Genomic DNA, 57,671 nt, shown 5'->3' on the forward strand with positions numbered 1-57,671 from the left:
AGCGGTTGCCGTTCACTTCCAGCACCACCATGTCGCCCGCTTTCGCATCGCCGCCCACGGTGCCGGTGATGATGGTGTTCTCCGCCTTCGCTTCTTCAGCGTTGATCCAGCCGTCGCCCGCAATCACGTCAATATCCAGCGTGACCGTCGGCAGCGTGATATCCACCTGCACCGGCTCCATCGCGATGGCCGTCGCTTCGTTCCCGGCCTCATCCTGAATGGTGATGGTGCCGTTCACTTCCGGATCCGCCAGCAGGTCCGCAGTTTTCACCTCGGTGCTCCAGGTCAGGTCCTCTCGAACCACTGCTTCATACGGCTTGCCGTTCACTTCCAGATGCACCACGTCACCCGCTTTCGCGTCGCCGCCCACGGTACCGGTGATGGTGGTGTTCTCCGCCTTCGCTTCCTCGGCGTTGATCCAGCCGTCCCCACCAATCGGGTCAATATCCACCTCAACGTTTAACGCCGCCTGCCCAACGCTACTCTGCGCACTCGCCGTGGCTTCATTACCGTTGTCATCGCGCGTGGTGACGCTGGCCTGTACATCGCCAGAGGCAAGCAGGTCGCTGGTATTCACATTCACTGACCAACTGCCATCTGCCTGTACAGTGGTCTGATAATGATTGCCGTTGACCGTCACCGTGACCACATCGCCCGGACGAACGTCGTGCCCCGTCTTACCGCTAACGACTGTGGTCTCCTGCATTGCTTCACGCATATTAATGATATTGTCGCCGGCGATGGCATCAATGGTAATACTGGCTTCAGGAAGGACTGGGGGAACGGGAGGCTCTGGCGTAATAATGGGGTCATCATCGGTATCGTTGACGTCCTGGTCTGTTTCCAGCAACGTCTCCTCTTCCAGCGGCCCCGGGAACGTGGCGTCAATGCCGTCCGTGGGGTATCCCGCCGTGGGGTCAAGAATTTGCCCGGTCAGGTCCAGCACGACGTGCGTATGCCCCTCTCCACCGTCTCCCGCCTCGCCCGTCGCTGAGGAGGTAACCGGGTTACCCGCAGCGGTAGCTTCAAGCACCTGCGAGGGGTCAGCACCTTCCGCAATCGCCTGTTGGGCAGCCGCTAAATCCTGCGGCGGTGAGCTCTCTGCTGATGTCGTTACCGTGGTGTCATCACCCCAATGGCTTGCCCTGCCAAGATCCAGATTTTTACCATTCGGTAAGGTCACGGTGACTGCGCCCTGCTCGGTCACAATCTGTTCGCCGCGCATCACCTGCTCACCTTCTGTCGCCTGACGGCGGGTACCATCTGAGGCAACAATCCAGGCTTGCCCTATAATTGCTTTGATTGTTCCAATAACCGTTGACATGGCATCTCTCCTTGGGGTGTTAATTCCGTATCATTTTGGAAATTTATTTATTTCCTCTTATATATTCAGGAAACAAATGATAAGGTTATCTTTATAGTTCGCTTTATTGATTAACAGACTATATTCAGACCAGTAATTCAAATATATATATTCAGACCTGTATGAGTAATAATATCTTTTTATTATTTTTGTAAAACAGCGTATTTAAACACTCGAAGTCTTTCGTGTTTGGTTTATCTTAGCAGTCGACTGGGATATTCAATGCGAAGGGATAACATCATGAAAAAGCGCGATACGGTTATGCTTGCTTTGTCGTTGCCATTATTTGTCACTGGCTCCGCGCACGCATTAACACTCGAACAAGCCATTAAGAACACTCTTAACACACATCCAGAAGTTAGCGCCTCAATCAATAGCCGATATTCAGCTGACTATGATTTGAAAGCCGCAAGAGGCGGATATCTACCGTCATTAAATTTAAATGCCGGAACCGGTTGGGAGCAAACCGATAACGCCACCACCCGCGCGGCGAACGATCACCGCCGTAACCTGCACCGTAGCGAATCGTCGCTGATGCTGACGCAAAACGTCTTCAACGGTTTTGCCACCACCAGCGAAGTGGCCCGCCAGAAAGCCACCGTTAACTCCCGCGCCTACGGGGTAAGCAACAGCAGCGAAACCACCGCGCTGAGTGCGATTCAGGTCTATATGGATGTCCTGATGCGCCAGCAGTTCGTCAAACTGGCGGAAGAAAACCTTGCCAGCCATGAACGCATCTTTGATCAGATTAACCTGCGAACCCAGCAAGGCGTAGGCCGTCAGGCTGATTACGAGCAGGCCGAAGCCCGTCTGGCCCAGGCGCGAAATAACCTGCTGACCGAGCAAACCAATCTGGAAGATGCACGCACCAACTTCTTCAGTATCACCGGAAGCGAAGCCGAGTCGCTGAACCAGCCTACGACGGTCGCCACACCGGGCACCCTCGAGGATGCGCGTAAAGTGATGCTGAACAACAGCCCGCTGCTGAAACTGGCCGAGTCAGATGTTGAAGCAACCCGCCAGCAGTATGAAGCGTCGAAATCCACCTTCTACCCGAACGTGAATATCGAGGCAGGCCGTACCATGGATAACAATATCGATGGCACCCGCGGCCACAGCCAGGAATGGCAGGCGATGTTGCGTATGCGCTACAACCTGTTTAATGGCGGGACAGATAAGGCAAATCTTACATCAAATGCTTATAAATTACGTGAAGCACAAGATGTACGAAATAATGCGCAGCGTCAATTAACGGAAGAATTACGTCTTTCGTGGAACGCATTAAAAAATGCGCAGCAGCAAGTTCCGATTGCACAGCAATATGCTGACCAGAGTTATAAAGTGCGTGACGCCTATCGCCAGCAATTCAGTATCGGCGAGCGTACGTTATTAGACTTGCTCGACAGTGAAAATGAAGTATTCACTGCGCAGCGCCGAAATATTGAAATGCAATACGTTGAATTATTTTCCGGCTATAGAATTAAAGCGCGTACGGGCGAATTACTGAAGTCAATGTCCATTCAACCGCCATCAGCCAGTGAGGCGACCTGGGTTGAGGATCAGCAGTCATTACCGGACCTGAAATAAATCGTTAATACAGAGGGAGCCCGGCTCCCTCTGTATTAACAGCCGGTATTGTTATAAGGACATAAAATATGGCACTACATTCAATCCCCTCTTCCGGCGGCGATACTGTTGATAATCAGGAAGATATCGGCATCGACCCACGTACACTTCACGACGATCCGTTGCTGGATAGCCTGATGGCCATCTGCATGCTGCATGGCAGACCGGCCAGTCGCGTCTCGTTAACCGCCGGATTACCACTGGTAAAAAACCGACTCACGCTGGCAATTTTCTCACGCGCCGCCGCCCGCGCTAATCTGCGGGTACGCATGCTCAAGCGTGAGCTGAAAAAAATCACCGCCGTCTCTCTGCCCGCCATTGTGTTACTCAAAGGCAACCGCACTGCCGTACTGCTTGGCTGGAGCGAACACGGCGAAGCGCGTATTCTGCCAAGCGAAACGCTCGGTGGTGAGCTGTCGATTGATGCGCAAACGCTGGCGGATGAATACACCGGCGTGGCGTTGTTTATTCAGCCGATGCACCAGCGCGAACGCAGCGAAACGGCGCTCATACCCCGAACCCGAACATGGTTTCGCGATACGCTAAAACTCTCGCGTACGCTGTACACTGACTCTATCGTTGCCAGCTTCCTGATTAACGTCATCGCCTTGTGTACACCGCTGTTTGTGATGAACGTCTACGATCGTGTGGTGCCCAATCAGGCGACCTCAACACTGTGGGTGCTGGCGATTGGTATCACCGTCGCCTTTCTGTTTGATTTACTGCTGAAAACCTTACGCAGCCGCTGTCTTGATCTGGCCGGGAAGAAAACCGACATGATCGTCTCGGCGTCGCTGTTCAGCCGAATCACCGGGATGGCGATGAAAGCGCGCCCTGCGCGTCTGGGCAGCTTCGCGCAAAACATCCACGAAATTCAGTCTCTGCGAGATTTCCTCTCTTCACTTACGCTCGCTACGCTTATCGATATGCCGTTCACCCTGCTGATGCTGCTGGTGATTGGTATCATCGGCGGCCCTCTGGTGTTTATCCCGCTGGTTGCGTTTCCGCTGGCGCTGGTCGTCAGTTGGCTGATTCAGCGACCGCTCAATGAAACCATCGACGACACCATGAAACTCTCCTCAGAGCGCCAAGCGGTGTTGATTGAAACCCTGAGCGGCCTCGATGCCATCAAAGTGAACAATGCACAAAGCGAGCGTCAGTATCTGTGGGAAAACACGCTGGGCACGCTGAGCAAAAAAGAGCTGCGGGTAAAAACGCTCTCGACGCTGGCGGTCAACTTTACCGCCTGGCTACAGCAGTTCTCTGGTGTTGCGATGATTGTCGCCGGGGTCTATCTCATTATTGATGGCAACCTCAGTATGGGCGGCCTGATTGCCTGCTACATGCTGAACGGACGCGCGCTGGTGCCGATGGGTCAACTCAGCGGCCTCGTCACGCGTTATCAGCAGGCGCGCATGACGATGGAAACCACCGAAAACATGATGGATTTACCGCAGGAGCGTCAGGAAGATGCGCCTTCGGTCGCGCGCGAAAAATTACAGGGCGCGATTGCCTTCCAGAACGTCACCTTCACTTATCCGGACCAGAAATACGCTTCGCTCCGCGCCATCTCCTTCTCCATCACACCGGGCGAAAGAGTGGGTATTATTGGCCGAAGCGGGTCGGGAAAAAGCTCGCTGGCGAAGCTGATTATCGGTTTCTACCAGCCCGATACGGGCGAAATACTGATAGATGGCATGGACGCGAATCAAATCGACGTAAACGATCTGCGCCACAATATCGGTTATGGCCCACAGGATATCCACTTGTTCAGCGGCACGCTGCGTGAAAATCTGATCTACGGCGCAAGCTATGTCGATGATGATGTCATGCTCCGCGCCTCGCGTCTGGCAGGTGTACATGAGTTTGCCCGTAAACACCCGGATGGCTACAACATGCAGGTTGGCGAGCGTGGGCTGAATCTCTCTGGCGGGCAACGTCAGGCGGTGGTACTGGCGCGAGCGCTGCTGCTCGACCCACCAATTTTGTTGCTCGATGAACCTACCAGCTCAATGGATAACACCACCGAAGACGCAGTGCGCCGCGCATTGATAGAAAACACGCGTGGCAAAACGATGTTGCTGGTGACGCACCGCGCGTCGATGCTGGCGCTGGTTGACCGACTGATTATTCTCGATCGTGGCCGCATTATTGCCGATGGGCCTCGCGATAACGTCCTGGCGGCGCTGAAGAAGGGGCAAATCCATGCGAGTCACTAAGGCTATCAAAGCACTCCTGCGCCGTATGGGCCTCCTCTCTACGGAGAAGCCCTTCACGGTCAATGACATCAACGGCGTGATCACCGAAGGCGCGCCGCGTTCAACACGTATCACCCTCTGGGCCTGCTTTGCGTTTTTCATCGCCTTTGTTGTCTGGGCCTCGTTCGCTCAGGTCGATGAAGTGACGCGCGGCGAAGGAAAAGCAATTCCCTCATCGCGCCTGCAAAAGATCCAGAACCTGGAAGGTGGGATCGTCTCGGAAGTATTTGTTCATGAAGGGCAAATTGTGGAAGCCGGGCAGCCGTTACTGCGCCTGGATGACACGCGTTTTCGCTCCAACGTGGGCGAAAGCGAGGCCGATCGCAATGCGCTGATTGCGCGCATCTCGCGCCTGCAGGCGCAAATTGACGACAAACCGCTGGAAATCAGCCCGGAAATTGAGCGCGATGCCCCAGGCATCGCCAGCGGCGAGCGCGAGTTGTTCAACACCCAGCGCGAACGTTTCCGTAGTGAGATTTCCGGCCTCGAAGAACAACTGTCGCAAAAACGTCAGGAGCTGCTGGATTTCGAAGCTAAAAAGGTGCAGTTCCGTAACAGTCTTGGCCTGCTTCAGCAGGAGGTGCGGATGTCGGAGCCGTTGGTTGCCGCGGGCGCTATCTCGAAAGTCGAAGTCCTGCGTTTGCGCCGTTCGGAAGTGGAAACGCGCGGCCAGCTCGATTCGGTGATCTTGTCGATCCCGCGCGCGCAATCGGCGATCAAAGAGATTGAAAGTAAGATCGCCGAAGCCAAAGGTCGCTATCGCAGTGATGCACTGGCGGAGCTCAACGAGGCCCGCACCAACCTGAGCAAAACGGAAGCTTCCGGTAAAGCGATTGAGGATCGGGTCAACCGTACGCTGGTCACCTCACCGGTACGCGGCGTGGTGCAGCAGTTGCTGGTGACAACCATCGGCGGCGTTATCCAGCCGGGTAGCGAACTGGTGGAGATTGTTCCACTGGACGATACGCTGCTGGTTGAAGCCAAAGTACGCCCGCAGGATATCGCTTTTTTACATCCGGGCCAGCAAGCGATGATCAAGTTTACCGCCTATGATTACACCATCTATGGCGGGCTGAAGGGCTCACTGGAACACATCAGCGCTGACACCATCACCGACAAAGAGGGTCGCAGCTTCTACCAGATCCGTCTGCGCACGGAGCGTAACCATCTCGGTAATGAAGAGAAACCGCTGTTGATCATTCCAGGCATGGTGGTTTCGGTCGATATCATGACCGGCAGAAAAACCGTGCTCAGCTACCTGCTGAAACCGATTTTACGCGCCAAAGCCGAAGCCCTGCGCGAAAGGTAATATCACGCCAGGGCGCAATCAGCGGCCTGGCGTATAACTCGATCGGTTTTCTGAAAAAGGGAGCCCCGCACTAATCCATGCGAATGCGGAATATCCAGGCCGAACGCTATAATGTTATCTTATAAAACACAGGGATTTTCTTCGCGCAGCAGGATACCGATATGTCATTGAGCCATTTGCTCGCGCAAACCCGGCCTCTGGTTGAGCAATTTAATATTGCCGCCGATGCTTCTCACGTTCCGGGTTATGTGCTTTTTTTTAGCGTGAGTAATGGTCAGGAACGTGCTCACATCGAACAAGCCCGTGGTGAAACGCTGGACAATGCCTGGATTGCGGGCGCAAAAGCGTTGCAACGCTGGGCACAGAAGCAAACCACGCAACCTTGCTGGCTGCGCGTGGATGTCGTCAATCACGTTGAAGTGCTACGCTGGGATGCGCTGCAAGATAAACTGCGCAAAACCAAGCGTAACTATTTCCGCTTTGGCTTAAGCTTCACTGAGACCTTTGAGCACGCCCTGCTTGAACAAGAAATTGCCGCCAACGCCCTGCTCTACGTGGGCACCGAAGGCGTCGCCACCCCTAACGATAAAAACCTGGTCAGCTATACGCGTCAGCGTTTTGGCAGCGAACTGCACTGGCCGGACGCACCGGAAAAAACCCTCTGGCGTTTTACCACCCTTGGTGCGTTCAGCGACGGTAATCGGGCATATCCTCTTGAATCTGGCGGGCCGCATTCAGGCTATCGCCAGCTCCCGCACTGGCAGGATGAACTGGAGCCGATGATCCACTCGGCCAGTGATTATCTGGCGCGGCAGGTTAAAAAATCGGGCCGCTTTCATTACGGCTGGTTCCCCTGCTTCGATCGCGCGATCCCCACCTATAACGCCCTGCGCCACGCCAGCTCGACCTACGCGCTGTTAGAAGGCTGGGAAGTCACGCAGAACGACGCGCAGTTTGCCGCCATCGAACGCGCGCTACACGATCTCGCCAGCGAACTTATCCGCACCTATACGATGCCCGACGGCAGCGACGCCGATTTTCTGGTGGACACTGGCGATGAGATTAAACTCGGCGGCAACGCCGTGTGCATTCTGGCGATGGCAAAATACAGCGAACTGACGGGAAATGAGCGCTATCTGGCGCAAATGGAACGCCTGGCAAACGGTATTGCCTTTATGCAAAACGCCGAAAGCGGCGCATTTGTTCACGTGCTGCATGCCGCCGATCTTTCGCTGAAAGAAGAACAGCGCATTATTTACTACGACGGAGAAGCGGTATTCGCACTGATGCGTCTGTACGGGCTGACCAAAAACCCGCGCTGGCTGTCAATTGTTGAACGGGCGATGGACAATTTTATCGCCCGGAAACACTGGCAGGCGCACGATCACTGGTTAAGCTACTGCGTGAACGAGCTGACGCGCTATCGCCCGCAGGCCCGCTACTATCAGTTCGGGCTGGACAACGTGCGCGATCATCTCGATTTCGTGCTGAAAAGAGTGACCACCTACCCGACGCTGCTGGAACTGATGATGGCGGCGCAGCGCATGATTGAGCGTCTTCAGGCCGATGATACCCACCGGCATCTGCTGGCTGATTTTGACGTCGATAAATTTTACCGTGCGCTGGAGTACCGCGCCCGTTATCTGGCTAACGGTTTTTTCTGGCCGGAACTGGCGATGTATTTTAAAAATCCGCAAAAAATTGTCGGCAGCTTTTTCATTCGCCATCACAGCTATCGCGTGCGCATTGATGACGTCGAACACTATCTTTCCGGCTATGTGGCGTATCGTAAATATCGCCTCCAGCAGGCGAGTCGTCCGCAGCAGCTGGTTTTCCTGTGTGGTAATTTCCGCCATGAAGGCAACGGGATTGAAATCGCCTCCATCCGCCGCTGCGCGCTGTTTATTCGCCAGCTTGGCGTTTCGCCGTGGGTGATCACTTCCAGCTGGAACCCGCAGCTGGCGCGCACGGTGGAGGCGCTTTATGAAAGCGGAAAACTGCCCGCGCCGGTTAACGCGCTGACCGTTTATGACTGGCTGCCAGCCATGCTGGAGCGCGGTGATATTCGCCCGATGCAGGAACTGCGCCCCGGCACGCGTGCGCAAACGCGTAAAGACAGCCGCAACATTCTCGCGGCGCGTCGGTATGTCGGCGCGGAGGGCAATCTCAGTCACGAAGATTTTGTCCATCTGCCCACGCAGAAAATCGTGCTGCGTCGGCACTATCGCTCTCTGAAAGGCACGGCGTATCTTTCCGGCATTGAGCTGCGCTTCACCGACCATGAACGCCGCTATGCCAGCGAAGAGGAGTTCGCCGCCGCCATGCTGGCGCATAATCTGGACAGGCAAACCACGTGGCATTTTCTGGTTGATAAAAATCTGCCGTGGCGGGAGTTTGTCTCTTCAAAACCCAAAAACTGGCTGGATGCGACCCTGACGTCGGTAATTCACTCGACGCATCAACGGGAAGACGGTGAGTTTAAGCAGGCATACCGACATGTGTTGCGCGACGCAACGCTGCTCGACCGTATTATTGTGCTGACTGACGCGCAAAAGCATGATTTGGCGAAGGTTATCTCCAACGCAAAACGCTTACTCGTTATACCCCATCATCTGACGCTTGCTCTGCCGGTTGTAAATCCGCAGAAAAACGCCGGCAAACGGGTGCTCTATATGGCGCGTTATGCCCCTGAAAAACAGCATCAACTTCTTTTCAGAGTCTTTGCTCAGGTTGTGGAAAAAATGCCGGATGCAGAGCTACACACATATGGTTCCGGCGGAATAAAAAAAGAACTTGAACAATGGGTTATCGCTAATCATCTGGATAAACATATTTATCTTCACGATCGGACCGACGAACTGGAATTACTACATCGTCAGTCCAGTTGCGCAGTTCTGTGTTCCAGCCATGAAGGCTTTTCACTGTTTGGCCTGGAGTCACTCGCCCACGGCACGCCGCTGGTCAGTTTTGACATCCAGTATGGCCCGCGCGATTTGCTGGAAAATTCCGGTGCCGGAATTCTGGTGAAGCCGAATGATGAAACCGCGCTGGCAGAGGCGCTGATTGCGGTTTTACAGAACCCGCAGCAACGTGCGCAAATGCAGGAAAACGCCCTGCGCCACGCCACACGCTATTCTGAACAACAGGTTGCCACACTCTGGCAGACCTGGTGGCAGGAAATGCAGACACTGGCCGCCCGCGAAAATAAAGGGGTCGAGAACCGCGCGTGAACGTTCGACTGAGCCGTCGCACACTCTGGCAACGCTGGCTGGCATTCTGGCTGGCGCTGCTGCTCGTGCTCTCACCTGGCCTCGGCGCCAGTTGGGATTTCAACACCATCAACTCGCGCAGCCAGCAGCTATACGGCCCCGCCACGCCAACGGCGCAGCGCAATATCGATGAGTGGGCGGCATTGCTTAAAAATCCGCCGCAGGGCACTATTCAGGATAAATTAAGCCGCGTTAATCAGTTTTTTAATTCCCGCATGCGTTTTCGTGATGATATCGCCGTATGGGGACAGCAGGATTATTGGGCAACGCCGATTGAATTCTTACGCAAAGGGGCGGGCGACTGCGAAGATTACGCGCTGGCGAAATATTTCACTCTGCGTGAACTGGGCGTGCCCGCCAGCCAGCTTCGAATCACCTATGTAAAAGCATTGCAGTTAAATCAGGCACATATGGTTGTCGCCTGGTACGCCACGCCCGACGCGGTACCGTTAATTCTGGATAACTTAAAAACCACTATTTTACCCGCGACACAGCGTAATGACCTGCTGCCGGTTTACTCCTTCAACGGTGAAGGGTTATGGATCCCGCAGGCAGGTAAAAACAAGCGCGTGGGCGACAGTAAAAAGATTTCTCGCTGGCAGGATCTTCTCACCAAGATGCGTGCAGAAGGATTTGTAATTAATGAATAGGAAGTAGCCATGTCTCTCTATAAACAGCTACTCATTGGTATTTGTCTGTTCACGGTCATCATCTTCTGCGGCAGCTTTTATGTGACGCTGGAGAGTTCGCGCGAACAGTACCACAACCAACTGAGTGCGCACGCACAGGATAGCGCCACCGCACTGGGCCTTTCGCTCACGGCCAATATTGACGATCCGGTGATGACGGAACTGATGGTGAATTCCATCTTCGACAGCGGCTACTTTTACCGGATTCGGGTTGTCGATATCAAAACCGGCAAGCCGCTGATTGAACGCCAGAACACGCCGCAAAGTGCCAGCGTCCCTAACTGGTTTGTACGCATGGTACGTCTGAACCCCGGCCAGGGTGAAGCGGTAGTGATGCGCGGCTGGAACCAGGTGGCGAAGGTGGAAGTGATCAGCCATCCGATGTTCGCGTTGACACGCCTGTGGGATAGCCTGGTCGCCAGTTTCCTGCTGCTGAGCGTGTGCAGCATTCTTTGCGTACTGGGCGCGATGTTTATGCTGCGCCGCAGCCTGCGCCCGCTGAATCACATTGTTGATCAGGCGCTGGCGATCAGCCGCCGCGAATTTCTCAATCTGCCGGAACGCCCCAAAACGCCGGAGCTTCGCCGGGTGGTGGAAGCCACTAATATGATGGTCACCCAGCTTAAAGCGCTGTTCAGCGAACAGGCCACGCGGACCGAAACGCTGCGTCAGGAGGCCTATAATGACAGCCTGACGGGGCTGAACAATCGTCGCTCATTTGATATTAAACTCCAGTCGCGTCTGAGCGATGAAGAACACGCCGCGGGCCATCTGATTTTACTGCGCGTGCAAGACCTCATCGGCCTGAACCAACGTCTCGGTGGGGCTAAAACCGATCAGTTGCTGGTTGCCGTAGCCGATATTCTGAACGAGCTCCAGCAGCGATTTTTCCATAACGAAGGTTTCCTCGCGCGTATTCGCGGCGGCGAGTTCGCGATTATCGCGCCCCCGATTTTGCCGCAGGAGATGGAAAATCTCATTGCCACTCTCAGCACACAATTAAAAGCGTTGCATGAAACCGGCATGAGCGATGTCACCCCCGTCGCCCACTTCTCGCAGGTGAGTTTCAATATGGGCGATACGCCGCAGGCGCTGCTGCGTCAGGCTGACCAGGCACTGGCGATGGCGGAAACGGAGATGCGTTTCTTTGCCGACACGCAGGCACCGCAGGAAGTGGAAAACGAAGACGATCACCATCACTGGCACACACGTCTGGAAACCGTACTGGCGAAAGAGAACTTCGAGCTTTTCTCCCAGCCCGTATATGAGTGCAACAATAAAAACATCATCCTGCATCAAAAAATTCTTGCCCGCATCAAGACGCCGGAGGGCGAAATCATCCCCGCCGGGCGCTTTATGCCGTGGATACACCGCCTGGCGCTGAGCCGCCGGATGGACATCGTCATGCTGAAACAGACGCTGAAAGCAATGGAGAAAAGCACCCAGCCGCTGGCACTGAGCATCAGTGGCGAAAGTGTTGCCGATGAGGAGAGCATGAACGCGCTGCTGCAACCGCTAAAAGGCGCGCGCCATCTCGCGGGCCGACTCACGCTGGAGCTCGATGAAAATGAGCTGCCAAATCCGGAACAGGTCAGCCTGCTGGTGCAAAAACTCAATACGCTGGGTTGCCGTCTGGGCATTCAACACTTCGGCGGGCGTTTCCATTTGATTGGCAACCTGCCACAGTGGGGGCTGGCATGGATTAAAGTGGACGGCGGTTATATTCGTCACATCGATCAGGAAGAGGATAAAAAACTCTTTATCGAAGCCATTTACTGGGCGACGCGTCAGATCAATTTACCGTTAATTGCTGAGCGAGTGGAAACGGAAGGTGAACTGGCCGTGTTGGAAAAAATAGGTTTGTATGGTGCAATGGGACGATATTTTAGCGATGCCAGCACTCTCACTAAATAATTCTCAGGAGCATAATCATGCATTTTATCGAACGTGACAGTGAGGGTCGGATCGTCCGGGTGGAGCCTGCTCCATTCCCCGAATCGACTGAACAAAGCCATGAAACCACCGCTGAAATTGACGAGTGGTTAAAGGTCAATACGCTGCGTGCCGCCACCCTACAGCAGTTGCAGCAGAGCGATCTCGAAATGGTCCGTGTCCTTGAGGATCTTATTGAGGTGCTGATGAGCAAAGGGGTGATCAGCATTACCGATCTCCCGCCTGCGGCACAAAACAAATTACTCAGCCGCGCGAAAGCCCGACAAACGCTGGGCGGGCTGGAAGATTTAATTGGCGAAGAGGAAGACCGGCTGATTTAAAGCGGGTTAATCGTAGTTTAAACGCATTCAGGTATAACGCCTGAATGCGACACGATTTCAATATTCGGAAATACCTTACAATACGCCCGGATTTAATATTAAAACAGTTAGATAGCTTGCTAATGATTTGACTTAAATATCTCTTCCCCGAATTTTACTTCAGATTCCTACCAATCCCTTATTTAAATCAAAGAAAATTCCTAAGCATTCGATTATTTTATAAGTAAATTCGTATTGATTTTTCAGATAATTATTTAATATTCCAATATTTTCTTATAAAACCCAGCAAATTGGCCTTCTGGCCGTCTATATGTCAACAGGTTTCGTTGATATCATCGAATGACAGGGACGAAAACACAGGTGTACGGGTCACGTAAAGAGTCAGGAGAAACATCATGAGCGCTATAGTCGGAACAATTAAAGCGATAATAGGACAAGTTTTCGCTATCGCCCCTGATGGAAGCCGGCGTCTGCTGACTGAAGGTGATCACATCCTGAGCGGAGAACAAATTGATACCGGCCCCGCTGGCGCGGTGACCCTCTCCCTCGCGGACGGCAAAACCCTCGATCTGGGCCGCGACACCCACTGGGACAGTAACGGTATTGCCCCCGTCTCGACACCTGAAGTTGACCCAACCGATATTGCCGCCATCCAGCAGGCCATCGCTGACGGACAGGACCCGACCCAAATTCTTGAGGCTACCGCCGCTGGCCCACAACCCGCCACAGGGCAACCCGGTGCCAGCGGAGGCGGCTCACACACTCACGTTATTCTCGATCTAACCGGTGAAATTCTCGATCCGAATGCGGGATATCCAACGACCGGGCTCGATTTCCCTGATGATACTCGCGAAGAAGAACTGACGCTGCTGGACAGCGACGCGGATGCAGATTCTGACGCGGACAGCGACTCCGATTCGGATAGCGACTCGGATTCCGACAGCGATTCCGATTCCGACAGCGATTCCGATTCCGACAGCGATTCTGACTCTGACAGCGATTCTGACTCTGACAGCGATTCTGACTCTGACAGCGACTCCGACTCGGACAGTGACTCAGATTCCGACAGCGATTCAGATTCTGACAGCGATTCTGACTCAGACAGTGACTCGGATTCGGATAGCGACTCGGATTCCGACAGTGACTCGGATTCCGACAGCGATTCTGACTCTGACTCTGACTCTGACTCTGACTCTGACTCTGACTCTGACTCTGACTCTGACTCTGACTCTGACTCTGACTCTGACTCTGACTCTGACAGCGATTCTGACTCGGACAGTGACTCAGATTCCGACAGCGATTCAGATTCTGACAGCGATTCAGATTCCGACAGTGACTCCGACTCGGACAGCGATTCTGACTCAGACAGTGACTCGGATTCTGACAGTGATTCCGATTCTGACAGCGACTCCGATTCTGACGCCGATAGCGATGCTGACTCTGACAGCGACTCCGATTCTGACGCCGATAGCGATGCTGACTCTGACAGCGATTCCGACTCTGACGCCGATAGCGATGCTGACTCTGATAGCGACTCCGATTCAGACGCAGATAGTGACTCGGACTCGGACAGCGATTCAGACTCCGACAGTGATTCCGACTCGGACAGTGACTCCGATTCCGACAGTGACTCCGATTCCGACAGCGACTCCGATTCCGACAGTGACTCCGATTCCGACAGTGACTCAGATTCCGACAGCGACTCAGACTCCGACAGCGACTCGGATTCCGACAGTGATTCCGACTCGGACAGCGACTCCGATTCCGACAGTGATTCCGACTCGGACAGCGACTCCGATTCCGACAGTGATTCCGACTCGGACAGCGACTCCGATTCCGACAGCGACTCAGACTCCGACAGCGACTCAGACTCCGACAGCGACTCAGATTCCGACAGCGATTCAGACTCCGACTCCGACTCCGACTCCGACTCCGACAGCGATGCTGATTCCGATTCAGACGCCGATCACTCCATCACCTTAGAAGTCGATTTCAGCGGCACTGAATCCTCGAAGGTCACCGAAATCAACGGCGGCAGTGACGATCCTAACGGCTACGACGTGGATGAAAATGGCAATATTGTCGCCATCGGTGAAAACGTGATTCTGTGGATCACCGAAGGGGATATCGAAGCAGGTCGCGTCTCCGATCAAATCCCGAAAGATCAAATTAAGGTCTATACCAACGGCAACCCATCGGGTGACGAAAGCCACAGTGATGTCTTCCTCGTTCACGAAGGCAGCGGCTACTGGCAGGACGGAAACTTCCGCGACCTGAACTCAATTAAAGGCAATACAACCTCTGCCTCCGGTCCAAATGGCGATGCGCGCGACACCATCTATGTGCAGGATGATGGTCAAGGCTGGCATGCCGACAAAGGCCCGGCGAACGTTAACGGCAATATTAACTATGTCGATAACGTCACGATCACCATCGGCGACAAAACCATCGTTCAGGGTTCAAACTCAATCTCAGACGTCACCTCGTCTGACGGCGGTCAGGGCTGGGACCCTAATGCACCGGAAAGTAAAACCTCCTGGCATTACGAGCTGTCGCTGGATGCATCCGTCAACGGTGGCGGTGAGCACGACCAGATAACGTCCATTACGCTCTCCGGCCTGCCGCAGGGTACGATTGAATATAACGGCCAGACGTACACCGTCGAGGCCGACGGCCACGTGGTGATCGACGTCGATGACACCACCAATCTGAACGCCAATATCACGCTGACCACCGACAGCCAGGTCAATCTGGACGACGTGAAGGTGGATATCGAGACCAGCGTAAACGGCGAACATCACGATAGCGGGGATATTGCCGTCAGCGACGATCACCACAGCATTACGCTCTCCGGTAGTGATGCGGATACGTCAACAACGCAGGAGAGCCATGATGCAGATGTGCTGACCACCTCCGCCGATGAACATCATGACACCAACGATAGCGATACGACGCACGATACGCAGTCGCAAAGCGAAACGACGGATGCAACGCAAAGTGTAGCTGCGACGTCCAGCGAGCTGGTTGACGATCAATCAACCCATCACGATGCCGTAAGTCAGGAAACGGACAATAGTGCAGACATCCACGCGTCGGTCGCGGAAAATGACACAACGGTCAGCGGTGACAACACGCAAGCAGAGAGCAGCGAGGCAGACAACGCAGCCGACACGCACGCCTCACTTATCGATAGTGAAGATCTTTATCTGACGCAAACTGACACCGCCGCCGATAACGCATCAACGCCAAATGATGCGACGCCTGCGGCGGCTACTGACAGCGCCACAGAGACCTCGTTAAGCAATCTTGTGGGCGGCGAAGACGCTTCCACAGGAGAAAGTCAGACGGTAACCGCGAATATCGCCGAGAGCGCAACGGACAACAGCGACGCCGATCACGGCGACAGTCCAGCCAGCGCCACAACGCTCAGCAGTGAAGAGCCGCTCAATTTCAGCGATATTATCCACGATGAAAGCAGCGACGACGACCTGGGCAAACTGCTGCCTGTGGCCGACGTCAGTGCCGAAAGCAGCAATGCGACCGACCAGATCGTCTCGGCGGATTCGGCGGCTGACGGAAACGATGCCTATACTGGAGGGGACGACGCGCACGTCGATAACTTAATCGCCAAACCCGATACCGACTCCTGACCACGGTAAGCCTCTCGTAGCCGATACGCGCGAGGGGCTGATTCTGCCCAAAACGCACATGCGGAGAGCGGGCAAGGTCTCCGGCAAGGAAAGCGCTCAGGCCGGAGAATTTAAGAAACGATAAGGACAATAAAATGCACTACCGCGATCAGATCGCTTTCGGATTAACGCTTTCATTATTGACGTCAGGGTATGCCTGCGCGACGACGCTTGAGCAGGCTGTAAAAGAAACACTGATTACGCATCCGCAAATTAGCGGTTCCATCAATAGTCGGCATTCTGCCGATGAGGATTTAAAAGCAGCCAAAGGCGGTTATCTGCCTACGCTGGATGTCTCTGCCGGCACCGGCTGGGAACAAACCGATAACGCCACCACGCGCGCCTCGGGCGATCACCTGCGCGATTTGCACCGCAGCGAATCGAGCATCAACCTGAGCCAGAATCTGTTTAACGGCTTTGCCACCACCAGCGAAGTGGCGCGTCAGAAAGCGACCGTCAACTCGCGCGCGTTCACGGTGATGAATACCGCAGAAAGCACCGCGCTGACCGCCATCCAGAGCTATCTCAACGTGCTGATGCAGGAGAAAATGGTCAAGCTGGCGGAAGATAACCTGAAAAACCACGAACGCATTTTCGACCAGATCCGCCTGCGCACCGAGCAGGGCGTTGGTCGCTAGGCTGACTATGAGCAGGCTGAAGCGCGTCTGGCGCAGGCGCGTAACAATCTGCTGACGGAGCAAACCAATCTCGAAGACGTCCGCGCCAATTACTCGAGCGTGGTAGGCCGTGAAGCGACCGACCTCACCAACCCGCAACCGTCAAAAATCCCGGCCTCGCTGGATGATGCAAAGAAAGTGATGCTGGATAACAGCCCGCTGCTGAAACAAGCCGATGCCGATGTGGAAGCCACGCGTCAGCAGTATGAAGCGGCGAAATCGCGCTTCTACCCAAGCGTGGATGTCGATGTTGGACGCCGGATGGACAATAACGTTGACGGCACGCGCGGCCACGATCAGGAGTGGCAGGCGATGGTGCGCATGCGCTACAACCTGTTTAACGGCGGCAGCGATCAGGCACAACTCACCTCCTACGCCTACAAAATGCAGGAAGCGCAGGATGTGAAAAAGAATGCGCTGCGTCAGCTCAACGAAGAGTTGCGCCTCGCGTGGAACGCCCTGGTGAACGCGAAACAACAGGTGCCTATCGCGAAAGACTATGCCGACCGCAGCATGGTGGTGCGAACCGCCTATCAGGAACAGTTCAGCCTCGGCGACCGTTCGCTGCTGGATATGCTCGACAGTGAAAACGAAGTGTTCAGCGCACAGCGCCGCTACGTGGAACTGGAATACGTCGAAATGTTTACGCACTACCGTATCAACGCCCGGACGGGCGAACTGCTAAAAGCACTGAATATTCCGGCCCCTTCCGCCGCCCAACCGGTGGAAGAGATGAAAACGTCGAAAGTCGACCTACCGGAATTGAAGTAACGACTAATGGGTTTATGGGTTATTTTCGTCCGCGATGATGAAAATAACCCTAAGCGGATAGACGCAATACTTCAGCCATTTTGAAGGATAACGGCTATCCGTGCCCTGCGATTTTTCGCTTATGTAAGGTCAGACGATGGCACCTCAAACTGATTCAGTTGGTAACTCTTCTCCGGAAAATAACAGCACCCGCTACGATCCCCAGCACAGCCACGATGACCCGCTGCTGGATTGTTTACTGGTTGTCTGTCAGCTTCATAACATCATCACCAGCCGCAATGCGCTGACCGCCGGCCTCCCCCTGGAGGAAAATCGTCTCACCCAAAGCACCTTTCCGCGCGCCGCCCAGCGGGCCGGATTAAAAGCCAGAGTCATTCAGCGCCCGCTGGATGCCATCTCGGCTATCTCGTTGCCGGCAATTTTAATGCTGAAGAATTCGCAGGCGGCGGTGCTCATTGGCTGGGACGATAATCAACGCGCCCGCCTGCTGTCTGCAGAAACCCGGGGCGGTGAAATCACCGTCGCGCGGGAAACACTGGCCGCCGACTACAGCGGTCAGGTGATATTTATCCAGCCGGAACATGAATTCGATACCCAGCCGAACGCCTCGATTCCACGAACCAAATCCTGGTTCCAGGACACGCTGAAGCTGTCGAAGTTTCTCTATCTCGATTCCGTTGTCGCCAGTTTCCTGGTCAACCTGATCGCGCTTGCCACGCCGCTGTTCGTGATGAACGTCTATGACCGAGTGGTACCCAATCAGGCGACCGCCACGTTATGGATGCTGGCAATCGGGATTACCATCGCCTTTGCGTTTGATTTCGTTCTGAAGATTTTGCGCGGCATTTGCCTCGATCTGGCCGGTAAAAAGACCGATCTTATTGTGTCGGCGGCGCTTTTCGAACGTCTGCTGGGCATGAAAATGAAGTTACGCCCCAGCCGCGTGGGCGGCTTTGCGCAGAACTTCCAGGAGTATCAGTCCGTGCGCGATTTCCTTTCGTCGCTGACCCTGACTGCGCTTATCGATCTCCCCTTCACGCTGATTATTTTACTGGTCATCGGCATTATCGGCGGCCCGTTGGTGTTTATCCCCATCCTGGCGTACCCGATTGCCGTACTGGTGAACTGGATGCTCCAGCGCCCGCTGCTGGCGCAGGTGAAAAAAACCTATCGCCTGGCCAATGAACGCCAGGCCATGCTGGTGGAAACCCTGACAGGGCTGGACGCCATCAAGGTCAACAACGCGCAAAGCGAGCGGCAATATCAGTGGGAACAGGTGATTGGCAGCCTGAGCAAGCTGGAGCTGCGGGTAAAATCGCTCTCTTACATTGCCGTCAACTTCACCAGCTGGCTGCAACAGTTTAGCGGCGTGGTGATTATCGTCGCCGGGGTGTACTGGATTATCGCCGGTAACCTCAGTATGGGCGGCCTGATTGCCTGCTACCTGCTGCAACGCCGCGCGATGATGCCCGTGGGCCAGCTCTGTGGCTTAATCACCCGCTATCAGCGCGCCAAAATGACCAAGGCCACCATCGACAGCATGATGGACCTCGAGCAGGAAACCCACAGCGATGAAGTGCCACTGAAGCGTGAAACGTTATCAGGCGCGCTGGAGTTCTATGATGTCTCGTTCCGCTATCCGCAAAACCAGTTTGTCTCGCTGAACGGGATCTCACTGAAGATTGCCCCCGGTGAAAAAGTGGGGATTATTGGCCGCAGCGGTTCGGGAAAAAGCTCGCTGGCGAAGCTGCTGGTTGGGTTTTATCAGCCGGATGCCGGTACGGTGCTGATTGACGGCATTGATGCGCGCCAGCTTGACGTCAACGATATTCGCCACAACATCGGCTACGCACCGCAGGATATCCACCTGTTCAGCGGCACGCTGCGCGATAACCTGTTAACCGGCGCCAGCTACGTCGATGAAGAAACCATGATCCGCGCGGCGACGATCGCTGGCGTCCACGAGTTTGCCCGTCGCCACCCTTCCGGCTACAACATGCAGGTTGGCGAACGCGGGATGAACCTCTCCGGCGGCCAGCGTCAGGCGGTTGCCCTCGCCCGCGCGCTCCTGCTCGACCCGCCAATATTGTTAATGGATGAGCCCACCAGCTCGATGGATAACACCAGCGAAGACCTGATCAAAAAAGCGCTCACGCCCATCGTCAGCAATAAAACACTGCTGCTGGTGACCCACCGCGCGTCGCTGTTGACGCTGGTTGATCGCCTGATCATCCTCGACAACGGCAAAATCATCGCTGATGGCCCGAAAGAAAGCGTGATGAACGCACTGAAAAAGGGGCAAATCCATGCAAACCGGTAACCTGCTTAGCCGCCTGATGAAGTGGCTGTTTGGCGATAAAAACACCTCCACTTTTGCTGCTAACGAAGTGAACAAAGCCCTTCTCGACGACTCGCCGCGCGTGGTGCGCATCACCCTGTGGGCGATTCTGGCATTCTTTGTGGTTATGCTGACCTGGGCTGCGCTCGCCGATATTGATGAAGTGACGCGCGGCGATGGCCGGGCTATCCCGTCATCGCGCCTGCAAAAAGTGCAAAACCTGGAAGGCGGTATTGTCTCGGAAGTGTTTGTGCATGAAGGCGAAATTGTGAAGGCTGGCGCGCCACTGCTGCGTCTGGACGATACCCGTTTCCGCTCGAACGCCGGGGAGTCGGAGGCCGACCGCCTGGCGCTGGAAGCGCGCGTTCAGCGTCTGACGGCGCAGCTTGCCGATAAAGAAACCCTCGAACTGCCGCCGGAAATCGCGCAGAAATCGCCGGATATCGCCAACGGAGAAATGGAACTTTTCACCAGCGTCAAACAGCGCATTCAAAGCGAAATTGGCGGGCTGAATGAACAGCTGGTGCAGAAGAAGCAGGAGCTGCTGGACTACCAGGCGAAAGCCAGCCAGACCCGCCGCAGCCTTGGCCTGCTGCAACAGGAAATCAGCATGTCAGAGCCGCTGGTCGCCAAAGGGGCGATTTCGAAGGTGGAAATCCTGCGCCTGCGCCGCTCAGAAGTGGACACACGTGGTCAGCTGGAATCGGTGACATTAGCGATCCCGCGCGCGCAGGCCGCAATTAAAGAGATCGAAAACAAGATTGGCGAAACGCGCGATCGTTATCGCAGTGAAGCGCTGTCGCAGCTTAACGAAGCGCGCACCGATCTCAGCAAAACGCAGGCGTCGGGCAAGGCTATCGAAGACAGGGTGAATCGTACGCTGGTGACCTCGCCGGTGCGCGGTGTCGTGCAGCAGTTGATGGTCAATACCATCGGCGGCGTTATCCAGCCGGGTAGCGATCTGGTGGAAATCGTCCCGCTCGACGATACCCTGCTGATTGAAACCAAAATTCGCCCGCAGGATATTGCCTTCCTGCACCCAGGCCAGGAAGCGATGGTGAAATTCACCGCCTATGACTACACCATCTATGGCGGCCTGAAAGCCACGCTTGAGCAGATAAGCCCGGATACGGTGACCGATAAAGACGGGAAAAGCTTCTATATCGTGCGCCTGCGCACCGCGAAGAATCACCTCGGCAGCGATCAAAAACCGCTGCTGATTATCCCCGGAATGGTCGCATCGGTGGATATCATTACCGGTCGAAAAACCATTCTGGCCTATCTGCTAAAACCGATTCTGCGCGCCAAAGCGGAAGCCTTCCGCGAGCGGTAATCGTGTAAACCGTAATGTCGCCTTATCAGGCCTACGAGATCCCGTAGGCCTGATAAGCGAAGCGCCATCAGGCTCAGTTCAGCGCAACGGCCCACCTAAGTCCTTCTCATACAACCGATAACGTTTGTATGGTACCGCACCTATTTTCTCCAGGATCGTCCGCATTCCCGTATTGGTTTCCAGAATCCAGGACATCTCCAGCGCATCAATGCGGCGCTTCGCAAACGGCGCGCGCAGCGCTTCAATCAGCAACAGCGCAATCACCGGGCCAATGCGGCTGAACTGGTGCTCTTTACAAATTCCCATCAACGGCACGCGTGCCGTGCGCACGCCGCTGACTTTTAAGCGCCATAGCAGCTTCGCCCAGCCAAAGGGAAACAGATGTCCGTTTAAATCGGCAATCGCTTCATTAATGTTGGGCATGCCCACGATAAAGCCGCAGGGCGTCGAATCGATCTCCGCAATGTAGATCATGTCATCAGGCACCAGAAACTTCAGTTGATCGCCCATCGCGGCAAATTCACGTTCGGTGAAGGGGACAAACCCCCAGTTATGCTGCCAGCCGGAGTTAAATACCTCGCGCAATATCTGCATCTCTTCAGCAAAGCGTTTTCGGTCAATGCAGCGAATTGTCACCTTTTTACGTACCTGATCCATCAGCCGGGTGAGTGAGGGTGAGAACGTTAAATCAGTGCGTTTCATCCAGTAGGCCAACAAATCAATGCCTTTGGTGTATCCCTGTTGCTCTACGCGCGGGCCATACCAGGGTTTGCCGTGCGGCATCATCACCGAAGGCGGCGTGTCGAATCCGTCAACCAGCAAGCCACTCTCCTGATTAATGTTCAGGCTAAAAGGACCGGTAATTTTTCGTGCGCCTTCCGCGCGTAGCCATGCCTCTGCGGCCAAAAATAGCGCCCTGAAGACCTCTGCGTCATCAATCGCATCAATCATCCCGATATGCCCGCTGTCATCACCGTAGCATTCGCGGTGCAGCGTATCGATTTGTGCGGTGATTCGCCCAACCAATGCGCCGTTTTTACGCGCAACCCACGCCTGCCAACGGATATGCTCCGTACCAGGGTTCTTCGCGGAAAGATGCTCTTCGCGTTCCATCATCAGAGGTGGGACCCAGGTGGGATCGCCGCCATAAAGTGAAGACGGAAAAGAGATAAAAGCCTGACGCTCGCGCTTACTCACCACTTTTTCAACGCTAATCATAAACAATCCGTATTATATATTTTAAAAAAAAACAGCAATGAATAATTAAAATAAGAGCATCTCAGACTACTAAACAATCCGCAGGTTAGATTTACAATAAATGCCTGCAAAAGCACTTATTAATTGATAAAGATAATAAATAAAGCCAATACGTTACACACAATGAATATATCACTCAGACAATCAAAATAAACATCGCACTAAACTTTACCTTTCATGACAATATAAACTATATTACCTTCGCCTTATTATCCTGAAACTTTTTAATTGAATATTATTCATGGTGTATATGTCCAACAAAACCCCAACACAGACTCTGCCGATGCGCTATGCGGACTTCCCCACTCTGGTGGAAGCGTTGGACTATGCAGCCCTGGGTTGCGCCGGTATGTATTTCTACGATCGCCGTATCCAGCTTGAGAACACGCTGGAATACCGCCAGTTGCAACAACGCGCCAAAGCAGGCGCGCGGCGGTTGCTGTCGCTGAACATTCGTAAAGGCGAACGCGTCGCGCTTATCGCGGAAACCAGTGCCGGGTTTGTCGAAGCCTTTTTTGCTTGTCAGTACGCCGGTCTGGTGGCCGTTCCGCTCGCCATTCCAATGGGCGTCGGACAACGTGACTCTTACACCACCAAACTTCAGGGTTTATTAGCCAGTTGTAAACCCGCTGCTATTATCAGCAGTGATGAATGGCTTTCATTAATTGATGTGGGAAATATAGATAACGCCTCTCTGCATATTTTAAGTCATGCTGATTTTAATGCGCTGACAGAAAAAGAGATCGAACTCTCGCTACCGTCTCCCGATGATATTGCATACCTTCAATATACCTCCGGTAGCACGCGCTTCCCGCGCGGCGTCATTATTACGCATCGTGAAGTTATGGCGAATTTACAGGTAATTAGCCACGATGGAATAAAATTACGCGCCAGCGATCGCTGCGTCTCCTGGCTGCCGTTCTATCATGATATGGGGTTAGTCGGCTTTCTGTTAACGCCGGTGGCGACGCAGCTCTCCGTCGATTATCTGCGCACGCAAGATTTTGCTATGCGCCCGCTCCAGTGGCTAAAGCTTATCAACCAAAACCGCTGCACAGTCTCGGTTGCGCCACCTTTCGGCTACGACCTGTGCCTGCGCCGCATCAACGATCGCGATCTCGCCGAGCTCGATCTCTCCTGTTGGCGTGTGGCGGGCATTGGCGCAGAACCTATTCCTGGGCAACAGATAACCGAGTTTGGCGAACGCTTTCGTCAGGCGCAGTTTGACCCTCATGCCTTTATGCCCTGCTATGGCCTGGCCGAAAATGCGCTGGCGGTAAGCTTCTCTGCCGAAGCGGCTGGATTGCAGGTCCATGAGATTGACCGTGATATTCTTGAGTGCAAAGGTAAAGCTGTTGCACCCACCGCACAAACTCGCGCCATCTCCACCTTTGTTAACTGCGGCAAGGCGCTTCCCGGGCATGCCATCGAAATTCGTAATGAAATGGGTAAACGTCTGGCGGAGCAGGAAATCGGTCATATCTATATTTCCGGGCCGAGTCTGATGAGCGGTTATTTCCAGGACCTTGCCTCGCAAAAAGAGATTCAGTCTACCGGCTGGATGGACACAGGCGATCTGGGTTACCTGCTGGACGACAACCTCTACGTCACGGGGCGCATTAAAGACCTGATTATTATTCATGGCCGCAATATTTGGCCGCAGGATATTGAATACGTCGCGGAAAAAGAGCTGGGGATTCATTCGGGCAATGCCATTGCGTTTGTCACCGCGCAGGAACGCATTGTCTTGCAGATTCAGTGCCGCATCAGCTCTGAAGAACATCGTCAGCAAACGCTGCATGCGCTTACCGCGCGCATTCAAAGTGAATTCGGCGTGACGGCGGACATCGAATTTGTCCCGCCGCACAGCATCCCGCGCACCTCATCCGGCAAACCGGCGCGCGCCGAGGCTAAACGTCGCTATCTTACCCCATTTGGCGAGACCATCAGCCCGCAACAAACGCCGGTGGCAGGTTACGTACAATGAGTCATACCGTCGCGGTGACCGGCGGAACCGGTTTTATCGGCAGGCATATTCTTGCCAGTCTGCTTTCCCGCGGCTTTACGGTACGCGCCTTAACCCGCGCACCGCGTAATGATTCGAGCCATCACCTCACCTGGGTTCAGGGCTCGCTGGAAGACAGGAACGCCCTTGCGGAGCTGGTAAAAGGCGCGCATTACGTCGTGCATGGTGCGGGTCAGGTACGTGGGCACAATGAAGACGTTTTTACCCAGTGCAATGTGATGGGCAGCCTGCGCCTGCTGCAGGCCGCAAAAGAAGGCGGATATTGCGAGCGCTTTCTGTTTATCTCTTCGCTGGCGGCGCGGCATCCTGAACTCTCCTGGTACGCCAACTCTAAATATATTGCCGAGCAGAAATTAGCGGCAATGTCTTCCGGGATCGCGCTGGGGATTTTCCGCCCCACCGCCGTTTACGGCGCGGGCGACAAAGAACTCAAACCGCTATTCAACTGGATGCTGCGGGGCGTCCTTCCCCAGCTTAGCGCGGCGAAGACAAAACTCACTTTCATTCACGCTATCGACCTCGCGCAGGCCGTTACACAGTGGTTATCCAGTGACGTTCCGCAGGCGCATACCTACGAATTATGCGATGGCAACAAAAGCTATTGCTGGAAGGATCTTCAGGACATCGGCTCAACCGCGCGTCATGGCCCGGTCCGATTAATTCCTGTTCCGCTGTATCTGCTGCAAATTATGGCGGATATCAGCACCCGGCTCAGCCTGCTGGCCGGAAATGAACCCATGCTTACCCGGTCAAAAATCTGTGAACTCACACATCCGGACTGGTCGGTAAGCATCAAAAACGCAGTTGACGATTTTAACTGGTCTCCAGGGATTAGCCTGACACACGCAATACACCACAGGCTATTTTGATTTTCTACATAACAGGTGTGGCAACATTTCTATGGTAAATCGTGAAAGAGTGATGGATTACATTCTCTCCTGCTTGCGGGAGATGATCGAAAAGGGACGGGAAATCAAGCCTGACAGTGACCTCGTCAACGACCTGGGTCTGGAGTCGATTAAGGTGATGGATTTACTGATGGAGCTTGAGGATGAGTTCGATATCTCCATACCTATCAATATTTTGCTGGATGTCAGAACGCCTGCGCAATTGCGTGACGCCTTAATTCCTTTCCTGGAGAACCGTAATGAGTCTGTATGATAAGTTTTCGCGTCTCGCCAGCGAGCGCGAGCAGTTTTCCACCTCCGGCATTACCCCCTTTGGCACCTGCATTGACGAAGTCTACTCCGCCACGCAGGGGCGCATTGGTACGCAGCGCGTCATTCTGGCGGGAACCAATAACTATCTCGGTCTGACCTTTAATGCCGACGCTATCGCCCAGGGCCAGGCGGCGTTAGCCGCACAGGGTACCGGCACGACCGGGTCGCGCATGGCAAACGGCAGCTACGGCCCGCACCTCGCGTTAGAGCAGGAACTGGCGCAATTCTTTGATCGTCCGAGTGCAATCGTCTTTTCAACCGGCTATACCGCTAACCTGGGCGTCATCAGCGCGCTGGCAGACCACAACGCGGTGGTCCTGCTGGACGCCGACAGCCACGCCAGCATCTACGATGCCTGTACCCTGGGCGGCGCGGAAATCATTCGCTTTCGCCACAATGATGCGAAAGACCTGGAGCGCCGAATGCTGCGCTTGGGCGAGCGGGCGCGTGAAGCCATCATTATCGTCGAAGGCATTTACAGCATGCTCGGCGACGTTGCGCCGCTGGCAGAAATTGTCGATATCAAACGCCGCCTGGGCGGCTTTTTGATCGTTGATGAAGCGCACTCTTTCGGCGTGATGGGGCTGCATGGCCGGGGTCTGGCTGAAGCGGTCGGCGTGGAGCAGGATGTCGATATCATCGTCGGCACCTTCAGTAAAAGCCTGGCGTCTATCGGCGGCTTCGCCGTCGGTGGCAAAGAAATGGAGGTACTGCGCTATGGCAGCCGCCCCTATATTTTCACCGCCTCGCCATCGCCTTCCAGCATCGCTTCCGTGCGTTCCTCTTTACATACCATCGCCACCCAACCCGCGCTGCGGCAAAAATTGTGGGATAACGCGCATCGTCTGTATGAAGGCTTAGAAAAGCTGGGCTATCAGTTAGGCTCGCATATCAGCCCGGTCGTGCCGGTGATTATCGGTTCGAAAGAGGAAGGGCTGAGGATCTGGCGCGAACTCATCACAGCAGGCGTTTATGTGAACCTGATTCTGCCGCCAGCCGCGCCAGCCGGCATCACTCTGTTGCGCTGTAGCATGAACGCCGCGCACAGCGATGAAGAAATCGATGCCATTATTCAGGCATTCGCCACGCTGAAGTCCTAAATCCGGGTTCAGCCATGCGCGTGTTACGCCGCATGGCTGAACCACTCACCGCACCCGATCATATCGCCGCACCAATAATAACGCGGCAATCACACAACCTGTCGGCAACGCCAGCGCGGTTAACGGCGCGTTCAGGGCGAACAATAATCCCAGATTAACCATGATTTGATAGCTGATGTAGAGCAGTAACCCCAGAATTCCGCCCACGGCTAAACGGCTGCCGAGCCCCGACGAGCGCGGCGTGACGAGAGCAAACGGAATCGCCAGTAAAATCATCGCCAGCGTCAAAATGGGCCGTCCCAGCTTTTGCCTGAGCGCCAGCCGGTATTCCATGCTGGGCTGATGCGTTTGCTGTAAATAGGCAATGTAATGATTGAGCTGGCGAATGGAGAAGGTGTTCCCCGGTAACGAAAGCACGTCCAGGCTCATATGGGTAAAAAAGGCATTCCACGGTAAACTTTCTTTGCTTTCAATGGTTTCCCTGCCATTATCCCACTGTTTTTTACGCACGTCCTGAAGCACCCACTTATCGCCTTTCACAATGGTCGCCTTCCGGGCGTAGATGTAGAACTCAAGAGAGAGATCGTCACGATAGTGGAAAATCTCCACGCCCACAGGTTGCCCCTGCTCGTTCAGGGATTTCACGGTCATAAAGGTATTATCGCGGCGGGCCCACAATACGTTTCCTGTGATATCAATACCGTTCTCGGCGGCCATCGCCACGTTTCTGATTTGCAGCGCACGCTGCTGTAACGGCGAAGCCACCCACTCATCAATGACTCCCAGTGATACCGCCCACATTACACCCGCACACAGCGCCACCATCGCAATTCTGAAAATAGAGAAACCGGTGCTGCGAATGGCTGTCAGCTCGCTACTTTTCGACAGCAACCCCAACCCGACAATCCCGCCGAGCAGGGCGATAAAGGGCCCAAGATCGATAAGACAGCGTGGAAGCGTCATCAACACCACCAGCACCGCCTGCGTCCAGTGATAACCGCCTGGACTCACATCATCCAGTTCGTTGATCAGATTAAAGGTGCTAAACAGCGGCAGCAGCAGGCCCGCCGCCGCCGCAAATCCGGTGAAAAAGTAACGAATCAGGTAACGGCTAAATAGAGTCATCGGAAGAGTTTCTGTCGCCAAGAGAAGTCACGCGCCATCAGCGCCACCATGCCGAGAAGCATAAGAGCAGGCACCAGCCAGACGCCTGGCGTCAGCGGTATCGCGCCATTCGCCACCAGCGTTCGGCAAACATTGCCGCCGTAAAAAATCGCGACGAACATCAGCGTGAGCGGAATTAATGTCGCGAAGCATCCCTGTCGGGGTTTAACGCGGCTTAATGGAATGGCCAGCAACGCCATCAGCAGTGCGGTAATACCTCGGCTCTTACGCCACTGTAGCTCTGCGTGGTCCGCCGGATCGCTGGAAACGGACAACGTCTCTGCCGGTTTGGCCTTACGTTTGATTTCCACGCGCTGCGTGAGCGGGTTGAGATGCAATTCCAGATTACGATAAATTTGTTCGTTATCATCACTGCCTTCATGGAAAAGCGTATATGCCGTTCCGGCATGCAGCATCACCGTGGGTGTCAGGGGGGAAGGGTCGATCACATCAATGGATTGCGCGCGAAACAGGCTGGTTTTGCCGTCTGCCGAGGTGTAGATCAGCGCCTCCGTCAGATGATTCGACGTGGGGTTAATCATCTCGGCCATAATCATACGGCCATTGTCATTGACGTTAAATTTTTTCGCCTGCAAATGGCGAACGTCCAGCTCCGACTGCGATTCCTGTTCTAACAGATAGATTTGCGCATACGCCCACGGCCTGCCGTACACAGAGAGCAACATCACCAGAACACTCAGTGGGATAGCCAAAGATATCACCGCCTTATACAGGCGCAGCGGGCTGGCGCCAGCGGCGGACATGGCGGTGATTTCCGAGTCAGTGTAAAGCTGGCCCAGCGTCACGCCGACCGACACATACAGCGCGACGGGCAGCAGCATCTCCAGCGCAATCAGCACCTTATAGAAAACTACCCGCATAACCACTTCCAGCGCCAGCGTGCCGTTAGCCGCTTCGGTGAGATAACGTTGTGCGCAGTAGCAGGTAAAAATGAAGATCAAAAAGCCGACCATAATCAGCATCAGGCGGCAGGTTCCCCCCATGATGTAGCGCTCAATCAGTTTCATGTTTAGCCGCAGACCTTTCTTGTTCAGAAATGAGCACCCAGAGCAGCTTAATCACCTCGCTGACCTCTTTTTCCGTCAGGCCGCCGTCTTTGGCCCACACGATTTGCCCCTGTTGATTGAGGACAAAAATGGTGGAACTCTCTTGCGGAAGCTGCCAGCTATTGCGCCCCACGCCGCCGCCGTCGATGATGAACTGCGCCCAGGCATACCGACGCTTGTTTTTCTCAATCTTCCCGCGCACGAAATAGCCGGTACCGAAGATGACATCATCGGTATTCACGATAGTGGTGGGCTGAAACACATCGCCGGGAAACTGCGCTTTCTCGACGGCTTTTATCAGCAGTGAATTTTGCTTTTTTGCCGATTTTCGCCCGGCGATGTACTGCACAATGCGCACTTTTCCCGCCAGCTGCGCGCTGTTCCAGGGCTGGTAGCGAATGCTGTCGTCGTCGTTCAGCACCAGCTCGCCGCCGTCGCTGATGGCGATCGGCGAAACGGCTTTACCGACGACAAAATTGTGCGCCATCGCCAGGCCGGGAAGGCACAGCAACGCCATTATCAACAGAATGGCGCGCGTGCCGCGCCATCGATTATCCGTCATCGTGTTGTGCATCCTTTTACAGCGGAAAGCGCGCGAGTAGCAGCGCTAAACGCTGGCGGATGTCTTCATCCAGCGCTACGGGCGTCTCATAGGCCAGACGATTTTCCATGTCGTCGGCCACCATCTCATCATGCTTGTCGCCCATCAGGCCATTGATGGCAGCAAGAAAGCGGGAGACCTGCCGCGCTTCGCGGTTTTCAGGATCGATGGAACGCAGGGTATCGTAGTAAGAAACCTGCTGGCTGATGATTTTTCGCACGTCATGAAATTCCCGTCCCGTTAGCAGCGGTTTTTCCACAAGCCCCTTCAACAACCGTATTTGCCCCTGCCGATACGCAATGAAATCATCAACGCTGGCTAATCGACTGTGACGCAAACAATAGCGCAGCATCGCCCAGGCGGGCGCGCTCAGATAAAAACGCAGCAGCCTGCCATAAAATACAATGGCATCCTTCTTTTGATTACGAAATCCATCCTGAAAACGCCCCAGAAATACGGTCGTTTTACCGAAGATAAACCCCGCATAATGGCGTTGCAGATACAGTCGTTGGGCGAAACGTAAATGCTTAAAACGCGCGCGCATGTATTTGTACTGCATGCGTTCCTGCTCCGAAAGCTCGCGGCCTGCCGCCTGTTTCAACGTTAACTGCAATAAATCTCGCCGCTTAACGCCGTCCTCCCAAAATTGCAGACATAACGCATAGTTGCCTTGAATGATTTCCGGCGTGCAGTGCAAATCAATCACCGGCGGCAGGCTAACCTGCGCATCCACGTAATCGTCCTCTTCTACCGCCGTAAACAGGCGCTGGGTCACTTCAGGTGCAAAACGTTTCTCCATCACTTTCCGCCCTCCGTCGATCCTTTAAATACCAGTAAATGACGCTGAAAATAGGCCCGTAGCGTCGGCGCCAGCGAAAACAAGACGTCGAGGCATTGGCCAAAGAAGTAAGCGAACGCTGCGCCCATCACGCCAAAAACATGCGATAACGCAATAAGCAGAATGAGATAGCCCGCAGAGGCGAACGTTTGGGCGACGAGGAAAGCACGTTGTTTGCCCGCCATTAACAGCAGCGACTCCTGCGGGAAGCCCACCATCGAGATAACAATGGCCGCCAGCATGACCTGAATTAAGTCGTACGCTTCGAGGTATTTCACCCCGAAAACCAGCGAGATAAGCGGCTTACCGACCAGAATCACCAGTAGCGCGACCAGCACGCCGATCCCCCCCGCCAGCAGCGCAGAGCGGATACCCAGCATCCACGGACGCTTTGTGCGCGGGTCAAGGCGCATCACTTCCGGATAAAAGCTTTTACTCAGTAAACTGGCGGGCGTGCCGGCCGCATCAAAGAAGGTCATCGCGATTTTGAACAGCCCCGCTGCCGCCGGGCCCAGCACCACACCAACCAGCACGGTGCTACAGGAGTTGCGCGCCGCCCAGATGGAGTGCGCGATGTTCGTTGACCAGACAAAACCCCAGGCGCCCGGTATCCGTCGCGCGGATTCAAACAAACGTGGGCGCAGCGCACCATGAATATTGCGGCGGCGCAGCTCGCGTGCGGCAAACCACCAGTACAGGGTGCCGCCGACCAGGTTAGAGGCGTACCAGGTGATCACAAACCCGGCGAAACCAAAATCACCGAAGTAAGCAATTACGCTGCCCAGCGCGCGCAGAAAGGGTTTCGTCGCCTGCTGAATGGCAATCAGATCAAAACGGTCAACCGCACGCAAAATCCCGGTCGGCGTGGATGACGCCATCGAGGGGATCAGCGTGCAATAAAGCATGGCTAACCAGAAACTTTGCGCATCCAGCCCCATGGAATGAGAGAGAAACGGCAGCAGCGCCATGCCGCCGACAATGGCGACGGCCCCGCTGGCGATATCCAGACCGAAAGAAAACGACACCACATCACGAAACTGTTGCGGGTTATTATTTTCCAGCGCGGGCGTGCCGTACTGAACCACCAATTGCCAGGTCTGAAACTTGATGAAATCACTGATGGATTTGGCATAAGACTGCACCACCACCAGCACGCCAAACATCGCGGGTGTCATGCCTTTACCGGCACAGGAGAGCGCCAGCAAGCCCAGCAAAGCACTCACCACATTACTGGAGCCTAAATAAGCGCTATTGCGAATAATGGTGCGAAACGCGCCATCGGAAAACCAATTTTTCATCGTGATAATAACAATCCATTCAGGCTCAAAATATTCGGCAAAGAATTAATTACTTCGCATTTATAATTTAATTAAATAATTCGCGACCAATAGTATTAATGTGCGACACGCTGGCGCTGCGAAACAGACGCCACAGCAGAGGCCGCCGATAATGCTTTTTCCAGCACCTCGGCATAAGGCGCTCGCGCATCCAGTTCAATAACGTGCGAACCGTTATAACGAATTTTCGACATCACACCGATTTTATCCCGCAGCTCTTCATAATCGTGATCGGGCTTACGCGAAAACGCAGTCTCCACATCAATCATCAGTCGAATAATTAATTCCGGTTGATAACGTGCCATTTGCTGATAAAGCTGCTGCTCGCGCGCTGCCAGCCGCTGCTTTATTTTCCCCGTTGCACGCTCAATGCCTATACCTGGCCCATCGTAATAAAAACCGGAGATTTCAGCCTGGGGAAAGCGATCGCTCACTACCAATACGCCGCTTTGCGTCAGTTGCTGGACCCTGCGTAATTTCACGCGTCGACGAAGCGAAAAAGCGAACATAATCAACGCAGCCCATAGCGCCGGCGAGCGGTTTTTCATGCTCTGCGTCTTTGATGACTTCGCGGCTAAACGCCGCTCAAGCCAGACGCCAATAAACGGTAACTTTTTGATTTTGTCACCGTCTTCTCCTGAAAGCAGCCCCAGATATCGGCGCTCGGTGACCCATTGCGTTTGCAGTTGTTTAACCAGATCCGTGGTCAGGGTTGATTTACCGGTGCCATCACAGCCCACCACCGCAATCAGGCCGGGAATACATTCGGTCTGGGACATTGCGGCCTGGGTGAAGTTGGTAGTTTCCATGGTGTTTACTCTTGAGTTCGTCACAATCAGGTGCGGCAATCAGGAAAGCGCGGACTGAATCGAACGTAATGATTCAGCAAGGATATCTTCCGCAGGCTGGCGACCATCCAGCTCGAGGATGGGCGCATGGTTAAAATTGAGCGTGGGGATCACGGTGGTTTTCTCATGCAGCGCCGCCAGTGAGTGGTCGGGCTTGCGGCTAAAGGCCGTTTGCTCATCAATCGCGAGGCGAATTAATAACACGGGAAGATAAGAGGCCATCCAGCGATACAGTTTCAGCTCGTTTTTTCTGAGCAGACACACCCAGCGGTTGCCGCCCTCGGTCTTCGCCAGCTGCGGGCCGTCGAAACGAAAGCCGGGCACTTCCACCTGCGGGTAACGGTCGGTTATCAATACATACCCTTGCTCGCTTTTGCGTAGCATTTTGCGAAACTTCCAGCCCCGCCAGCAGGAGAGCAAAAAGATAACCAGTGCGCTGACGTTGCCCGGTGGCAATGAAGGGTAGTCATGAACGTTGGCGGCTTTGGCGCGTAAATAACGACCAAACGGCGCGCCGATAATCGGTAGCTGCGAAATCCATTCGCCAATACGCCCGGAAGATTGCCCGAGATAAAGTAATTGCGTGGGCACTTTCGGGGCCAGCTTTTCAAGTAGCGCCGTCGCCAGCGTGGATTTACCTGAACCATCACAACCGACTATAGCAATCACTCTGACAAAAGGTGGATTAACCTTTCGGGTATTATATTGACTCATGAAAAACCCACTATTGAAGAAATGATTGTATATTACTGGCATTGTGCTCAGAATATCTTTTCGGCTTTGTCGTGACAATAATTAAATGTCAGCACGGCATAAACTATCGCCGCACCAAAATACATTTATCAAAATAATATTTAATGTGGATATATTAAATAAGGGATATATTTATGCAGTCAATAACTCCTCCGGTTATTGCCGTTATTTGCAGTGACGGCTCCGGTAAATCCACTGTTTGTGAACGTCTGATTACCACTGTAAAAAAATATGGCCCTGCCGAACAGGTGCATTTAGGAAAACAGGCAGGCAACGTCGGACGAGCGGTGGTAAAACTTCCGCTGATGGGAAAATCGCTGAATAAGAGCATTGAGCGAAATAAAGTCAAAACGGCGAAAAAATTACCCGGCCCGATCCCGGCGCTGGTGATTACCGCCTTTGTGGCACGCCGCCTGCTGCGTTTTCGCCATATGCTGGCGTGCCACAAACAGGGGTTAATCGTGTTAACCGACCGCTACCCGCAGGAGCAGATCCCCGGTGCTTACGATGGAACCGTTTTTCCAGCGAATGTATCAGGCAGCGGGTTCGTCTCCTGGCTGGCAAGCCTGGAGCGTAAGGCGTTTCATTGGATGGCGAGCTATAAGCCGGATTTAGTGATTAAACTGAACGTTGACCTTGAGGTGGCCTGCGCGCGGAAACCCGATCACAAGCGAGAATCACTGGCGCGCAAGATTGCTATCACACCTCAGTTGACCTTTAACGGTGCCGAACTGATTGATATCGATGCCAACAAACCGCTGGATGAAGTGTTGAGCGATGCGGAAAATGCAGTGATGCGCTTTATGGAAAGCCGGGGATATACGCTTTCGTCACACGCCTGATTACCCGGTTAAGCCCGATCCATGACCGGGCTTAACCGGTGCAACTTAGATGAGCTGTAGCGCAATCCAGTAAAGCACCCCGGATAAAAAGATGGCCGCTGGCAGCGTGAAGATCCACGCCATCAGGATGCTGGTCACCGTTTTACGCTGCAACCCGCCGCCATCCACCAGCATGGTGCCTGCTACCGCAGAAGAGAGCACATGTGTTGTGGAAACCGGCATCCCGATGTAGCTCGCCAGGCCGATAGAAATCGCCGCCGTAATTTGGGCGGACATGCCCTGAGCGTAAGTCATGCCTTTCTTACCGATCTTCTCGCCAATGGTCATCGCCACGCGCCGCCAGCCAATCATTGTCCCGATACCCAGCGCCAGCGCCACGGCCATAATTATCCAGATGGGCGCGTACTCGATGGTGCTCAGAATATCGCTTCGCAGTTTTTTCAGCATCTGCTGGTCATTGCGGTTCACCCCTTCAGACTTCGCCACTTTCTCAGCCGTATCGGAGATGCAGAGCATGATGCGCCTCAGTTGGCTACGCTGCCCTACTTCTAAAGCGCTGTAGTTAGTCACATTGCCTGCCAGCAGAGTTTTAACGCGCTCAAAGGCGTCCATGGTATTTGCCGGATGACAGTGGAATACGCTGGATTGCACATCGCCTGATTGCGCAGTCGCCACCGGCTGCTCCGTCGTGGTGATGGTTTTCAGCAGCTCAGGGCGCTGCTCAAGAAACACTTCAAAATTGTTGATGGCATCGCGAGTACGGGCAATTTCGTACCCCGACGCATTCATATTGACCACAAACCCGGCGGGCGCAATCCCAACCAGCACCAGCATCACCAGGCCAATACCTTTCTGGCCATCGTTCGCGCCGTGAGAAAACGCCACGCCCGCCGCCGAGACAATCAACGAGGTTCGCGTCCAGAACGGCGGTTTGCGCACGCCGCCTTTCTTTTTACGCTCTTCCGGCGAGCGATGGATACGGGCGCGTTTTTTGGTGCCGCTCCAGAAGCGACGCAGCAGAAAAATCAGCCCGCCCGCCAGCGCGAGGCCGACGATCGGCGATACAATTAAGGAGGTGAAAATTTTCGTGACTTCGCGCAGATTCAGCGCATCCACTACGGAGTTGCCATTCATAATCGCGTTGGTGAGCCCGATCCCGATTATCGCGCCAATCAGCGTATGCGAACTGGACGCCGGCAAGCCGAAAAACCAGGTGCCGAGGTTCCAGATAATTGCCGCCAGCAGCATCGAAAAGACCATCGCCAGCCCATGCGAAGAGCCCATATTCAGCAGCAAATCCGTCGGTAGCATATGCACAATGGCGTAAGCCACACTAAGGCCACCCAACAGCACGCCAAAAAAGTTGAACGCTGCGGCCATAACCACCGCCAGCTGTGGGCGCATAGCGCGCGTGTAGATAACCGTCGCCACCGCGTTGGCCGTATCGTGAAAGCCATTAATCGCTTCGTAAAACAGGACGAATGCCAGAGCAAGCAATAATAAAAGCCCGGTGTATATATCCAAGCCAATAAATAAATTTAGCATATATATAATTGCGCCATATTAAAATTATAAACAGGCGCATTATCGGGGAGTTTAGCTATTCGGGCAAAGTGAATTACGTTTTTTTGTCGCCTGTGCAATAAATAGAAAACCATTGAGTTAAAAAGTTAATTATTGTAAATAAATCATTATGCACACATCCATAATATGAATAATATTCAATTTAAAAAGTCGCGGGGACATATGAATATTTTTGTTGAATGTTTCCAAAAAAAAACCGGGTAAGACTCGCGTCTACCCGGCTTGATGATGAACGAATGATTACTCGTTAATTTTTGGATGCTGCTGCACCAGACGCGTTCTCTGCTCCTGCAACGTCGCAATTTCGGCATCGATATCTTCGATTTTATGCTCGATGTTATCGTGATGCTCCTGCAGAATTTCTCGAGCCTCTTCAATATCCGATGCGGCAGGCGTCGCGCCTTTCAGCGGACGGTTCGCCGTTTCCTTCATCGTAATCCCGGTGATCAGGCCGATCACCGCAATCACCATCAGATAGTAAGCCGGCATCATCAGGTCCTGCGAGGTTTCCACCAGCCAGGCCGCCAGCGTCGGCGTCAGGCCCGCAATCAGCACTGAGATGTTAAAGGCTGCGGCCAGCGCGCTATAGCGAATATGCGTTGGGAACATCGCTGGGAGCGTCGAAGCCATCACGCCGGTAAAGCAGTTCAGGATCACCGCCAGCAACAGCAGACCCGCGAAAATCAGGCCAATCACATTACTGTTAATCAGAATGAAGGCCGGGATCGCGAACACCAGCAGCGCCACACTACCAATCACGATAAACGGACGACGACCAAAACGGTCGCTCAGCAGGCCCATAATCGGCTGCACAAAGAGCATACCAATCATGATGGCAATGATGATCAGCACGCCGTGATCTTCAGAGTAATGCAGGTTATGCGACAGGTAGCTCGGCATGTAAGTGAGCAACATGTAGTAGGTTACGTTGGTGGAGATAACCACCCCAATACAGGTCAGCAGGCTGCGCCAGTGTTTAGTGGCGATTTCTTTAAAGGAAACTTTCGGCCCTTCCTGCAGACCCTGACGGTCGCCCTGTTCGAGTTTCTCAACGTGCTGCTGGAACGCTGGCGTCTCTTCCAGCGCATGACGCAGATAGAGGCCAATAATCCCTAACGGCAGCGCGATAAAGAACGGAATACGCCAGCCCCACTCAAGGAAGTTTTCCTCACCCACTACGGTGGAAATCAGTACCACCACGCCCGCGCCCAGCACGAAGCCCGCAATGGAGCCGAAATCAAGCCAGCTGCCCATAAAGCCGCGTTTACGGTCAGGTGAATATTCGGCAACAAAGATGGATGCCCCGGTATATTCACCGCCCACCGAGAAGCCCTGCGCCATTTTACACAGCAACAGCAGGACGGGGGCCCAGATACCAATAGACGCATATGACGGTATCAGACCAATACAGAAGGTACTGATCGACATAATAACGATGGTGATCGCGAGGATTTTCTGACGCCCGTACTTATCGCCGAGCATCCCGAAGAACAGACCGCCCAACGGGCGAATTAAGAACGGTACGGAGAACGTCGCCAGTGCGGCAATCATCTGCACGCTTGGGTCGGCGCCCGGGAAGAAGACTTTACCTAAGGCGTAGGCGACAAAGCCATACACACCAAAGTCGAACCATTCCATAGCATTACCAAGCGAGGCCGCGGTGATGGCTTTACGGAGCTTGGCATCATCGATAATCGTGACATCACGGAGCGTGATCGGCTTTACTTTTTTCCTTCGAAGCATGGGTATTCCTCATTTACATTCGCCGTTAACGCACACCCTGTGGAGTCGAACAGCTCGCTGTTCGCATGGTGTACGGAGGAGTCGGGAAAATGCAGACTCCTGTTAATCAAGCGTAGCAGGTTTGCTTGTACTGCTAGCGCGCCCCTTGCGCGGGAGCGCCTCCGGGGGTGACAGCTTCGCGTTACACTTCTCAGGGTTCATGAAGTGCCGAAAGCTGCCGGTGCAATCAAACCTGTTGACGCCTGTACTGGCTAATTACAGGTGGTTAAAAAATCCCCGGAATGTCGGTTCCGGTTTGGACTCAGGCCTTTTACCCTACCAGCGTTTAAATTTGTGATCAACTTCGCAAATAAATGCACACTGTTGTTAAGTTGAGTCGATATTCGTAAATAAGTTCAATCTTAATGGATTTTTACGTCAAAGCGCGGCCCGGTATTGTTACCAAAAACACACCCAAAAATGTCAAATAACCCTCGAAATAATTACCCACATTATTATTTACTTAAGATAAATCTCATCATTTAAATTCACAAAGTTTTCACAGCCAATTTATCTCATCCTGCCAGATGTAAGATTTCGTCAAAATATGTGATCGATATAACTAAAACACTGTTTTATTTTCATTGAATCATAATTCCAGCAAATGCATCATAGTTTCAGGAACAGCACCTCGGGGCTTTTCAGGGAGAATTTCTCCCTCGTTGTACCCACCGCGTTCCGGCCGCATGGACAGAGATGCCCGAAAGGAAAGACTCGGGTAACTGGTTGAAATTATTATTCTTAACCTCTTCCATCGTCATTCAGATGAGAAGCGAGGATGCAATATGAAAATTAAAGCCACAATGGAAAGAATCCCTGGCGGGATGATGCTGATCCCTTTACTGCTGGGTGCCGTATTAAATACCTTTGCGCCAAACACCGGCGAATACTTTGGTTCATTCACGAAAGGCATGATTGGCGGAACGGTGCCGATTCTGGCAGTCTGGTTCTTCTGTATCGGTGCTTCAATTGATTTACGCGCAACCGGAACGGTGTTACGTAAATCCGGTACGCTGGTACTGACCAAAATTGGCGTTGCCTGGATCGTGGCACTGATTGCAGCCATGTTTATTCCAGAAAACGGAATCCAGACCGGATTCTTTGCGGGTCTGTCCGTTCTGGCAATTGTTTCCGCCATGGATATGACCAACGGTGGCTTATATGCCAGCCTGATGAACCAATATGGCACGAAAGAAGAGTCCGGCGCGTTCGTATTAATGTCGCTGGAGTCCGGCCCACTGATGACCATGGTTATTCTGGGTTCCGCTGGCCTGGCCACTTTCGAACCGCATCACTTTATCGGCGCCGTACTGCCGTTCCTGGTTGGCTTCGCGTTAGGTAACCTGGACCACGATCTGCGCGCCTTCTTCAGCAAAGCAACGCCGGTACTGATTCCATTCTTCGGCTTCGCGCTGGGGAATACCATCAACCTGAGCGTGATTATGGACACCGGCCTGCTGGGCATCGCCCTGGGCGTTGCGGTTATCGTTATCACCGGTATTCCACTGATTATTGCCGACCGCGTGATTGGCGGTGGTAACGGTACAGCGGGCATTGCGGCCTCCTCCGCAGCCGGTGCGGCAGTCGCCAACCCGGTGATTATTGCCCAGATTAACCCATCGTTTGCTCCAGTTGCCGCCTCTGCAACAGCGCTGGTCGCGGCAAGCGTCATCGTTACGGCGATTCTGGTACCTATCATCACGGCGCTTTACGCCAGACGTTTCGGCAAGGTTCCCGCAGCGGAAACCAGCACCACCGCGAGCGTCTCTCAGGCCGCGCACCACTAACATCCCCCGCCCCCTCTTCGGAGGGGGTTCTGTTTCCTCCCAGGAATAACGCCGACAAAAGTGTGGTTTTGCGCTATCATTAGCGACTGTTTGCGGCATTATGCCGGTTTTTAGGGGCTTATTGCCCTTTCGCACTTTTGAGGAAATCCCCATGTCATTACCCCACTGCCCGAAATGCAATTCCGAATACACTTACGAAGATAACGGCATGTATATCTGCCCGGAATGCGCCCACGAATGGAACGATGCTGAACCCGCACAGGACAGCGATGAGCTGATTGTGAAAGATGCCAACGGCAATCTGCTGGCCGACGGCGACAGCGTCACCGTGGTGAAAGATCTGAAAGTAAAAGGCAGCTCTTCAATGCTGAAGATCGGCACCAAAGTGAAAAACATTCGCCTGGTTGAAGGCGACCACAACATCGATTGCAAAATCGATGGTTTCGGCCCGATGAAGCTGAAATCTGAGTTCGTTAAAAAGAACTGATTGTATTTGTTGGCACACGATCGGTAGGCCGGATAAGGCGCACGCGCCGCATCCGGCAACGGTGCCGGCTGCCTGATGCGCTACGCTTATCAGGCCTACAAATCCCCCGCCCCACCCTCATCTGTACAAAATTCGAACTACACTTAATGGGCTCTTCTTACCTGAGGTAACGATTATGCCGTTAAGTCCCTACATTGCTTTCGCCGGAAACTGCGCCGATGCCATCGCCTACTATCAACAGACGCTGGGCGCGGAATTACTCTACAAAATCACCTTTGGCGAAATGCCGAAAGATGCGCAGGAAAGCAGCGACGGCTGCCCCTCCGGCCAGACTTACCCTGAAAACGCCATCGCCCACGCCAACCTGAAAGTTGCGGGAAGCGACATCATGATGAGCGACGGCGCGCAAAGCGGAAACACCGGTTACAGCGGCTTTACGCTGGTGCTGGATACCCAGGATGTCAACGAAGGAAAACGCTGGTTCGATAGCCTGGCGGCAGAAGGCCAGATCGAAATGGCCTGGCAGGAAACCTTCTGGGCGCACGGTTTCGGCAAAGTCACCGATCGCTACGGCCTGCCCTGGATGATCAACGTCGTCAAACAGCCTGGCGGATAAACTCTGCGGGAGGCACACCCTCCCGCTGTCATCATTTTCACCCTAACTCTTCATCTTTACGTCACTCACGCTTAACCCAACTGTCACAAAAATTCGCCACGATGGAGCCACTTTTTTAGGGAGGCTCCAGCATGCAAACGATTATCCGCGTCGAACAACTGAGCAAGACCTTCAATCAGCATCAGGCGCTGCACGCGGTTGATCTGAACATTCATCACGGTGAAATGGTGGCTCTGCTTGGGCCGTCGGGTTCCGGCAAATCCACCCTTTTACGTCACTTAAGCGGCCTGATTGTCGGCGATAAAAAGCCAGAATGCCGCGTCGAACTGCTGGGCCGCACCGTCCAGCAAAATGGCCGTCTGGCGCGCGATATCCGCAAAAGCCGCGCCCATACCGGCTACATCTTCCAACAATTCAACCTGGTGAATCGCCTGAGCGTACTGGAAAACGTGCTGATTGGCGCGCTCGGCAGCACGCCGTTCTGGCGCACCTGTTTTAGCTGGTTTACCCGCGAGCAGAAACAGCGCGCGTTACAGGCGCTGACCCGCGTCGGTATGGCGCACTTTGCATACCAGCGCGTTTCCACGCTCTCCGGCGGTCAGCAGCAGCGCGTGGCGATTGCCCGCGCGCTGATGCAGCAGGCGAAGGTGATTCTGGCGGACGAACCGATCGCCTCGCTGGACCCGGAATCAGCGCGCATCGTGATGGACACCCTGCGCGACATCAACCAGAACGACGGCATCACCGTGGTCGTCACGCTGCATCAGGTGGATTACGCCCTGCGCTACTGCGAACGCATCGTCGCGCTGCGCCAGGGGCACGTCTTCTACGACGGCAGCAGCCAACAGTTTGATAACGAACGTTTTGACCATCTCTACCGCAGCATTAATCGCATCGAAGAGAACGCGAAAGCTGCCTGACATCCCCATCATTGAGGAAAACGAATGAACGCTAAGATAATTGCCTCGCTGGCCTTCACCAGCATGTTCAGCCTCAGCACCCTGTTAAGCCCGGCGCACGCCGAAGAGCAGGAAAAGGCACTGAATTTCGGCATTATTTCAACGGAATCACAGCAAAACCTGAAACCGCAATGGACGCCATTCTTACAGGATATGGAGAAGAAGCTGGGCGTGAAGGTGAACGCCTTCTTTGCCCCGGACTACGCGGGCATCATCCAGGGAATGCGCTTCAACAAAGTGGATATCGCCTGGTACGGCAACCTGTCGGCAATGGAAGCGGTGGATCGCGCCAACGGCCAGGTCTTCGCCCAAACGGTCGCGGCGGATGGATCGCCGGGTTACTGGAGCGTGTTGATCGTCAACAAAGACAGCCCGATCAACAACCTGAACGATCTGCTGGCGAAGCGAAAAGATCTCACCTTCGGCAATGGCGATCCTAACTCCACCTCTGGCTTCCTCGTCCCCGGTTACTACGTCTTTGCCAAAAACAATATCTCCGCCAGCGACTTCAAGCGCACCGTCAACGCCGGACATGAAACCAATGCGCTGGCCGTCGCCAACAAGCAGGTGGATGTGGCGACCAACAACACCGAAAACCTCGACAAGCTGAAAACCTCCGCACCGGAGAAGCTGAAAGAACTGAAAGTGATCTGGAAATCGCCGCTGATCCCAGGCGATCCGATCGTCTGGCGCAAAAATCTGTCCGAAACCACCAAAGACAAGATCTACGACTTCTTTATGAACTACGGCAAAACGCCGGAAGAGAAAGCGGTGCTGGAACGCCTGGGCTGGGCGCCGTTCCGCGCCTCCAGCGACCTGCAACTGGTTCCCATTCGCCAGCTCGCGCTGTTTAAAGAGATGCAGGGCGTAAAAGGCAATAAAGGGCTGAATGAGCAGGACAAGCTGGCGAAAACCACCGAGATTCAGGCACAGCTGGATGACCTGGACCGCCTGAACAACGCGTTAAGCGCGATGAGTTCGGTGAGTAAAGCGGTGCAGTAATGTGCTCGATCGGTCCCCTCTCCCTTGAGAGAGAGGGTTAGGGTGAGGGGGAAATGCGCACGCTGGTGCCCTCACCCCGGCCCTCTCCCACAGGGAGAGGGAGAAAACATTAAACGGAGCCAAACATGCAAACCATCACCATCGCCCCACCCAAGCGCAGCTGGTTCTCGATCTTCAGCTGGGCCGTTGTTCTCGCCGTGCTGGTCGTCTCGTGGCAGGGCGCGGAAATGGCCCCGCTCACGCTGATCAAAGACGGCGGCAACATGGCGACGTTCGCCGCCGACTTCTTCCCGCCCGATTTCAGCCAGTGGCAGGATTACCTCACCGAAATGGCCGTCACGCTGCAAATCGCCGTCTGGGGCACCGCGCTGGCAGTGGTTCTCTCCATCCCCTTCGGTCTGATGAGCGCCGAAAACCTGGTGCCGTGGTGGGTGTACCAGCCCGTTCGCCGCCTGATGGACGCCTGCCGCGCCATTAACGAAATGGTCTTCGCCATGCTGTTCGTGGTCGCTGTCGGTCTCGGCCCGTTCGCTGGCGTGCTGGCGCTGTTTATCCACACCACCGGCGTGCTCTCCAAACTGCTTTCCGAAGCAGTGGAAGCGATTGAACCCGGCCCGGTGGAAGGCATTCGCGCCACCGGCGCCAACAAGCTCGAAGAGATCCTCTACGGTGTGCTGCCGCAGGTGATGCCGCTGCTAATTTCCTACTCCCTCTATCGCTTCGAATCCAACGTCCGCTCGGCGACCGTCGTCGGCATGGTCGGCGCGGGCGGGATCGGCGTCACCCTGTGGGAAGCGATTCGCGGTTTCCAGTTCCAGCAAACCTGCGCCCTGATGGTGCTGATTATCGTCACGGTCAGCCTGCTGGATTTCCTCTCTCAACGGTTGCGTAAGCACTTTATCTGATAAGCGAGGCATTGATAGCTATGCACTTGTCTACACATCCGACCAGCTACCCAACACGCTATCAGGAGATAGCCGCAAAACTTGAGCAGGAGCTTCGTCAACACTATCGCTGCGGCGACTATCTTCCCGCCGAGCAGCAACTGGCGGCGCGCTTTGAGGTGAATCGCCACACCCTGCGCCGCGCCATCGACCAATTGGTGGAAAAAGGCTGGGTACAGCGCCGTCAGGGCGTCGGCGTGCTGGTGCTGATGCGCCCGTTCGATTACCCACTCAACGCCCAGGCGCGTTTTAGCCAGAACCTGCTGGACCAGGGCAGCCATCCCACCAGCGAAAAACTGCTGTCGGTGCTGCGCCCCGCCTCCGGTCACGTCGCTGACGCGCTGGGGATAACCGAGGGGGAGAACGTCATCCACCTGCGCACCCTGCGTCGGGTCAACGGCGTCGCGCTCTGTTTAATCGACCACTACTTTGCGGACCTCACCCTCTGGCCGACGCTGCAACGCTTCGACAGCGGCTCGCTGCACGATTTTCTGCGCGAGCAAACGGGGATTGCGCTGCGCCGCAGCCAGACGCGGATCAGCGCCCGCCGCGCCCAGGCCAAAGAGTGCCAGCGTCTTGAAATCCCGAATATGTCGCCGCTGCTGTGCGTGCGCACCCTTAACCACCGTGACGGTGAAAGCAGCCCGGCGGAGTACTCCGTCAGCCTGACGCGCGCCGACATGATTGAATTCACTATGGAGCACTGAATGCACGCAGATACCGCGACCCGCCAGCACTGGATGTCCGTACTGGCGCACAGCCAACCGGCTGAACTGGCAGCCCGCCTGAACGCGCTGAACATCACCGCCGACTATGACGTTATCCGCGCCGCCGAAACCGGCCTGGTGCAGATTCAGGCGCGGATGGGCGGCACCGGCGATCGTTTTTTTGCCGGCGACGCCACGCTCACCCGCGCCGCCGTACGCCTGACTGACGGCACGCTCGGCTACAGCTGGGTGCTGGGGCGTGATAAACAGCACGCCGAACGCTGCGCACTGATTGACGCGCTGATGCAGCAATCTCGCCACTTTCAAAACTTATCAGAAACCCTTATTGCCCCGCTGGATGCTGACCGTATGGCACGCATTGCCGCACGCCAGGCCGAAGTGAACGCCAGCCGGGTCGACTTCTTTACGATGGTTCGCGGAGACAACGCATGACCCTGGAAACCGCTTTTATGCTTCCCGTGCAGGATGCCCAGCACAGTTTTCGTCGCCTGTTAAAGGCCATGAGCGAGCCGGGCGTGATTGTCGCCCTGCATCAGCTCAAACGCGGCTGGCAGCCGCTGAATATCGCCACCACCAGCGTGCTGCTCACGCTGGCCGATAACGACACGCCGGTGTGGCTTTCCGCGCCATTAAGTAACGATATCGTCAGCCAGAGCCTGCGTTTTCATACCAACGCGCCGCTGGTCAATCAACCGGAACAGGCGACCTTCGCGGTAACGGATGAGGCGATTTCCAGCGAACAGCTCAACGCCCTTTCCACCGGCACCGCCGTTGCGCCAGAAGCGGGCGCGACGCTGATTTTACAGGTCGCCAGCCTGAGCGGCGGGCGCATGTTGCGTCTCACCGGCGCGGGTATTGCCGAAGAACGAATGATCGCCCCGCAGCTACCGGAGTGCATTCTGCACGAACTCACCGAGCGCCCGCACCCGTTCCCGCTCGGCATCGACCTGATCCTGACCTGCGGCGAGCGCCTGCTGGCTATCCCGCGAACCACTCATGTGGAGGTGTGCTGATGTACGTTGCCGTGAAAGGGGGCGAAAAGGCGATCGACGCCGCCCACGCCCTGCAAGAAAGCCGACGCCGGGGCAATACCGATTTGCCTGAACTGAGCGTCGCCCAGATTGAACAGCAGCTTAACCTCGCGGTGGATCGCGTGATGACTGAAGGCGGCATTGCCGACCGCGAACTGGCAGCGCTGGCGCTGAAACAGGCCAGCGGCGATAACGTTGAAGCAATTTTCCTGCTGCGCGCCTACCGCACCACGCTGGCAAAACTGGCGGTGAGCGAGCCGCTCGACACCACCGGGATGCGTCTCGAACGCCGTATCTCCGCCGTTTATAAAGACATTCCCGGCGGCCAGCTGCTTGGCCCAACCTACGACTACACCCATCGCCTGCTCGATTTTACCCTGCTGGCAAACGGCGAAGCGCCAACGCTGACCACCGCCGACAGCGAGCAAGCCCCGTCGCCGCACGTTTTCAGTCTGCTGGCGCGTCAGGGGCTGGCGAAGTTTGAAGAAGAGAGCGGCGCACAGCCGGATGACATCACCCGCACACCGCCGGTTTACCCCTGCTCACGCTCCTCCCGCCTGCAACAGCTCATGCGCGGCGACGAAGGCTACTTGCTGGCGCTGGCCTACTCCACCCAGCGCGGTTACGGGCGCAATCACCCGTTCGCGGGCGAAATCCGCAGCGGCTATATCGACGTGTCGATTGTGCCGGAAGAGCTGGGATTTGCGGTGAACGTCGGCGAATTGCTGATGACCGAGTGTGAAATGGTTAACGGTTTTATCGACCCGCCGGATGAGCCGCCGCACTTCACGCGCGGCTACGGGCTGGTGTTCGGTATGAGCGAGCGCAAAGCGATGGCGATGGCGCTGATTGACCGCGCTCTGCAAGCCCCGGAATACGGCGAGCACGCGACAGGCCCGGCGCAGGATGAAGAGTTCGTGCTGGCGCATGCCGACAACGTCGAAGCCGCAGGCTTTGTCTCGCACCTCAAACTCCCGCACTACGTCGATTTCCAGGCCGAACTGGAGCTACTCAAACGTCTGCAACAGGAGCAGAACCATGGCTAATCTGAGCGGCTACAACTTTGCGTACCTCGACGAGCAGACCAAACGCATGATCCGCCGCGCCATCTTAAAAGCGGTGGCGATCCCCGGTTATCAGGTGCCGTTTGGCGGGCGCGAGATGCCGATGCCGTACGGTTGGGGAACCGGCGGCATACAGCTCACCGCCAGCGTGATTGGTGAAAGCGACGTGTTGAAGGTAATTGACCAGGGCGCGGATGACACCACCAACGCCGTGTCGATTCGCAACTTCTTTAAGCGCGTGACCGGGGTGAACACCACCGAACGCACGGATGATGCGACGCTTATCCAGACGCGCCACCGCATCCCCGAAACGCCGCTGACCGAAGATCAGATAGTTATCTTCCAGGTGCCGATCCCGGAACCGCTGCGCTTTATCGAGCCGCGCGAAACGGAAACCCGCACCATGCACGCGCTGGAGGAGTATGGCGTGATGCAGGTGAAGCTGTATGAAGATATCGCCCGCTTCGGTCATATCGCCACCACCTATGCCTATCCGGTGAAAGTGAACGGACGCTACGTCATGGACCCGTCGCCGATCCCGAAATTCGATAACCCAAAAATGGACATGATGCCCGCCCTGCAACTGTTCGGCGCGGGGCGTGAGAAGCGCATCTATGCGGTGCCGCCGTTTACCCGCGTGGAAAGCCTCGATTTCGACGATCACCCGTTCACCGTCCAGCAGTGGGATGAGCCGTGCGCCATCTGCGGATCGACCCACAGCTATCTTGATGAAGTGGTGCTGGATGACGCCGGAAACCGCATGTTTGTCTGCTCCGATACCGATTATTGCCGCCAACAGAGCGAGGCGAAAAGCCAATGAATCAACCGTTACTTTCGGTCAATAACCTGACCCACCTTTACGCGCCGGGCAAAGGCTTTAGCGATGTCTCTTTTGATTTATGGCCGGGGGAAGTGCTGGGCATTGTCGGGGAATCCGGCTCCGGGAAGACCACGCTGCTGAAATCGATTTCCGCTCGCCTGACGCCGCAGCAGGGGGAGATTCACTATGAAAACCGTTCCCTCTATGGCATGAGCGAGGCCGACCGCCGTCGCCTGCTGCGCACCGAATGGGGCGTGGTGCATCAGCATCCGCTCGACGGCCTGCGCCGTCAGGTCTCGGCAGGCGGCAATATCGGCGAGCGGCTGATGGCGACCGGGGCGCGTCATTACGGCGACATTCGCGCCACCGCGCAGAAGTGGCTGGAAGAGGTGGAGATTCCCGCCAACCGTATCGACGACCTGCCGACCACCTTTTCCGGCGGCATGCAGCAGCGTTTGCAGATTGCCCGCAACCTGGTGACGCATCCGAAGCTGGTGTTTATGGATGAACCGACCGGCGGGCTGGATGTATCGGTGCAGGCGCGTCTGCTCGATCTGCTGCGCGGTCTGGTGGTGGAGCTGAATCTGGCAGTGGTAATTGTCACCCATGATCTGGGCGTCGCCCGCCTGCTGGCGGACCGTTTGCTGGTGATGAAGCAGGGGCAAGTGGTAGAGAGTGGGTTAACCGACCGCGTGCTCGACGACCCGCATCATCCGTATACCCAGTTGCTGGTGTCATCGGTTTTGCAGAATTGAGTGCAACACCCTGCGCGCGGGTCCCCTCACCCCGGCCCTCTCCCCAGAGGGAGAGGGAGAAAAACGTGCCGTATTCAACACCACGCACAATCGGTCCCCTCGCCCCTTCGGGGAGAGGGTTAGGGTGAGGGGCAATGTGTGCACCGCTCCCCAATATGCGAACCACGAGGCGAAAAATGATTAACGTACAAAACGTCAGTAAAACCTTCATCCTGCACCAGCAAAACGGCGTGCGCCTGCCCGTCTTACAACGTGCCTCACTCACCGTCAACGCGGGCGAATGCGTGGTGCTCCACGGCCATTCCGGCAGCGGCAAATCAACCCTGCTGCGCTCGCTGTACGCTAACTATCTGCCCGACGAAGGGCAAATTCAGATTAAACACGGTGACGAATGGGTAGACCTGGTCACCGCGCCAGCGCGCAAGGTGGTGGAAATCCGCAAAACCACCGTCGGCTGGGTGAGCCAGTTTCTGCGCGTCATCCCGCGTATTTCGGCACTGGAAGTGGTGATGCAGCCGCTGCTCGATACCGGCGTACCGCGTGAAGCCTGCGCCACTAAAGCCGCGCGTCTGCTCACGCGCCTGAACGTGCCGGAACGTCTGTGGCACCTTGCGCCATCCACCTTCTCCGGCGGCGAACAGCAGCGTGTCAACATCGCCCGCGGCTTTATCGTCGACTACCCCATTCTGCTGCTCGACGAACCTACCGCCTCGCTGGACGCCAAAAACAGCGCCGCCGTAGTGGAACTGATCCGCGAAGCCAAAGCCCGTGGCGCGGCCATCGTCGGCATCTTCCATGACGAAGCCGTACGCAATGACGTCGCCGACCGCCTGCACCCAATGGGAGCCTCTGCATGATTATCAATAACGTTAAGCTGGTGCTGGAAAACGAGGTGGTACACGGTTCGCTGGAAGTACAGGATGGCGAAATCCGCGCCTTTGCCGAAAGCCAGAGCCGCCTGCCGGACGCGATGGACGGCGAAGGCGGCTGGCTGCTGCCGGGGCTGATTGAGCTGCATACCGACAACCTCGATAAATTCTTCACCCCGCGCCCGAAAGTTGACTGGCCTGCCCACTCGGCGATGAGCAGCCACGACGCGCTGATGGTGGCGAGCGGCATCACCACCGTACTGGACGCCGTGGCGATTGGCGACGTGCGCGACGGCGGCGATCGGCTGGAGAATCTGGAGAAGATGATCAACGCCATCGAAGAGACGCAGAAACGCGGTGTCAACCGCGCCGAGCACCGTCTGCACCTGCGCTGTGAACTGCCGCATCACACTACGCTGCCGCTGTTTGAAAAACTGGTGCAGCGCGAGCCGGTCACGCTGGTGTCGCTGATGGACCACTCACCGGGCCAGCGCCAGTTCGCCAACCGCGAGAAGTATCGCGAATATTATCAGGGCAAATACTCGCTCACCGATGCGCAGATGCAGCAGTATGAAGAGGAGCAGCTGGCGCTTGCCGCACGCTGGTCGCAGCCGAATCGCGAAACCATCGCCGCCCTGTGCCGCGCCCGACAAATTGCTCTCGCCAGCCACGATGATGCCACGCACGCGCACGTTGCCGAATCCCACCAGCTTGGCAGCGTAATCGCCGAATTTCCCACCACCTTCGAAGCAGCGGAAGCTTCGCGTAAGCATGGCATGAACGTACTGATGGGCGCGCCCAATATCGTGCGCGGCGGTTCGCACTCCGGCAACGTGGCGGCCAGTGAACTGGCGCAGCTTGGCCTGCTGGATATCCTCTCTTCCGACTACTACCCCGCCAGCCTGCTCGATGCGGCATTTCGCGTCGCCGATGACGAGAGCAACCGCTTTACGCTGCCGCAGGCGGTGAAGCTGGTGACCAAAAACCCGGCCCAGGCGCTGAATCTTCAGGATCGCGGGGTGATTGGCGAGGGCAAACGCGCCGACCTGGTGCTGGCGCATCGCAAGGGCAATCACATTCACATCGACCACGTCTGGCGTCAGGGGAAAAGGGTGTTTTGATGATGGGAAAACTGATTTGGTTGATGGGGCCGTCCGGCTCCGGGAAAGATAGCCTGCTGGCGGAACTCCGCCTGCGGGAACAAACTCAGTTACTGGTGGCGCATCGCTACATCACGCGCGATGCCAGTGCCGGAAGTGAAAATCATATCGCCCTGAGCGAGCAGGAGTTTTTTTCTCGCGCGGGGCAGCAACTCTTCGCGTTGAGCTGGCATGCCAACAGCTACTACTACGGTGTCGGGCTGGAGATCGACCTCTGGCTGCACGCTGGATTCGACGTAGTAGTCAACGGCTCACGCGCGCATTTGCCGCAGGCGCGGGCACGCTATGAATCGGCGCTGCTGCCCATCTGTTTACAGGTTTCGCCGGAGATCCTGCGCCAGCGTCTGGAAAACCGTGGCCGTGAAAACGCCAGTGAAATTAACGCCCGCCTGGCGCGCGCCGCCCGCTATACTCCACAGGATTGCCATACGCTCAACAATGACGGCAGCCTGCGCCAGTCGGTCGACACGCTGCTGACGCTGATCCATCAGAAGGAGAAACACCATGCCTGCTTGTGAGCTTCGCCCGGCCACGCAATACGATACCGACGCGGTTTACGCGCTGATATGTGAGCTAAAACAGGCGGAGTTTGACCATCACGCGTTTCGCGTGGGCTTTAACGCCAATCTGCGCGACCCGAACATGCGCTACCATCTGGCGCTGCTGGATGGCGAAGTTGTCGGCATGATCGGCCTGCATTTGCAGTTTCATCTGCATCATGTCAACTGGATCGGCGAAATTCAGGAACTGGTGGTGATGCCGCAGGCGCGCGGTCTGAACGTTGGCAGCAAGTTGCTGGCATGGGCAGAAGAAGAAGCCCGCCAGGCCGGGGCCGAAATGACCGAGCTTTCCACCAACGTGAAGCGCCACGACGCGCACCGTTTCTATCTGCGCGAAGGCTACGAGCAGAGCCACTTCCGCTTCACGAAGGCGCTGTAACATGAGCCTGACCCTCACGCTCACCGGCACCGGCGGCGCACAGGGCGTTCCCGCATGGGGCTGCGAGTGCGTGGCCTGCGCCAGAGCTCGGCGCTCGCCGCAGTATCGCCGCCAGCCATGCAGCGGCGTGGTGCAGTTTAACGAGGCTGTCACCCTGATCGACGCCGGGCGGCACGATCTCGCCGATCGCTGGTCGCCCGGATCGTTCCAGCAGTTTTTGCTGACGCACTATCATATGGATCACGTGCAGGGGCTGTTCCCGCTACGCTGGGGCGTGGGCGATGCGATCCCGGTCTACGGCCCGCCGGATGAACAGGGCTGCGACGATCTGTTTAAACATCCGGGCCTGCTTGATTTCAGCCACTCGGTGGAGCCGTTTGTGGTGTTTGATTTGCAGGGGTTGCAGGTCACGCCGCTGCCGCTTAACCATTCGAAACTCACTTTCGGCTATTTACTGGAAACGGCGCATAGCCGGGTGGCGTGGCTGTCTGACACCGCTGGCCTGCCGGAAAAAACGCTGAAATTTTTACTCAATAATCATCCGCAGGTGATGGTGATTGATTGCAGCCACCCGCCGCGCGAGGATGCACCGCGTAATCACTGCGATTTAAACATCGTGCTGGCGCTGAATGAGGTTATCCGCTCGCCACGGGTGATTCTGACGCACATCAGCCACCAGTTTGATGCGTGGCTGATGGAGAACGCGCTGCCGTCAGGGTTTGAGGCGGGGTTTGATGGGATGGAGATTAGGGTAGCGTGATAGGGTTGGTCATGGGCGCGCTGCCCCCTCACCGCTCATACTCATCTTCCAGCCTCTGCCGCTCATCCTCTAGCTGCCGACGTTCCTGATCAAGCTGGCGCTGGCGGTCATCAAGCTGCCTGCGTCGGTCCTCCAGTTGGCGGCGACGGTCGTCATATTGCTGGCGGCTGTTATCATTCTGATAGCGCCCGTCGTCATAGTCGCGGTCATCATCATCACTGGCACGATTGCTGGAGGGATTATAGGCATCGTTAATTGCCTGCTGAATGTTGCCTATCGCATCATCAATCACATCGGCATGCGCAAGTGGGCTCATCAGCACAAACAACAAGACGGTAAGGTAACGTTTCATCAGGAAAGTCTCACACAACCAGAGTGTGAAGACGTTAATGAAACGTTAGAAAGTAAAACAGCGGAGAATTCTCAAATTTGAATAGCACAATAACCTAACGATAATAGTTAATTCGGTCACAATGAAACTACCCCCATTTAAAATGTTATTATAATAATCTCCATTTTTGCCCTTCTTATTATTTATTTCACGAATAATTAAATGGAGATTAGATATTTTATGAATGGAAATTTCAGATTAACGAAAACCTGTCTGGCGCTTTCCGCAATTATGGGTTTTATGATTCAATCCGTCAGCGCGGCAGAAACAGCAAAAGACGCGACAACCTTTACTAAATCCGTCAACCAGCAGTATCAACAATCATTGCCCTTTAGCGATCGCCAGGATTTCGACGACGCGCAACGCGGATTTATTGCACCATTATTAAATGACGGTGAATTAAAAACACCTGATGGCAAAGTCTATTACCGCGCACTGGATTACCAGTTTGATATCAATGCGCCAGCGCCGGATACCATCAACCCCAGCCTGTGGCGTCAATCGCAGGTCAACGGTATCTCCGGGCTGTTTAAAGTCACTGACCGTATGTATCAGGTGCGCAGCCAGGATATTTCAAACATCACCTTCATCGAGGGCGATACCGGCATCATCGTCATCGACCCGCTGGTAACGCCGAACGCCGCGAAAGCCAGCCTCGACCTTTACTACAAACACCGCCCGCAGAAGCCGGTTGTGGCCGTGATTTATACCCACAGCCATACTGACCACTATGGCGGCGTGAAAGGGCTTGTATCGGAAGCCGATGTGAAAGCGGGCAAAGTACAGATCATCGCCCCGGAAGGCTTTATGGAAGAGGCGATCAGTGAAAACGTGCTGGCAGGCAATATCATGAGCCGCCGCGCGCTTTACTCCTACGGCCTGCTGCTGCCACATAACGCGCAGGGCAATATCGGTAACGGCCTTGGCGTTACGCTCACCACCGGAGACCCGACGATCATTGCCCCAACCCGTATCATTACCAAAACCGGTCAAAAACTGAATATCGACGGGCTGGACTTCGAGTTCCTGATGGCACCAGGCAGCGAAGCACCGTCAGAAATGCACCTCTATATTCCGGCGCTGAAAGCCCTTTGCACAGCGGAAAACAGCACCCATACTCTGCATAACTTCTACACCCTGCGCGGCGCGAAAACCCGTGATACCGCGAAATGGACCGATTACCTGAACGAAACGCTGGATAAATGGGGTTCCCAGGCTGAAGTGCTGTTTATGCCACACACCTGGCCGGTGTGGGGTAATCAGCACATTAATGATTACATCGGCAAATATCGCGACACCATCAAGTACATTCATGACCAGACGCTGCATTTAGCGAATCAGGGTTACACCATGAATGAAATCGGCAATATGATTCATCTGCCGGAAACGCTGGATAAAAACTGGGCCAGTCGTGGCTACTATGGTTCCGTCAGCCATAACGCCCGTGCGGTGTATAACTTCTATCTCGGCTACTACGACGGTAACCCGGCCAACCTGAATCCTTATGGTCAGGTGGATATGGGTAAACGCTATGTCAAAGCGCTGGGCGGCTCCGCACATGCTATCAACCTCGCACGTGAAGCCTACAACCAGGGCGACTACCGTTGGGCATCCGAACTGCTGAAACAGGTGATTGCAGCCGATCCAGGCGATCAGGTCGCGAAAAACCTGCAAGCAGATACCTTTGAACAGCTCGGCTATCAGGCAGAGTCCGCCACCTGGCGCGGTTTCTACCTGACCGGTGCGAAAGAGCTGCGTGAAGGCGTGCACAAGTTCTCCCACGCCAGCACCGCCTCTTCCGATACCATCAAAGGCATGACCGTTGAGATGCTGCTCGATTACCTCGCCGTACGACTGGACAGCGAGAAAGCCGCAGGTAAATCTATCAGCCTGAACTTTAACCTCTCAGGCAACGATAATCTGAACCTTTCGCTCGATAATAGCGTGCTGAACTACCGCAAAGCGTTGCAGACAAAAGCAGACGCCTCATTCTATATGAGCCGCAGCGATCTGCACGATGTGTTGGTCGGTCAGGCTAAAATGGTCGATTTGATAAAAGCGAAAAAGGTTAAAGTTATTGGTAATGCCAATAAATTAAATGAAATCATATCGTGCATGGATAATTTTGAATTGTGGACCAATGTTGTCACGCCTAATTAATCATTAACTTGTATTAAAAAGCGCCCCTTTATATGAGGGGCGCTTTTAATTATTTAAATTATAAATCATTCATGAATCAGATATTAAATAGCGCAAGTAAAATCAATTTTCCGCAAATCGCTCTGTTTATAATTCCCAGACTCGGCGGCGCTGGCGTTTTAAACATTTAGCAGGGCTATTAATAGATTCATTTATCCTTCAGGAAAATAGAACATGGACAGGTTTTTTTCTCTCTCAGGCAAGCTGCTACTGCTTCCCTTGCTTCTGCTGTCAGGATGCACCTTTTCGCCGGCCATCCCGGTCATTGGCGCATATTATCCTGACTGGCTTTTTTGCATCATTGGCGGGGTCCTCCTGACGCTTATTGTCCGCCGCTTCCTCATTCGTACGAACAGCGTTCCGCACCTGGGTTTCCCGGGGCTGATTTATACCGCGCTGTTTGCGCTTTTCTCCATGCTGTTATGGCTGGCCTTCTTTTAATTTTATCGAGACGCACACATGGAAAGTACGCCAAAAAAATCGACCAACACAAAGGCACCCGCTCTGATCCTCGTTCTGGTGGCTATCGTGGTTATGATTTATGTCATCTGGCGCGTCGACAGCGCGCCATCCACCAACGATGCCTATGTTTACGCCGATACCGTCGATGTGGTGCCGGAAGTTAGCGGTCGTATTGTCGATATGGCGGTGCAGGACAACCAGTTGGTTAAGCAAGGCGATGTGCTGATGCGCATTGACCCGCGCCCGTATGAAGCCAGTCTGGATAAAGCCAAAGCGTCGCTGATTGCGCTCGATAAACAAATTATGCTGATGCAGCGCAGCGTTGACGCGCAACAGCACGGCGCCGATTCCGTGGAAGCCGCCGTCGCCAAAGCGCGCGCCGCCGCCGCACAGGCCACCAAAACGCTGCAACGTACCGAGCCGCTGCTGGCGCAGGGCTTTGTCTCCGCCGAAGACGTTGACCGCGCTCGTACGGCACAGCGTGCCGCAGAAGCCGATCTCAATGCCATTCTGGAACAGGCGAAACAAGCGGCCAGTGCAGTCAGCGGCGTCGATGCGCTGGAAGCCCAGCGGGATGTGGTACAGGCAGACATCGCCTTAACCGAGTTGCATCTGGAAATGGCAACCGTCCGCGCGCCGTTTGATGGCCGTGTGGTGGCGCTGAAAACGGCCGTCGGTCAGTTCGCCTCTGCCATGAAACCGGTCTTTACCCTGATCGACACCAACCACTGGTACGTTATCGCCAACTTCCGCGAAACCGAGCTGAAGAACATCCACAGCGGTACTCCCGCCACCCTTCGCCTGATGAGCGACTCCGGTAAAACCTTTACCGGCAAGGTGGACTCTATCGGCTACGGCGTAATGCCGGACGATGGCGGCATGGTGCTCGGCGGCCTGCCGCGCGTTTCCCGCTCCATTAACTGGGTTCGCGTTGCCCAGCGTTTCCCGGTGAAAATCATGGTCGATAAACCGGATGCTGACATGTTCCGCATCGGCGCATCGGCGGTTGCTAACCTTGAGCCGCAATGATGAAGGCGCTTGATTACCTGCCGTTGCCGCTGGTGAAGCTGCTGAGTTTCTTCCACGAAGAACTCAGCGAGCAGCGCCCTGGCCGCTTCCCGCAGACAATGCAGCTCTGGGCGGGCTGTTTGCTGGTGGTGCTTATCTCCATGACCTTCGAGATCCCCTTTTTGGCAATCTCGCTGGCGGTGTTGTTCTACGGTATTCAGTCCAACGCCTTCTATACCAAATTCGTGGCGATCCTCTTTGTGGTCGCCACGGTGCTGGAAATCGGCAGTCTGTTCCTGATCTATAAATGGTCCTACGGTTATCCGCTGGTACGCATGGTCGTGGCCGGGTTGATCCTCATCGGCTGTATGTTTCTGATGCGCACTCACAAGCTGGGGCTGGTGTTCTTTGCCGTCGCCATAGTGGCGATTTACGGCCAGACCTTCCCCGGCATGCTCGATTACCCGGAAATCGTACTGCGCCTGACGCTCTGGTGCATCGTGGTCGGTCTCTACCCAACGCTGCTGATGGTACTGATGGGCGTGCTGTGGTTCCCGGAGCGGGCGATTGGCCAGATGCGTGGCGGGCTATGCAGTCACCTTGACGAAGCCATTCATCGCTTAACACAACCAGCCATACCAACGGGCGAAAAACAGCTTGAACGCGACGCGCTGGCGCTGCAAAAGTTGAACGTTTTTTGTCTGGCCGATGACGCCGCGTGGAAAAGTCACAGCCCCTGGTGGCAAACCTGCGTGGCAACCGTGACGTACCTGCGCACCACGCTCAACCGCTTTGATGCTGCGGCGTGGGCGAATGACCCGGCAGTGCAAAATTTATTGCCTGAACTGGCCACAGAAATGCGCTCGCTGAGCAGCGCGATTAGCGCTGGCGAACCGTGGCGAGGAAGCTGGCAACCCACGGAAGAACAGCATGCCGCCGCGCAGCGTTGCGGCCTTAGCGGCGTGTGTCAGGCACTGATTCAGCTTGGCAAAATGGACCCGGATACTCCACCCGCCCCGGCAGCAAAACAACCGTCGATGGCAGCGGATGCCTGGACTAACCCGGCCTACATCCGCTATGCGCTGAAAACGCTGCTGGCCTGCATGGTCTGCTACCTCTTTTATTCCGGCGTCGAGTGGGAAGGCATTCATACCTGTATGCTCACCTGCGTGATTGTCGCAAACCCCAGCATCGGTTCCTCTTATCAGAAGATGAGTCTGCGTTTTGGTGGCGCGTTCTTCGGCGCGATTTTTGCCCTGCTGTTTACCCTGCTGGTCATGCCGTGGCTGGATAACATCGTCGAGTTACTGTGCGTGCTGGCGCCGATTTTCCTGCTCGGTTCATGGCTGGCGACCAGTTCCGAACGCTCGTCTTACATCGGCACACAAATGGTTGTCACCTTTGCGCTGGCAACGCTTGAGAACGTGTTCGGCCCCAGCTACGACCTGGTTGAAATCCGCGACCGCGCACTCGGCATTCTAATCGGTACCGCCGTTTCCGCTGTTATCTACACCTTTATCTGGCCTGAGAGCGAAGCGCAATCGCTGCCGCAGAAACTGGCCGGTGCGCTGGCGATACTCGCCAAAGCCATCCGCCTGCCGCATACCCAGGGCGGCGCGGCGCTGACGGGTTATCTGCAACTGCGTATTGGCTGTCACGCGGCGTTTAATGCCAGC

48 protein-coding genes and 1 pseudogene (1 of these 49 cut by a window edge) are annotated in these 57,671 nt (G+C 55.1%); 37 read left to right on the forward strand and 12 right to left on the reverse strand.

The features are described 5' to 3' along the window. On the reverse strand, positions 1-1,324 hold a 1,324-nt coding region (locus ACWWFX_RS16860; RefSeq protein ID WP_473224322.1), incomplete at its 3' end, for a retention module-containing protein. A gap of 279 nt (positions 1,325-1,603) precedes the next feature. On the opposite strand from ACWWFX_RS16860, the gene ACWWFX_RS16865 reads away from it, so the two are divergent. The 11 genes and pseudogenes from ACWWFX_RS16865 to ACWWFX_RS16915 all read left to right on the forward strand — a co-directional run bounded on the left by ACWWFX_RS16865 (position 1,604) and on the right by ACWWFX_RS16915 (position 21,595). Next, positions 1,604-2,950 (forward strand): TolC family outer membrane protein, encoded by a 1,347-nt coding sequence (locus ACWWFX_RS16865; RefSeq protein WP_473224323.1) that lies wholly within the window; start codon positions 1,604-1,606, stop codon positions 2,948-2,950. Between the two features lie 68 nt (positions 2,951-3,018). Continuing rightward, entirely contained in the window at positions 3,019-5,208 is a 2,190-nt protein-coding gene (locus ACWWFX_RS16870; RefSeq protein WP_456146601.1) for a type I secretion system permease/ATPase, read from the forward strand. A 25-nt stretch (positions 5,209-5,233) separates the two neighbouring features. Beyond that, positions 5,234-6,556 carry an HlyD family type I secretion periplasmic adaptor subunit gene (locus tag ACWWFX_RS16875; protein WP_420851447.1) on the forward strand — a complete coding sequence of 441 codons (1,323 nt, stop codon included), beginning with the start codon at positions 5,234-5,236 and terminating at the stop codon, positions 6,554-6,556. A gap of 161 nt (positions 6,557-6,717) precedes the next feature. Beyond that, a complete protein-coding gene (locus ACWWFX_RS16880; RefSeq protein WP_473224324.1) occupies positions 6,718-9,786 on the forward strand; it encodes a glycosyltransferase in 3,069 nt (1,022 codons plus the stop codon). Next, positions 9,783-10,475 carry a cysteine protease LapG gene (gene lapG / locus ACWWFX_RS16885; protein WP_473224325.1) on the forward strand — a complete coding sequence of 231 codons (693 nt, stop codon included), beginning with the start codon at positions 9,783-9,785 and terminating at the stop codon, positions 10,473-10,475. Before ACWWFX_RS16880 ends, lapG begins: the two co-directional genes overlap by 4 nt. Before the next feature lie 9 nt (positions 10,476-10,484). Continuing rightward, positions 10,485-12,428: a cyclic di-GMP receptor LapD gene (gene lapD, locus ACWWFX_RS16890; protein WP_456146603.1), complete on the forward strand. Its 1,944-nt coding sequence runs from the start codon at positions 10,485-10,487 to the stop codon at positions 12,426-12,428. Between the two features lie 17 nt (positions 12,429-12,445). After that, positions 12,446-12,787, forward strand: a complete 342-nt coding sequence (locus ACWWFX_RS16895; RefSeq protein WP_149465127.1) for a tryptophan synthase subunit beta — start codon at positions 12,446-12,448, stop codon at positions 12,785-12,787. Between the two features lie 395 nt (positions 12,788-13,182). Then, complete coding sequence (locus ACWWFX_RS16900; RefSeq protein ID WP_473224326.1) at positions 13,183-16,437, forward strand: retention module-containing protein; 3,255 nt, start codon at positions 13,183-13,185, stop codon at positions 16,435-16,437. Between the two features lie 134 nt (positions 16,438-16,571). After that, a pseudogene (locus tag ACWWFX_RS16905) lies at positions 16,572-17,924 on the forward strand (TolC family outer membrane protein). 136 nt (positions 17,925-18,060) lie between these two features. Then, a complete protein-coding gene (locus ACWWFX_RS16910; protein ID WP_276222026.1) occupies positions 18,061-20,244 on the forward strand; it encodes a type I secretion system permease/ATPase in 2,184 nt (727 codons plus the stop codon). Further along, entirely contained in the window at positions 20,231-21,595 is a 1,365-nt protein-coding gene (locus tag ACWWFX_RS16915; RefSeq protein ID WP_473224327.1) for an HlyD family type I secretion periplasmic adaptor subunit, read from the forward strand. The genes ACWWFX_RS16910 and ACWWFX_RS16915 overlap by 14 nt, the downstream gene beginning before the upstream one ends. A 78-nt stretch (positions 21,596-21,673) precedes the next feature. Here the strand turns inward: ACWWFX_RS16915 and ACWWFX_RS16920 are convergent, their stop codons facing one another. Next, entirely contained in the window at positions 21,674-22,813 is a 1,140-nt protein-coding gene (locus tag ACWWFX_RS16920) for an N-acetyltransferase (protein WP_473224328.1), read from the reverse strand. Between the two features lie 289 nt (positions 22,814-23,102). Here ACWWFX_RS16920 and ACWWFX_RS16925 point away from each other — a divergent pair, with 289 nt between their 5' ends. Genes ACWWFX_RS16925 through spt form a run of 4 tightly spaced genes read left to right on the forward strand, consistent with a single transcriptional unit; the run spans position 23,103 to position 27,198 of the window. Further along, the gene (locus tag ACWWFX_RS16925; protein WP_276222031.1) at positions 23,103-24,839 is read left to right on the forward strand and encodes a fatty acyl-AMP ligase; all 1,737 of its coding nucleotides are present in this window, start codon (positions 23,103-23,105) and stop codon (positions 24,837-24,839) included. Next, a complete protein-coding gene (locus ACWWFX_RS16930) occupies positions 24,836-25,747 on the forward strand; it encodes an NAD-dependent epimerase/dehydratase family protein (RefSeq protein ID WP_473224329.1) in 912 nt (303 codons plus the stop codon). The genes ACWWFX_RS16925 and ACWWFX_RS16930 overlap by 4 nt, the downstream gene beginning before the upstream one ends. 31 nt (positions 25,748-25,778) lie before the next feature. Beyond that, a complete protein-coding gene (locus tag ACWWFX_RS16935) occupies positions 25,779-26,039 on the forward strand; it encodes an acyl carrier protein (protein ID WP_473224330.1) in 261 nt (86 codons plus the stop codon). Continuing rightward, positions 26,026-27,198, forward strand: a complete 1,173-nt coding sequence (spt, locus tag ACWWFX_RS16940) for a serine palmitoyltransferase (protein WP_276222036.1) — start codon at positions 26,026-26,028, stop codon at positions 27,196-27,198. The genes ACWWFX_RS16935 and spt overlap by 14 nt, the downstream gene beginning before the upstream one ends. A gap of 45 nt (positions 27,199-27,243) precedes the next feature. Here spt and lptG read toward each other — a convergent pair whose 3' ends face one another. The 7 genes from lptG to ACWWFX_RS16975 form a co-directional block, all read right to left on the reverse strand. Further along, on the reverse strand, positions 27,244-28,323 hold the full coding sequence (lptG, locus tag ACWWFX_RS16945; RefSeq protein WP_473224331.1) for an LPS export ABC transporter permease LptG: 1,080 nt from the start codon (positions 28,321-28,323) through the stop codon (positions 27,244-27,246). Continuing rightward, entirely contained in the window at positions 28,320-29,390 is a 1,071-nt protein-coding gene (gene lptF / locus ACWWFX_RS16950; protein ID WP_473224332.1) for an LPS export ABC transporter permease LptF, read from the reverse strand. Before lptF ends, lptG begins: the two co-directional genes overlap by 4 nt. Beyond that, positions 29,377-29,991 carry a YtfJ family protein gene (locus ACWWFX_RS16955; protein WP_473224333.1) on the reverse strand — a complete coding sequence of 205 codons (615 nt, stop codon included), beginning with the start codon at positions 29,989-29,991 and terminating at the stop codon, positions 29,377-29,379. Before ACWWFX_RS16955 ends, lptF begins: the two co-directional genes overlap by 14 nt. A 16-nt stretch (positions 29,992-30,007) precedes the next feature. Beyond that, positions 30,008-30,832, reverse strand: a complete 825-nt coding sequence (locus ACWWFX_RS16960; protein WP_473224334.1) for a hypothetical protein — start codon at positions 30,830-30,832, stop codon at positions 30,008-30,010. Further along, positions 30,829-32,166, reverse strand: coding sequence for a lipopolysaccharide biosynthesis protein (locus tag ACWWFX_RS16965; RefSeq protein ID WP_276222045.1), 1,338 nt, complete (start codon positions 32,164-32,166; stop codon positions 30,829-30,831). The genes ACWWFX_RS16960 and ACWWFX_RS16965 overlap by 4 nt, the downstream gene beginning before the upstream one ends. A 95-nt stretch (positions 32,167-32,261) precedes the next feature. Further along, the gene (locus ACWWFX_RS16970) at positions 32,262-33,014 is read right to left on the reverse strand and encodes a nucleoside/nucleotide kinase family protein (protein WP_276222047.1); all 753 of its coding nucleotides are present in this window, start codon (positions 33,012-33,014) and stop codon (positions 32,262-32,264) included. Positions 33,015-33,053: 39 nt separating this feature from the next. Beyond that, a complete protein-coding gene (locus ACWWFX_RS16975) occupies positions 33,054-33,767 on the reverse strand; it encodes a nucleoside/nucleotide kinase family protein (RefSeq protein ID WP_276222049.1) in 714 nt (237 codons plus the stop codon). A gap of 173 nt (positions 33,768-33,940) precedes the next feature. Here ACWWFX_RS16975 and ACWWFX_RS16980 point away from each other — a divergent pair, with 173 nt between their 5' ends. Then, positions 33,941-34,648 carry a dTMP kinase gene (locus ACWWFX_RS16980; RefSeq protein WP_473224335.1) on the forward strand — a complete coding sequence of 236 codons (708 nt, stop codon included), beginning with the start codon at positions 33,941-33,943 and terminating at the stop codon, positions 34,646-34,648. A 45-nt stretch (positions 34,649-34,693) separates the two neighbouring features. On the opposite strand, the gene pitA is transcribed toward ACWWFX_RS16980, so the two are convergent. Both pitA and proP read right to left on the reverse strand, forming a co-directional pair. Next, positions 34,694-36,193, reverse strand: coding sequence for an inorganic phosphate transporter PitA (pitA, locus tag ACWWFX_RS16985; RefSeq protein ID WP_473224336.1), 1,500 nt, complete (start codon positions 36,191-36,193; stop codon positions 34,694-34,696). 279 nt (positions 36,194-36,472) lie between these two features. Beyond that, the gene (gene proP / locus ACWWFX_RS16990; protein WP_276222055.1) at positions 36,473-37,975 is read right to left on the reverse strand and encodes a glycine betaine/L-proline transporter ProP; all 1,503 of its coding nucleotides are present in this window, start codon (positions 37,973-37,975) and stop codon (positions 36,473-36,475) included. Positions 37,976-38,799: 824 nt separating this feature from the next. Between proP and kdgT the strand changes: the two genes are divergently transcribed. The 17 genes from kdgT to phnP all read left to right on the forward strand — a co-directional run bounded on the left by kdgT (position 38,800) and on the right by phnP (position 51,935). Continuing rightward, positions 38,800-39,801 carry a 2-keto-3-deoxygluconate transporter gene (gene kdgT / locus ACWWFX_RS16995; RefSeq protein ID WP_231825613.1) on the forward strand — a complete coding sequence of 334 codons (1,002 nt, stop codon included), beginning with the start codon at positions 38,800-38,802 and terminating at the stop codon, positions 39,799-39,801. A 151-nt stretch (positions 39,802-39,952) separates the two neighbouring features. Then, positions 39,953-40,288: a zinc ribbon domain-containing protein YjdM gene (locus ACWWFX_RS17000; RefSeq protein WP_015966275.1), complete on the forward strand. Its 336-nt coding sequence runs from the start codon at positions 39,953-39,955 to the stop codon at positions 40,286-40,288. Between the two features lie 175 nt (positions 40,289-40,463). Then, the gene (gene yjdN, locus ACWWFX_RS17005; protein WP_276222062.1) at positions 40,464-40,904 is read left to right on the forward strand and encodes a VOC family metalloprotein YjdN; all 441 of its coding nucleotides are present in this window, start codon (positions 40,464-40,466) and stop codon (positions 40,902-40,904) included. Positions 40,905-41,035: 131 nt separating this feature from the next. Further along, positions 41,036-41,824 carry a phosphonate ABC transporter ATP-binding protein gene (gene phnC / locus ACWWFX_RS17010; protein WP_276222064.1) on the forward strand — a complete coding sequence of 263 codons (789 nt, stop codon included), beginning with the start codon at positions 41,036-41,038 and terminating at the stop codon, positions 41,822-41,824. Positions 41,825-41,848: 24 nt separating this feature from the next. Then, on the forward strand, positions 41,849-42,865 hold the full coding sequence (phnD, locus tag ACWWFX_RS17015; RefSeq protein ID WP_000991997.1) for a phosphonate ABC transporter substrate-binding protein: 1,017 nt from the start codon (positions 41,849-41,851) through the stop codon (positions 42,863-42,865). A 125-nt stretch (positions 42,866-42,990) separates the two neighbouring features. Beyond that, a complete protein-coding gene (gene phnE / locus ACWWFX_RS17020) occupies positions 42,991-43,770 on the forward strand; it encodes a phosphonate ABC transporter, permease protein PhnE (RefSeq protein WP_001193492.1) in 780 nt (259 codons plus the stop codon). Between the two features lie 20 nt (positions 43,771-43,790). Further along, on the forward strand, positions 43,791-44,516 hold the full coding sequence (gene phnF / locus ACWWFX_RS17025) for a phosphonate metabolism transcriptional regulator PhnF (RefSeq protein ID WP_001295387.1): 726 nt from the start codon (positions 43,791-43,793) through the stop codon (positions 44,514-44,516). Next, positions 44,517-44,969, forward strand: a complete 453-nt coding sequence (phnG, locus tag ACWWFX_RS17030; protein ID WP_473224337.1) for a phosphonate C-P lyase system protein PhnG — start codon at positions 44,517-44,519, stop codon at positions 44,967-44,969. Beyond that, positions 44,966-45,550: a phosphonate C-P lyase system protein PhnH gene (phnH, locus tag ACWWFX_RS17035; protein WP_089574897.1), complete on the forward strand. Its 585-nt coding sequence runs from the start codon at positions 44,966-44,968 to the stop codon at positions 45,548-45,550. Before phnG ends, phnH begins: the two co-directional genes overlap by 4 nt. Further along, positions 45,550-46,614 (forward strand): alpha-D-ribose 1-methylphosphonate 5-triphosphate synthase subunit PhnI, encoded by a 1,065-nt coding sequence (phnI, locus tag ACWWFX_RS17040; RefSeq protein WP_473224338.1) that lies wholly within the window; start codon positions 45,550-45,552, stop codon positions 46,612-46,614. Before phnH ends, phnI begins: the two co-directional genes overlap by 1 nt. Next, the gene (phnJ, locus tag ACWWFX_RS17045; protein WP_000002299.1) at positions 46,607-47,452 is read left to right on the forward strand and encodes an alpha-D-ribose 1-methylphosphonate 5-phosphate C-P-lyase PhnJ; all 846 of its coding nucleotides are present in this window, start codon (positions 46,607-46,609) and stop codon (positions 47,450-47,452) included. The genes phnI and phnJ overlap by 8 nt, the downstream gene beginning before the upstream one ends. After that, positions 47,449-48,207 carry a phosphonate C-P lyase system protein PhnK gene (phnK, locus tag ACWWFX_RS17050; protein ID WP_001075518.1) on the forward strand — a complete coding sequence of 253 codons (759 nt, stop codon included), beginning with the start codon at positions 47,449-47,451 and terminating at the stop codon, positions 48,205-48,207. The genes phnJ and phnK overlap by 4 nt, the downstream gene beginning before the upstream one ends. 176 nt (positions 48,208-48,383) lie before the next feature. Next, entirely contained in the window at positions 48,384-49,064 is a 681-nt protein-coding gene (gene phnL / locus ACWWFX_RS17055) for a phosphonate C-P lyase system protein PhnL (RefSeq protein ID WP_473224339.1), read from the forward strand. Then, positions 49,061-50,197 carry an alpha-D-ribose 1-methylphosphonate 5-triphosphate diphosphatase gene (gene phnM, locus ACWWFX_RS17060; RefSeq protein ID WP_097513027.1) on the forward strand — a complete coding sequence of 379 codons (1,137 nt, stop codon included), beginning with the start codon at positions 49,061-49,063 and terminating at the stop codon, positions 50,195-50,197. The genes phnL and phnM overlap by 4 nt, the downstream gene beginning before the upstream one ends. Then, entirely contained in the window at positions 50,197-50,754 is a 558-nt protein-coding gene (phnN, locus tag ACWWFX_RS17065; protein WP_276222082.1) for a ribose 1,5-bisphosphokinase, read from the forward strand. The genes phnM and phnN overlap by 1 nt, the downstream gene beginning before the upstream one ends. Then, positions 50,741-51,175 carry an aminoalkylphosphonate N-acetyltransferase gene (phnO, locus tag ACWWFX_RS17070; protein WP_001110490.1) on the forward strand — a complete coding sequence of 145 codons (435 nt, stop codon included), beginning with the start codon at positions 50,741-50,743 and terminating at the stop codon, positions 51,173-51,175. Before phnN ends, phnO begins: the two co-directional genes overlap by 14 nt. Position 51,176: 1 nt before the next feature. Beyond that, positions 51,177-51,935 carry a phosphonate metabolism protein PhnP gene (gene phnP, locus ACWWFX_RS17075; RefSeq protein ID WP_473224340.1) on the forward strand — a complete coding sequence of 253 codons (759 nt, stop codon included), beginning with the start codon at positions 51,177-51,179 and terminating at the stop codon, positions 51,933-51,935. 28 nt (positions 51,936-51,963) lie between these two features. Here phnP and yjdP read toward each other — a convergent pair whose 3' ends face one another. After that, a complete protein-coding gene (gene yjdP / locus ACWWFX_RS17080) occupies positions 51,964-52,287 on the reverse strand; it encodes a DDRRRQL repeat protein YjdP (protein WP_157704549.1) in 324 nt (107 codons plus the stop codon). Positions 52,288-52,506: 219 nt separating this feature from the next. Between yjdP and ACWWFX_RS17085 the strand changes: the two genes are divergently transcribed. The 4 genes from ACWWFX_RS17085 to mdtO form a co-directional block, all read left to right on the forward strand. Further along, positions 52,507-54,486 carry an alkyl/aryl-sulfatase gene (locus ACWWFX_RS17085; protein ID WP_473224341.1) on the forward strand — a complete coding sequence of 660 codons (1,980 nt, stop codon included), beginning with the start codon at positions 52,507-52,509 and terminating at the stop codon, positions 54,484-54,486. 213 nt (positions 54,487-54,699) lie between these two features. Continuing rightward, entirely contained in the window at positions 54,700-54,966 is a 267-nt protein-coding gene (locus tag ACWWFX_RS17090) for a YtcA family lipoprotein (protein ID WP_276222092.1), read from the forward strand. A gap of 18 nt (positions 54,967-54,984) precedes the next feature. Continuing rightward, positions 54,985-56,016 (forward strand): multidrug transporter subunit MdtN, encoded by a 1,032-nt coding sequence (gene mdtN / locus ACWWFX_RS17095; RefSeq protein ID WP_473224342.1) that lies wholly within the window; start codon positions 54,985-54,987, stop codon positions 56,014-56,016. After that, positions 56,016-57,671, forward strand: partial view of a multidrug efflux transporter permease subunit MdtO gene (gene mdtO, locus ACWWFX_RS17100; protein WP_473224386.1) — the 5' portion only. It continues 327 nt past the right edge of the window; the window shows 1,656 of its 1,983 coding nt (coding positions 1-1,656); its start codon is at positions 56,016-56,018; its stop codon lies beyond the right edge, outside the window. Before mdtN ends, mdtO begins: the two co-directional genes overlap by 1 nt.

It is taken from the genome of Pseudocitrobacter sp. 2023LY-00077 (assembly GCF_055796175.1).

Excerpts from the sequence above, each read along its gene's own strand:
- ACWWFX_RS16875 (WP_420851447.1), top strand. The coding sequence starts at position 5,234 with ATGGGCCTCCTCTCTACGGAGAAGCCCTTCACGGTCAATGACATCAAC.
- spt (WP_276222036.1), top strand. The coding sequence starts at position 26,026 with ATGAGTCTGTATGATAAGTTTTCGCGTCTCGCCAGCGAGCGCGAGCAG.
- yjdN (WP_276222062.1), top strand. The coding sequence starts at position 40,464 with ATGCCGTTAAGTCCCTACATTGCTTTCGCCGGAAACTGCGCCGATGCC.
- ACWWFX_RS16935 (WP_473224330.1), top strand. The coding sequence starts at position 25,779 with ATGGTAAATCGTGAAAGAGTGATGGATTACATTCTCTCCTGCTTGCGG.
- phnF (WP_001295387.1), top strand. The coding sequence starts at position 43,791 with ATGCACTTGTCTACACATCCGACCAGCTACCCAACACGCTATCAGGAG.
- lapD (WP_456146603.1), top strand. The coding sequence starts at position 10,485 with ATGTCTCTCTATAAACAGCTACTCATTGGTATTTGTCTGTTCACGGTC.
- pitA (WP_473224336.1), bottom strand. The coding sequence starts at position 36,193 with ATGCTAAATTTATTTATTGGCTTGGATATATACACCGGGCTTTTATTA.
- proP (WP_276222055.1), bottom strand. The coding sequence starts at position 37,975 with ATGCTTCGAAGGAAAAAAGTAAAGCCGATCACGCTCCGTGATGTCACG.
- ACWWFX_RS16975 (WP_276222049.1), bottom strand. The coding sequence starts at position 33,767 with ATGAGTCAATATAATACCCGAAAGGTTAATCCACCTTTTGTCAGAGTG.
- ACWWFX_RS16910 (WP_276222026.1), top strand. The coding sequence starts at position 18,061 with ATGGCACCTCAAACTGATTCAGTTGGTAACTCTTCTCCGGAAAATAAC.
- ACWWFX_RS16970 (WP_276222047.1), bottom strand. The coding sequence starts at position 33,014 with ATGGAAACTACCAACTTCACCCAGGCCGCAATGTCCCAGACCGAATGT.
- phnH (WP_089574897.1), top strand. The coding sequence starts at position 44,966 with ATGACCCTGGAAACCGCTTTTATGCTTCCCGTGCAGGATGCCCAGCAC.
- ACWWFX_RS16980 (WP_473224335.1), top strand. The coding sequence starts at position 33,941 with ATGCAGTCAATAACTCCTCCGGTTATTGCCGTTATTTGCAGTGACGGC.
- ACWWFX_RS16915 (WP_473224327.1), top strand. The coding sequence starts at position 20,231 with ATGCAAACCGGTAACCTGCTTAGCCGCCTGATGAAGTGGCTGTTTGGC.
- lptF (WP_473224332.1), bottom strand. The coding sequence starts at position 29,390 with ATGAAACTGATTGAGCGCTACATCATGGGGGGAACCTGCCGCCTGATG.
- ACWWFX_RS17090 (WP_276222092.1), top strand. The coding sequence starts at position 54,700 with ATGGACAGGTTTTTTTCTCTCTCAGGCAAGCTGCTACTGCTTCCCTTG.
- phnK (WP_001075518.1), top strand. The coding sequence starts at position 47,449 with ATGAATCAACCGTTACTTTCGGTCAATAACCTGACCCACCTTTACGCG.
- ACWWFX_RS16930 (WP_473224329.1), top strand. The coding sequence starts at position 24,836 with ATGAGTCATACCGTCGCGGTGACCGGCGGAACCGGTTTTATCGGCAGG.
- ACWWFX_RS16865 (WP_473224323.1), top strand. The coding sequence starts at position 1,604 with ATGAAAAAGCGCGATACGGTTATGCTTGCTTTGTCGTTGCCATTATTT.
- phnC (WP_276222064.1), top strand. The coding sequence starts at position 41,036 with ATGCAAACGATTATCCGCGTCGAACAACTGAGCAAGACCTTCAATCAG.
- phnN (WP_276222082.1), top strand. The coding sequence starts at position 50,197 with ATGATGGGAAAACTGATTTGGTTGATGGGGCCGTCCGGCTCCGGGAAA.
- ACWWFX_RS16880 (WP_473224324.1), top strand. The coding sequence starts at position 6,718 with ATGTCATTGAGCCATTTGCTCGCGCAAACCCGGCCTCTGGTTGAGCAA.
- ACWWFX_RS16965 (WP_276222045.1), bottom strand. The coding sequence starts at position 32,166 with ATGAAAAATTGGTTTTCCGATGGCGCGTTTCGCACCATTATTCGCAAT.
- phnL (WP_473224339.1), top strand. The coding sequence starts at position 48,384 with ATGATTAACGTACAAAACGTCAGTAAAACCTTCATCCTGCACCAGCAA.
- ACWWFX_RS17000 (WP_015966275.1), top strand. The coding sequence starts at position 39,953 with ATGTCATTACCCCACTGCCCGAAATGCAATTCCGAATACACTTACGAA.
- phnG (WP_473224337.1), top strand. The coding sequence starts at position 44,517 with ATGCACGCAGATACCGCGACCCGCCAGCACTGGATGTCCGTACTGGCG.
- phnO (WP_001110490.1), top strand. The coding sequence starts at position 50,741 with ATGCCTGCTTGTGAGCTTCGCCCGGCCACGCAATACGATACCGACGCG.
- mdtN (WP_473224342.1), top strand. The coding sequence starts at position 54,985 with ATGGAAAGTACGCCAAAAAAATCGACCAACACAAAGGCACCCGCTCTG.
- lptG (WP_473224331.1), bottom strand. The coding sequence starts at position 28,323 with ATGACTCTATTTAGCCGTTACCTGATTCGTTACTTTTTCACCGGATTT.
- yjdP (WP_157704549.1), bottom strand. The coding sequence starts at position 52,287 with ATGAAACGTTACCTTACCGTCTTGTTGTTTGTGCTGATGAGCCCACTT.
- phnE (WP_001193492.1), top strand. The coding sequence starts at position 42,991 with ATGCAAACCATCACCATCGCCCCACCCAAGCGCAGCTGGTTCTCGATC.
- phnJ (WP_000002299.1), top strand. The coding sequence starts at position 46,607 with ATGGCTAATCTGAGCGGCTACAACTTTGCGTACCTCGACGAGCAGACC.
- ACWWFX_RS16920 (WP_473224328.1), bottom strand. The coding sequence starts at position 22,813 with ATGATTAGCGTTGAAAAAGTGGTGAGTAAGCGCGAGCGTCAGGCTTTT.
- ACWWFX_RS16895 (WP_149465127.1), top strand. The coding sequence starts at position 12,446 with ATGCATTTTATCGAACGTGACAGTGAGGGTCGGATCGTCCGGGTGGAG.
- ACWWFX_RS17085 (WP_473224341.1), top strand. The coding sequence starts at position 52,507 with ATGAATGGAAATTTCAGATTAACGAAAACCTGTCTGGCGCTTTCCGCA.
- phnP (WP_473224340.1), top strand. The coding sequence starts at position 51,177 with ATGAGCCTGACCCTCACGCTCACCGGCACCGGCGGCGCACAGGGCGTT.
- phnD (WP_000991997.1), top strand. The coding sequence starts at position 41,849 with ATGAACGCTAAGATAATTGCCTCGCTGGCCTTCACCAGCATGTTCAGC.
- phnM (WP_097513027.1), top strand. The coding sequence starts at position 49,061 with ATGATTATCAATAACGTTAAGCTGGTGCTGGAAAACGAGGTGGTACAC.
- phnI (WP_473224338.1), top strand. The coding sequence starts at position 45,550 with ATGTACGTTGCCGTGAAAGGGGGCGAAAAGGCGATCGACGCCGCCCAC.
- ACWWFX_RS16955 (WP_473224333.1), bottom strand. The coding sequence starts at position 29,991 with ATGACGGATAATCGATGGCGCGGCACGCGCGCCATTCTGTTGATAATG.
- ACWWFX_RS16925 (WP_276222031.1), top strand. The coding sequence starts at position 23,103 with ATGTCCAACAAAACCCCAACACAGACTCTGCCGATGCGCTATGCGGAC.
- kdgT (WP_231825613.1), top strand. The coding sequence starts at position 38,800 with ATGAAAATTAAAGCCACAATGGAAAGAATCCCTGGCGGGATGATGCTG.
- ACWWFX_RS16900 (WP_473224326.1), top strand. The coding sequence starts at position 13,183 with ATGAGCGCTATAGTCGGAACAATTAAAGCGATAATAGGACAAGTTTTC.
- ACWWFX_RS16870 (WP_456146601.1), top strand. The coding sequence starts at position 3,019 with ATGGCACTACATTCAATCCCCTCTTCCGGCGGCGATACTGTTGATAAT.